The following is a 57,671-nucleotide window of genomic DNA, read 5'->3' as shown; positions in this document are numbered from 1 at the left end:
CAAGATAGAACCCGTTTGGATTTGCGAGCGTGTTTCTACGTCGCTGCCCACAGCAACAATCTGGTTGAACATGTCTTTCAGGTTGCCCGCGATGGTAATTTCAGACACTGGGTATTGGATTTCACCGTTCTCAACCCAGAAGCCAGCTGCACCGCGAGAGTAATCGCCAGTCACAACGTTCACGCCTTGACCCATGGTTTCTGTTACCAGTAGACCTGTACCCAGCTCTTTCAGCATTTGCTCGAAGTTCTGACCGGTAGAGTTCACGTACCAGTTGTGGATGCCACCAGCGTGACCCGTTGGATCCATCTTCATCTTGCGAGCCGCATAGCTGGTTAACAAGTAAGTAGCCAAGACACCATCGGTGATGATTTCACGATCTTGTGTGTATACACCTTCACTATCAAATGGGCTTGAAGCCAAGCCACGTAGTACGTGTGGACGCTCAGAAATGTTGAACCACTCTGGCAATACTTGCTTACCAAGGTGATCCAATAGGAAAGAAGACTTGCGGTACAGGTTACCACCGCTGATTGCCATCACTAGGTGACCAATCAAGCCTGTCGCTACGTCCGCAGCAAACATCACTGGGTATTTGCCAGTCTTAAGCTTTTGCGCATCAAGGCGGCTGATGGTTTTCTCAGCTGCTTTGCGGCCGACCATTTCTGGTGACCAAAGATCGTCACGATGGCGAGCAACGGTGTAGCTGTAATCGCGTTCCATCTCACCGTTTTGACCTACACCAATCACACAACAGCTGGTGCTATGACGGCTCGATGCGTAGCTTGCTAGCAGGCCGTGGCTGTTACCGTAAACCTTAACGCCGTAGTGACTGTCGTAGCTCGCACCATCGCTTTGCTTAATCGCATCGCTGTAGTTCAGCGCTTCTTTTTCAGCAGCAATCGCAACTTGTGCAGCGTAATCTGGATCGGGTGCGTCTGGGTGGAAAAGGTCTAAGTCAGGCACCTCTTTCACCATGTATTCTTTTGGAGCGGGACCTGCGAATGGGTCTTCTGATGTGTATTGAGCAATGTCTAGCGCCGCTAATACCGTTTGCTCAATAGCTGCTTCGCTCAAGTCAGATGTGGAAGCGCTGCCTTTACGTTGACCACGGTAGACAGTAATGCCCAGTGCGCCATCGCTGTTGAATTCAACGTTTTCCACGTCACCCATGCGAGTGGAAACACTCAAACCCGTGCTCTTGGTGATTGCGACTTCAGCGGCATCAGACTTCGCCGCAGCGATTTCTAGTGCACGTGAAACGGCTTGTTCTAGCTCGGTACGTTGCTCAGCAACCTGCTGTTTAATATCCATTGTCTTTCACATCATGTATTCGATGTACAATAGAATAACAAGAATTTCGCTTTCTCCCCACGATTCTTGTTAAAATAGTCATAATATTAATCAAAACACAGGCAACTGAAATGGCACGTAAGAATCAAAAAGCGCCATGGGAACCAGAAGAAGAGATCATCTGGGTAAGTAAATCCGAGATGAAGCGAGACATGGAAGAGCTGCAAAAGCTTGGCGAAGAGCTTGTAGGCCTTAAGCCAGCAGTTCTCGAAAAGTTTCCATTGAGCGAAGACCTACGCGAAGCAATTGCTGATGCGCAGCGCTTTAAAAACGAAGCACGCCGTCGTCAACTGCAACGCATCGGTAAGTTAATGCGTTACGAAGATCCAGAGCCAATTCAAGCGGCACTGGACAAAGTCCGCAACAAGCACTCACAAGCGACAGCCGCTCTGCACAAGCTAGAAGCGTTGCGTGATCGTGTTGTAGAAGAAGGCGATAAAGCAATTGATGACGTAATGGAATTGTACCCAGAAGCGGATCGCCAGCGTCTACGCCAACTTGCTCGCCAAGCAGCGAAAGAGAAGAAAGCCGGTAAACCCGCAAAATCTTACCGCGAAATCTTCCAAATTCTAAAAGCGCACGAAGAAGAAGAAATTTAATTCGGTGTTTAAGAAAGCAAAAAGCAGACCTTTGAGTCTGCTTTTTTCATGCCTATTTTCTGGCATTACGCCAAACGATTAAGGTTTTCGCCACGTTCAAAGGCGTTAACATTCTCTATCAGAATCTCAGCCAAACGCTGAATCGATGAATCACTACCCCAAGCAACGTGTGGCGTCAGCAATAGATTCGGTAAGTGCATATTGGCAATCAACGGATTACTCTCATCAGCTGGCTCTTGGGTAAAGACATCAAACCCAGCCCCAGCAATCTCACCTTGCTTTAAACTATCCACTAAGGCTTGTTCATCCACCAAGCCGCCACGCCCGGTATTAATCAAGATTGATGTAGACTTCATCAGCTTGAGTTCCGCTTCGCCAATCAAATTACGTGTTTCATCATTCAGTGGACAATGCAGAGTGATGGCGTCCGCATGCTCCAACATCTCGGTAAAAGAAACATAGCCTTCTCGGCACTCTGTTGCGCCTTTACGCTCAGCAAACAACACAATCATGCCCAATGCTTTTGCCAATTGTGCCGTCGCCTGACCTAATGCACCGCTGCCAACCACACCTAAAGTGCTACCTGCAACGTCTCCAATCGGATGCGTAAAGAAACAGAACTGCTTGTTGCGTTGCCACTCACCTGCAGCAATATCTTGATGATAACCAAACAAGTTACGACGTAAAGCAAACAGCATTGCGATAACGTGCTCTGGTACAGACCGAGTCGCATAGCCACGCACGTTAGCAACTGAGATATTGTGCTCGGCGCAATAGTTGATATCGACGTTATTAAAGCCCGTTGCCGCGACGGCAATCATCTTGAGGTTAGGAAGTTGAATGAGAATAGACTGGTCGAGCACCACTTTGTTGCTGATCACGATATCCGCATCAGCAAGACGCTCAACAAGTTGCTCAGAAGACGTCAGATCGTATTCCACCCAATCATGGGCAAAGCTTGGACGAGGTATTTGAATTTGAGTGGGGATGGTCGCGCGGTCGAGGAAGACCACTTTAGGCAGTGACATAACAACTCCTTGTTCACTGCCTAAAGATGAATTTATGGGCGAGGCAGTGTTTTGTAATCTGGTAATTTACGCGCTGGGTCGAAATAGTCAAAGATCATCGCTTCCGCTTCCGGGTAAAAATCACAAGGAACAAAAATGCTGCGCAGCCAATGGCATTTCGGATGGTAGAAGCTCAACTCAGCGGCATGCAGTTCAAGGCGCTCAGAGAAGGCTTTCGCTTCTTCAGTTGCGTAAAACTCATCGCCCACAATCGGGTGACCTAATGCTTGCATGTGAACACGCAATTGGTGTGAGCGACCAGTGATCGGCAACAAACGTACAATCGTCGTCTTTGAACCATCGGGATGTTCTTCTCGCTTCGCTACTTGGAACAGCGTCTTAGAAGGCTTGCCATCTTCAAAACACACTTTCTGCAGGGGACGATTCGGCCAATCACAAATCAATGGCAGGTCGATTTCACCCTCTTCTTGCTCTAAATGTCCCCAAACGCGCGCGTAGTAAATCTTATGCGTCAATCGGTATTGAAACTGCTTTTTTAACGCACTTTCTGCACGTTTGTTTTTAGCGAGTACCATCAAGCCAGAAGTGCACATATCTAAGCGATGCACGACTTGAATGTCAGGGTATTGCTCGGTTAAGCGACTCCACATGCTGTCATGATGCTCAGCAAGACGCCCCGGCACAGAAAGCAAACCAGATGGCTTGTTTACCGCCAAAATTTGCTCATCTTCAAAAACGACATCAATCCAAGGGTCGGTTGGTGGATTGTACTCAAGCATTGCCATGGGCTGGATCTCTACAGAATAAAAACGCGCTGATTATACCCAAGAGATGCAAAGATGCATGCAGAAAAATCGCTTAAATTCTGCCTCTTTTTACCATCGATATAACTTTTAGAAATAACAAAAACAACCAAGTCAATAACGAAGGGAAAAATTAAAAAAATCACTTCGTAAATATAAATTGACAAGCTGAGCGGTAATGTTATTTATAAGCACTAGTTGACACAAAAAGGACAATAATAAATGGAATCCGCAGTATCCGATCAACCCCAATCCAAAGTCTCGCAATTCTTCCGCTCCCTTGGTCCTGGCATTCTTATGGCCTCTGCCGCCGTCGGTGGCTCTCACCTTGTTGCATCCACCAAAGCTGGGGCGATCTATGGCTGGCAACTCGCGGCGCTCATCCTGCTGGTAAACCTTTTTAAATACCCATTCTTCCGAGCAGGCGTGCAGTACACCATGGGCACTGGTAAAACGTTGGTTGAAGGCTATGCAAAGCTTGGTCGCCCATACTTGTGGTTGTTCTTGTTTCTTAGTGCTGTTTCAGCGGTAATCAATACAGCAGCCCTGTTGATGTTCAGTGCTAGCTTATTGGGTTACTTCATTCCTTTTTCATTGTCGATGGCATCACTCAGCATTATCGTATTGGTTACGTGCTTGGTGATCCTATTTGCTGGTCATTACAAAGCCCTAGATACGCTCTCTAAAGCCATCATGACAGTACTGACCATTGCGACTTTGCTGGCGGTGGCGATTGCATTTGGTAATCCGGTAGAGCCTGTTGCGAACTTTGAATCCCCTTCTCCGTGGTCAATTGCAGCCATCGGCTTTATCGTTGTGACCATGGGCTGGATGCCTGCTCCAATCGAAATCTCTTGTTTAACGTCTGCGTGGTTAAAGCGCCAAACTAGCCAACAAGAAGTTACGGCAAAATCGGCCCTGTTTGATTTCAACGTCGGCTACATTGGCACGGCGGTATTGGCTTTAGTGTTTGTCTCGCTAGGTGCGTTGATGCTACACGGCTCGGGCATCGAGCTTAAGAGCTCTGGAGTTGGCTTCTCTCACCAGCTTGTTGGCTTGTACGCTTCGACCATTGGTGAGTGGTCACGTTACCTAATTGCAGTGATTGCGTTCTTCTGTATCTTCGGTAGTACGATTACAGTGATTGATGGCTACTCACGTGTCATTTCAGACTCTCAGCGCCTGCTGCGCTCACAGCCAGAAACCGATCCGAAAGCGACGTCTGCGATCATGTTGATCGTATCGCTACTAGCTTTAGGTATTGTTGTGTTCTGGGCTTCGGCACTGCTGCCAATGTTGGACTTTGCCATGGTGCTGGCATTTATGACGACACCGTTTTTCGCGCTATTGAACTACATTCTAGTGAGTAAAACGGACTTACCTAAGCCATTGGCATTGGGTCGTAAATTGAAGTGGTTGTCGATTGCTGGGTTGATTTACTTATTCGGCTTCTTAGCGCTGTTTATTTGGTGGAAGTGGTTGATGTAATTATCGGCGAGCGACTAACTTAGCTCGTGGGTAAATAAAGCTCAGATAAAGAAAAAGGTCTTCAATTGAAGACCTTTTTTCGTTTGTATGAACGCTGATTAGTTGTGGCTGACCACAATCAGACGTAGCGAATCTAGCTGAACCTGAGCTTGGTTGATGTAACCTGTTAGCTCTTTGATTTGCTCTTCAATCGCTTCAATTTCTTCATCACGGATGTTCGGGTTAACCGCTTTCAGTGCTTGTAGACGCTCAAGCTCGGCATTCAAGCTTTGTTGCATGTCTTGATGCGCTTGCTTGCGAACTTCTTCCACTTTCTGCTCAACCAATGCGTCACCCGCTTCGATTAGGCTGTGAATGTCTTTCTGTACTGATGTCACCAGCTTGCTACCTAAGTGACGGTTTACCGGGCTAAGCTGACGGTTGAAACCTTCAAACTCAACCTGAGAAGAAAGATCATTACCACGACCGTCCATCATCATGCGAATTGGTGTCTTTGGTAGGAAACGAGCAATGCCGCTGCGTTTTGGTGCTTGTGCATCCACCGCGTATACCAGTTCAAGTAGGATAGTGCCCACTGGTAGCGCTTTGTTCTTCAGTAGAGAAACCGCAGAGGTACCCACGCCCTCACTCATCAGCAGATCGATACCGCCTTGAATCATTGGGTGTTCCCAACTGATGAAGTGCATATCTTCGCGAGACAGCGCAGTATCACGGTCAAACGTGATTGTCGCGCCTTCGTATGGCAAACCTGGGTAGCTTGGTACCATCATGTGCTCAGATGGCGTCACCACAAGTGCGTTCTCGCCTTTGTCGTCTTGGTTCAAACCAATGGTGTCGAACAGAGACAACGCGAATGTCACTAGGTTTGTATCGCCATCTGTCGATGCGATTTTCTCAACGATTTGCTGCGCTTTGTCGCCGCCATTTGAGTGCATCTCTAGTAGGCGGTCACGACCTTGCTCAAGTTGTGATTTCAGCTCTTTATTCATCTTCGCTGATTCTTCAATCACTTCATCAAGGTTTGAAACATCACCAGACGCCAGCATTTCAATCAGCGCATCAGAGTACTTATCGTAAACCGCACGTCCTGTTGGACAGGTTTCAGCAAACGCGTTCAGACCTTCATCGAACCAACGCGCCAGAATCGCTTGCGATGTGCCTTTTAGGTAAGGTACATGAATGTCGATATCACGCTTCTGACCGATACGGTCCAAACGACCAATACGTTGCTCTAGCAAGTCTGGGTTGAACGGCAAATCGAACATCACAAGTTGGTTCGCAAACTGGAAGTTACGACCTTCTGAGCCGATTTCGCTACAGATAAGAACCTGTGCGCCGCCTTCTTCTTGTGCGAAGTAAGCCGCTGCTTTATCACGCTCCAGGATCGACATGCCTTCGTGGAATACAGTTGCACGAATACCTTCACGTTCACGCAATGCTTGCTCAAGTTGTAGCGCAGTGCTTGCACGAGAGGCGATAACCAATACTTTGTCGCTGCGCTTCTCTTTCACTTTCTCAAGCAGCCAGTTCACACGTGAGTCGAACTGCCACCAGCTTGAATCTTCGCCTTCAAACTCTTGGAAGATTTCTTCTGGGTAAAGGTTCTTCACCGCACGTGCTTCTGGTGTCATCTTGCCACCGATCATGCCTGATACACGCATTGATGTGGTGTATTGCTGCGGAATGTCCATTGGCATTAGATGTACGTTACGCTTCGGGAAGCCTTTGATAGCTGCACGCGTGTTACGGAACAGAACGCGACCAGTACCGTGACGGTCCATTAGGTTGTCGATCAGTTCTTGGCGCGCTGACGCTTTCGCTTCTTCATCGCTGTCGCTTTCGATAATGCGGAATAGCGGCTCAACGTCTTGTTCAGAAAGCAGTTCTGTAATTTGGTTTTTCGCTTCGTCAGGCAGTTTCTCACCAGAGAACAGCGAAGTGATAGCATCCGCCACTGGTGCGTATTGCTCTTCTTCTTCAACGAATGCGTCGTAATCGTAGAAACGATCTGGATCTAGAAGACGTAGACGAGCGAAGTGGCTCTCACGACCAAGTTGTTCTGGTGTTGCCGTTAGCAGTAGTACACCCGCAGTGCGTTCTGCCAAGCCTTCTACCACTTGGTATTCGCGGCTTGGTTTGTCTTGGCTCCACTCTAGGTGGTGCGCTTCATCGACAACCAATAGATCCCACTCGCCTTCTAGCGCTTGCTCAAAACGCTTGCGGCTCCTACGTAGGAAATCCAGTGAACACAACACGTATTGCTGCGTATCGAATGGATTCTCCGCTTCTGCGAACGCTTCAATACAGCGCTCTTCATCGAAGATAGAGAAGTGCAGGTTGAAACGACGCATCATCTCAACGAGCCACTGGTGTTGCAGTGTCTCAGGAACCACGATAAGAATACGCTCGGCACGACCCGCCAGCACTTGCTGGTGGATGATCATGCCCGCTTCGATGGTTTTACCAAGACCTACTTCATCCGCTAGCAATACGCGAGGCGCGTGACGACGACCGACTTCGTGCGCGATGTAAAGCTGGTGCGGGATCAAACCTGCGCGCATACCACACAGGCCACGCATTGGGCTCTTGTGCTGTTCAAATTGGTTTTGTAGCGCACGGTAGCGAAGTACGAAGTTGTCCATGCGGTCGATTTGACCTGCGTACAACTTGTCTTGCGGTTTGTTAAAACGAATGTGGTTGCTTAGGAAGATTTCACGCAGCACGATCGCCGTTTCTTGCGTGTCTTCACGAGTACCGAAATAGGTGTATAGACCTTCATCTTCCAGTACTTCTTCAACTTTTAATGACCAACCTTCTTGGCAATCGATGACATCACCGACGTTGAACGTTACTCGGGTAACTGGTGCATCGTTACGTGCGTAAACTCGGTTTTCCTCTGATGCTGCAAACATCAATGTCACAGTACGAGCATCCATTGCTACTACGGTACCTAAACCTAAATCGCTTTCCGTATCGCTAATCCAGCGCTGCCCCAAAGCAAATGTCATGAATTGACTACCTCGTTGTTGTTTCTTGTTGGTCTCTACCCATCCCGATGGGCATGGATAATAAGTTTAGATCTGATTCTGGCTTCTGCTATGCCAATCGTGCTTGTCATGCCACTTTGCGCTGTGCATTTTTAAGCCAGCTGAACATGATAAATCGGGCGTAGCCTATACGCAGAAAAAGGTCGCTAATCTTACTTGAAGCTGTGATTTAGGTCACGCCGAAACCGCCCAGAGGGGCAACTTTTTTTCCTGAATTAGGAATGCAATCAAATTGTAAAAAACTCATGACAATTATTAAGTTGTAAGAAGTAAATTTTACGTATACTTCTAATGAGGGGCGCTTAGAGTCATCAAGCATGATTTGAGCGCATTAAGTACACGATTAGGATCAACACGGGTTTGCAGTAAGTTGTCTTGCTACTCGGTTGCGCACTAACCGACATTGCCCGACAACCTCTATTGCAAGCAATCAGAGTTAGGAAGACTGTTCCTTCTTAGCTACTAGCCAGCAAAGCCGCGCTGCGGCAAGGAGACGCTATGGGCGATACCGATCGGAAACTGTTTGTACTCGATACCAACATTCTTCTTCATGAACCCTTCGCCATCTTCTCTTTCCAAGAACACGATGTCGTCATCCCAATGACCGTGTTGGAAGAACTCGACCGAATCAAAGACAGTAAGCGTGATGTAGCAAGGGATGCACGCGTTGCGATTCGCGCTTTGGAAGATCTGTTTAAAGACGCAACACCCGATGAAATCTCAGAAGGTATTCCAGTTTCTAAAGACAACCCAAGCCAAGGCACCATCTCTATTTTGGCGGACTTCGAATTGCAGGAAACCGTCAAAGCCTTCGCCGACAAAGCCGGTGACAACCGCATACTCAATGCGGTGCTTTATCTGCAAAACAAACGCGCACCACGCGAAGTCGTGCTCGTGACCAAAGACATCAACATGCGTTTGCGAGCCAAAGGTGCTGGCGTGCGTTTCGTTGAAGACTATCGTACGGACCAACTGATTGATGATATCCAATACCTCACCAAAGGCTTCCAACAACGTGAAGGCGATTTTTGGAGTGGTGTGGATGAAGTAGAAAGTTACGCGCTGGGTGGAAAAACGTTCCATAAACTCAGCCGCGAACCGTTCGATCCAACCTTTATTAATCAATACGTGATTGATGAAGAGAGTGATTTTGTAGGCCGAGTAGAAACCATCAATGAGGATAAGCTCACCTTACTCGACCTCAGCCGTGAGCGCATGATGCATCGCCGCGCTTGGGACATTACACCTAAGAATATCTATCAAGGCATGGCGATGGATGCCCTGCTCGATCCAGATATTGATTTGGTGATTCTGACCGGCGCTGCAGGTAGTGGTAAGACACTGCTTGCCATGGCAGCGGCATTGGAACAAACCATTGAAAAAGGCATGTTCGATAAGATCATCGTAACGCGTAACACGCCAGACATTGGTGAGTCGATTGGTTTCTTACCGGGCTCGGAAGAAGAGAAAATGATGCCATGGTTAGCAGCGGTGACCGATACCTTGGAAGCGCTGCACAAGAACGATCATTGCACAGAAGGCTCGATGAAATACATCTGTGATAAAGCCAACATTCAGTTTAAATCGATCAACTTTATGCGTGGCCGCTCGATCCAAAATGCATTTGTCTTGCTCGATGAGTGTCAGAACTTAACCGCTTCACAAATCAAAACCATCATCACCCGTTGTGGTGAAGGCACTAAGATTGTGTGTTCGGGTAACTTGGCACAGATTGACTCTCACTACCTAACCCCAGTGACGTCTGGTTTGACGTATATGGTAGAACGTTTCAAGAACTTTGAAGGCAGCGCCAATATTCACCTCAATGGTGTGGTGCGCAGTCGCTTAGCTGAATTTGCTGAAGAAAACCTATAGCGAATCCTCTCCCCCTAAAACAAAAGAGCGCTCAATGAGCGCTCTTTTTAATTCTGATTCAGGTGAAGTTTATTCAGTACCACCAACGGTGATGGAATCGAGCTTCAATGTTGGTTGACCAACGCCAACCGGTACGCTTTGACCCGCCTTGCCACACACGCCAACACCTCTGTCGATGCTTAGGTCGTTACCCACCATAGAAACTTGCTGCATCGCTTCAATGCCAGAGCCAATCAGCGTTGCACCTTTCACTGGACGAGTGATTTTGCCATCTTCAATCAAGTACGCTTCTGATGCTGAGAATACGAACTTACCAGAAGTGATGTCCACCTGACCGCCACCGAAGTTTGGTGCGTACAGACCTTTCTTCACCGTAGAGATGATCTCTTCTGGTGTGTGCTCACCCGGTAGCATGTAAGTGTTAGTCATACGTGGCATTGGCAAATGCGCGTAAGACTCACGACGACCGTTACCTGTTGGGTTTACGCCCATTAGGCGTGCGTTTAGCTTGTCTTGCATGTAGCCCTTAAGCACACCATTTTCGATAAGCGTGTTGTACTGACCGTTTACACCTTCATCATCGACGTTCAATGAACCGCGTAGGTCTTTTAGCGTGCCATCATCCACGATAGTACAAAGTGGAGACGTCACTTGCTCACCCATCTTGCCAGAGAACACTGACGACTCTTTGCGGTTGAAGTCACCTTCTAAACCGTGACCTACTGCTTCGTGTAGCAATACGCCCGGCCAGCCAGAACCAAGTACCACAGGCATCATGCCTGCAGGTGCTGCTTCTGCTTCTAGATTCACTAGCGCCATGCGAATCGCTTCATCAGCAAATTGGAATGCTTGTTTCACGCCGTTCGTTTCAGACAGGAAGAAGTCGTAACCAAAACGGCCACCACCACCAGCGCTGCCGCGTTCACGACGATCACCTTTTTCAGCAAGAACACTGATTGAAAGACGAACAAGCGGGCGAATGTCACCAGCGTAAGTGCCGTCAGTTGCAGCAACCAACATTTGCTCATGGACACCACTGATGCTGATCGACACTTCTTTGATCATTGGCTCTTTGGTACGAATGTACGCATCTAGAGACAACAACAGTTCGGTTTTTTGTTGCTTTTCCCAGCTTGCTAGTGGGTTTACCGCATCGTAGTAAGCTTGGTTATCAGAACGTTTGAATGCGTGCACTTTGCCGTTTTGGCCTTGCTGCGCAATACCACGCGCTGCAATCGCACTTTGCTTCAAACCGTCCAGTTGAATTTGGTCTGAATAGGCAAAACCGGTTTTTTCGCCTGTGACTGCTCGTACACCGACACCACAGTCAATATTGAAAGAGCCATCTTTAATGATGCTGTCTTCTAGAACCAGAGACTCGTGCCAGCTGGACTGAAAGTAAATGTCCGCATAATCGATCTGGCGCGTCGCAATGCTCGCTAGTGTGTCAGCGATGTCTTGCTCTGTCAGACCGTTTGGGGCAAGGAGTGCCTGTTCTATTTGGTTTATGCTCATAGTTAGCTCTTTTATTTCCGTTTCAATTCATTTTGAAAGCGACTGTGTTGAGTCAGCGGCATATTCTGCCTTACTTGCTGGTTGTGTGACAAATCTATCTCTGCCACCAGCAATCCTACTTGGTCATTCAATTGTTGGTGAACGCCCCCCCAAGGGTCAATCACCATGGAGTGTCCCCAAGTTTGGCGACCACACGGATGCGTCCCCGTTTGCCCGCAGGCAAGAATCCAGCATTGGGTTTCAATCGCACGCGCTCGAAGTAATACTTCCCAATGCGCTTGCCCCGTCACCGCGGTAAACGCAGCGGGCACCACAATAACTTGCGCTCCCGCTAAGCGTAGCGCTTTAAACAATTCAGGAAAGCGTACGTCGTAGCAAATACTTAAGCCTACCGTACCAATATTGGTCTCTGCCGTCACGATGTGATTGCCAGCGGTAAAAGTATCCGACTCGCGATAACTGCCGTGCCCGTCAGCGACATCCACATCAAACATATGCAGCTTATCGTAGTGAGCAATACACTCGCCTTGCGGTGAGAAAACCAATGTCGTGGTAGTCACACCTTGTTCAGTACGAATCGGCATGCTGCCCACGATTAAAGTCAGTTGGTTGTGCTGTGCGATCTCAGATAAGCGCTGTTGAGTCGAACCATCACCCAAAGTTTCTGCGTTCTGGTGATACGCCTCTCGGTTAGCAAATTGTGTGGCATTTTCTGGTGTCACAACCAGCTTCACACCTTGCTCAGCAGCCAATGCACATTGCTTGGCAATGAAGTCCAGATTCTCCTCGATCTCTGGACCCGATGTCATTTGGATGATGCCAACACGTTCCATGTATTCAATTCCTTGTTCGTCAGAAGGCTGACCGCGTAATTACTTTGCTTGCTCACGCAGTTTTTCTGGCAACTTGTATTCACCTTTGCTTCGTGAAATCTCTTTTACGGTAGGTGAATCTAGCGGGCCTTTCACTTCGTAGTTTACTTGCGTGAAGACTTCCACCACTGGAGAGATAACGGTCGAAATCGCCAGTACGTACAACGCCGTTTGAGGCGCTACCGCAAAGGCCGTCAACATAGGCAACCCCGAAGTAATATCCGGAGTGAAGTTCACTTCTGCATCCACCAAACGTGTGTTCATATTGGCAATGCCACGGATTTTCATCTCACCCGCTAACGCATCCATCACAATATCGTTGGTGATAAACACGCCATCTTGGATTTTGCCTGTACCCGTGATTGAGTTGAATGCCATCCCTTTGTCGAACACATCAGTAAAGTCGAGCTGCATCTTACGGATGATAGAATCAAGACTAAACAAACCCAGTAATCGCGCCGCGCCACTCACTTCGGTGATCACGCCTTTACCAAACTCGGTAGAGACATCACCTTGCAAGCTTTGCGTTTTCATTGACCAAGGGGCGCCATCCCAATCAAGGTTGGCATTGATTTCAAACGGTGCTTGCTGGATACCTGAAGTGATACCAAATCGCTCCATTAAATCACTGTTGTTTTCACCTTTTACTTTCATGGTCAGATTTGAATGACTGCGTTCTTTCGTCAGCTCCCACCAACCACTCATATCAACGCGGTTCTGGCCACTACTAAAGTTCACATTCTTCCATTCAAGTCGGTTGTTGCCACGTTCAACATCCACGTTCACCTTACCGACCTTGTAACCTTGCAGCCAAAAGTCATCGATGCTCAAGGTTAAGTTTGGCATCTCTGCATGGAACTTGCGGTCAAAGTTTGAGATAAGTGGCGCAGTTTGATCTTCGCTAGCAAACAGAGAACTACGCTCCTTGGTCATCTCATCGAAACCCGGAATGTACAAGTGCAGGTGATCCAATGAAACAGACAGATCATACGGTTTGAGGTAATTGGCTTTACCTTTCACCTCTTGGCTATCGACTTCAAGTTGCCAACTTAGGTTCTTCTTACGCGCATTTAAGTCAACATCGTGGAACTCAATACCACCGAGCTCTAGGTTTTGCACATCCATACTGACGCGCGTTGGCAACGGAATCGTCGGCGTTTTCATACTCGACAATACTGATTGCGTCGTACTTTGTGGAACGTGCATTAAGTCCGCCCACTTATCGAGGCTCAAATCATCTAAACGAATCGAAGCGTCGTGCCCCACAACTGGGCTGATCTTGAAGCCACCATTGCCAATAACCAGATTAGTCGCGGTTAGCTGAGGTACATCGCCAGAGATATCGATTTCCGTCTGGTACTTCGCATTAGGGATTTGTAATCGTGCCGAAATGCTCTCTTGGTTGCCAGAAGCTTGCAGTTTCGCTCGCCCTTTCTCACCACGTTTTTTCGCCAATGGATATGGGTATTCGCTCGCGAGCTGACTAAGTTGAGCTAGCACATCAACTTGGTAGGTAAAGCCGACATCATTAAGTTGTAAGTCGATGTCCATTTGCCACGGCGCATGACCAGAAACCAAACTTAACCAACGCTCGCCAAGGTAAGGTTTAAGTGGGTCCACTTCCCAATCACCAAGGGTATTAATGGTTACGTTATAGCCTTGTTCAGCGTTCTCACCTCGGAAATCCAGTGAGATTGGTTGCTTCAACAGTTCCGCTGACAAGCCAGATGTGGTCACTACATCGTTATCGAATTTAATACGCCCAGTTGCATTTTCTAACGTCATCGGCGGCGCATCGATATCTACGCGGTTGTTCTTAAGATCGGCATACCCCCAAGCTCTCGCATCTCGGTCTGAATCAAATGGGATATTGAGTTGGAACTCAGAATATACCGGACCACTGACTTGCAGCGCGGTCAAGGCTGCGCCAACAGAGTCAACTAATGGCGTTGCCATCATGTAGTCACGAACTTCATTACCCGGAGCACTAGCCTTGGCTTCGATTTCAATATGACCACCTTCTGCAAGCTCCGGGATACGCCCTGTGATTCGCTTCGCTTTCACACCATTTAACGTGGCAGACTTCGAATCTAGGTACATGGCGTCATTTTCAAACAACAAATCGAGCTGTAAATCTGTGATGGTCGGCCAAGCAGTATCGAAGCTGAACTTCGCGTTCTTCAATCCAACCCATGCTTGGAACATGCCGTTATGCTCTTTATATGGGAAGTCAGCCAACTCGCCATACCAAAGCAGTTTTGCGGTATTGACCTTACCACCTTGAATCGCGGTAGATAGGTAGTCCGTGAGATCTTGCCCAAGCGCTAAAGTCGGAAGGTAGCGCCATGTTTCACCTGCGTTGTAGAGGTCAGCTTCAGCATAAAACGAAAGGAATGGGCTTTGCTCTTTCGGGAAATCGAGGCGGAATGCGCCCAGCACTTGTAAGTCAGGTGTCGCCGCCGTCACTTTATCGGACCACAAACGCCAGCCATCTTCATCTTGCTGCCAAATGATGTCGACTTCACCTTGCTTAATGTTCAGTGGCGCTTGGAATACATCTCCGTAAGGGAAGACATCATCAATAACGGTAACTTTCGCTTTTGCCTGTTCTAGGTTACCCGATACTTTACCTTGCACATGACTAAAGCCAGGAAGCAGTTCCCATTGTGTTAAACCCAGTTCATCTAACTCAGCAGAATAGCGCAAGGTATCTAAGCCGCCATTCATCGATAGACGAATGTCTTCCACTCGTCCTTTTGGTGCCAGCTTGTTGAGTAAATCGGTGGTGGACTCAGACTTTGGCGCCAACTTAACCAGTGGTGTTAACGCTTCAATATCTAATTGGGAAAGGTTGAGTAACCAACCATCCGGTTGCCAATCAAAGGCAATATCCAATTCTGGCCATGGTCTGTCATCGGTGCGGATTTGCAGTGAGTGGCCATTTACTTTCCAGCCTTCTTTATCAGGAGACAGTTTAAAAATGCCAGACTCTAATAGCAGATCATGACGGCCATTTTCGTCCCACACGAGCTCGGAAGGTTGTAAGTCAACATAGGCATAACTTGGTTGGCTGCGTTCAAGCGTCAGCCAAGTGTTTAAGCTGACTTTACCTGACTCAACGCCAGACTCATCTTGCATGTAAGTGGTTAGCCAAGGCGTTACTGAGACGTCTTTCGCACTGACGTAAAACTCACCAGACACATCACGCAGCGAACCGTAATCTTTGAAGTTAGCACGTACTAACAATGAGTTGAGACTGGCGTCCGCAATGCTTACCGTGCCCTCTGCTAAATGGTGCTTACCTTGGTTACTCCAACGTAATTGCTCGATGTCCAAACGGCGTGTTTCGCCTGAAACGGATTTATACCAAATGCGAGAATCTGTGATGGTGAAGTCTTCAAACTGACGCAGCAACAAGGAGTCTAATTGGTCTATCAGCTTGGTTTCATTTTTGCTGACATTCGCTTGCGGCTCTTTGCCTTCAGATTTCGACAAGAGGTCGACAGTGCGGATGTCTAACGCTAAATCATCAATCGTTAAATCAGCGACAACCGGTTTAAAACTCAGAAGAGATTGAATCAAATCGAATTCAATATGGATTTCATCCACTGCAAAGCGAGCGTCTTGGTTATTAGGCAGATTCGCTTCTAAACCTTGCAGGGCGATAGATGGATGGCTGTTACGCCAAGAACCAGCAACGCTGGTAATAGAAAAGTCAAAACCTGTGCCTTGCTTGACCCAGGTTTTGATCTCATCTTGGAAGTGGTTAAGTTGTGGCAATGCTACGCGCAGTGTGGTTACTAAGATGGCCAGAAGCACCAACAGAGTAACTAAAGTCCACGCGCAGAAACGCCCGAAACGGTTAAAACCAGAATTCACAAATTTTCCAATTACATCATGACGACGTCAAACTGCTCCTGAATGTACAGGGGTTCAGCTTGAATACGAACTTGCTTACCAATAAATACTTCGAGTTCAGCTAGTGCGTGAGATTCATCACCCAGTAGTGTCTCCGCAACGTACGGTGACGCGTACACAACAAAGTTGTCTGCATCGTAAGCACGGTTAACACGGGTAATTTCACGCAAGATCTCGTAACACACAGTTTCGACAGTCTTCACGCTGCCGCGACCTTCACAAGTAGGACAGCTTGAACACAGGATATGTTCAATACTTTCGCGCGTGCGCTTACGAGTCATCTCCACTAAGCCTAGTTGAGTAAAGCCATTAATGTTGGTTTTCACTCGGTCTTTTGACAGTGCTGCTTCAAGAGAGCTTAGAACGCGCTTACGGTGTTCATCCGATGCCATATCGATAAAGTCGATAATGATGATGCCACCAAGATTACGCAGACGAAGTTGACGTGCGATTGCTTGTGTCGCTTCAACGTTGGTATTGAAGATGGTTTCTTCTAGATTGCGACGACCAACAAACGCGCCGGTATTAATGTCGACCGTAGTCATGGCTTCCGTTTGATCGATGATCAGGTAGCCGCCGGACTTAAGCTCGACTTTGCGTTCCAGAGAACGTTGAATTTCGTTCTCTGTGTCGTACATATCGAAGATTGGCTTATCGCCTTCGTACAGTTCAAGCTTCTCAGTCAGCTCAGGCACATATTCAGAGGTAAACTCTTTCAGATTCTCGTATTCAAGGCGAGAGTCGACCATGATTTTGTCAAGCTCAGTGCCAACAAAATCACGTAGAATACGCTGCGCTAAACCTAGCTCACCGTACAAGGTAGAACGCGTTTTGTATTTCGAGCGACGCTCCATGACTTTCAGCCATAAACGCTTCAAAAATGCCGCATCTTGAGAAAGCTCTTTTTCGTCTGCACCTTCTGCAGCGGTGCGAATGATGAAGCCGCCATGCTCATCACAGTAGTGATTGACAACTTTCTTTAAACGCTCGCGCTCTGTTTCGCTTTCGATACGCTGAGAGACACCGACGTGGCTAGCACCCGGCATAAAGACAAGATAACGCGATGGCAAGGTGATATCGGTTGTCAGACGTGCGCCTTTAGTGCCCAGAGGATCTTTCACAACCTGTACAACGATATCCTGTCCTTGGCGAACCAATTCAGAAATATCACGTACTTGGAATTGTTGCTTTTCGTTTTCTGCCACACATTCGGTGTGTGGAACAATATCTGACGCGTGTAAGAACGCCGCTTTATCAAGACCAATATCAACAAACGCCGCTTGCATGCCTGGCAATACTCGGCTCACTTTGCCTTTGTAGATATTGCCAACAATGCCACGGCGCGATTCACGTTCTATATGAACTTCTTGTAGTACTCCACCTTCAATCATGGCCACACGAGTTTCACTCGGGGTCACGTTTAGCAGCAATTCTGCACTCATGTGCACACCTCAAAACAATTATAAAAATTCTTGAATTAGCTGATCGGTTTCGAACAAAGGTAAGCCTACTACGGCGTGATAACTGCCTTCGATTCGGGTGACGAAACGCCCACCGAGTCCTTGAATACCATAACTTCCAGCTTTATCGCATGGTTCGCCTGACTGCCAGTATCGTTCTATTTCTTCTTCAGTCAGTATTTTGAACCACACGTCAGTGATAACGACCACTGAGTGTTGTTGTTCTTTTGATACGACGCTCACCGCGGTCATCACTTGATGCTGACGACCCGATAAATTGCTGAGCATGCGTTTTGAATCTTCGAAATTTTTAGGTTTCTCTAATACGTGGTTATCGCATACCACCACGGTATCTGAGCCCAATACAACGGAATCAGGCTTAGCCATCGCTAAGCCTGCTTGAGCTTTTTCCAGAGAGAGACGCAAAACATAGTCTTTTGCTTGCTCGTGGTCTTGTTTGGCTTCCTCTATATCAGGAAGCACAACATCAAAGTCATAACCTAATTGAGCAAGCAACTCTTTTCTTCTCGGAGAACCCGATGCGAGAACGAGGGATAAGCCCTTTTTCACAACGCTACCTTACGTGCCATGCGCGACGGACGCGTCGCATAAGTAAAAACATCCATGGCCAAAGTATACAGTTTATTGCCGCAGTCCACAGAGATAATGGATTAAATACTACGTCTTGGTTCAAATATTCCCCACAGAATATGAGAAGTTCCAGTAGCACGGTAAAAAAGGCAATCAAGATAGATTGTTGCCAAAGCGCCATGTTACGGATCACCAAGAAATTCAAGGCCACCAAGTAGATAATGATCGACATCATCATCCCTCGGATCCCGAGCGTCGAGCCAATCAATATGTCCCACAACAAACCTAAGATCAAAGCGGTACCGACGTTAACACGGTGAGGCAATGCCAACACCCAGTAACAGGCCACTAGAAATAGCCATGACGGACGCAGCAAATCGAGCACGCCCGGCCATGGAATAGTTTGTAAGACTAGCGCGACAAAGAAGCTGACGCCGATGACCATTCGGCTTCTAAATACACTATTGGCCATCGGTTACCTCTTGCTCTGAACCTTCTTCGACATTGGATTGCAGTACTTTGTGTTGACGGTCTTCATTCGGCCAAATCAACAGCAAGTAGCGCAGACGATCAAACTCAACCACAGGCTCCGCTTTGATCGATGCAAACTCTTGACGAGTATCGTGATCGACATTCGTGACGGTAGCGACTGGGTAGCCTTCAGGGTAAATACCACCGAGACCCGATGTCACCAGCAAATCGCCTACTTGAATGTCAGTACTGGTTGGGATGTGTTCCAGTTGGATTTCATCCACTTCACCGTTACCGGAGGCGATCACACGAATATCGTTACGAATCACTTGAACAGGAATCGCGTTTTTCGCGTCTGTTAGCAACAATACGCGTGCGTTGTGCGCTGCAACAAACGTTACCTGACCCACGATGCCTTTCTCGTTAATAACAGGCTGACCAACGTAAACACCATCAATACGACCTTTATCAATCACTACTTGGTGACGATACGGCGAGGTATCTACGGCCATCACTTCTGTGACCACTTTCTTTTCGTCACGGACGAATGAAGAGCCGAGCAGTTTACGCAGGCGTTGGTTTTCTTCTTTATATTGGTCGAGCAAGATCAGCTCGCTCTTCAGGCGAAGCACTTCTCGCTTCAAACTGCGATTGCCTTCAATCAGTGCCTGACGAGTGTTTAAACTCTCGAACATTCCATCGAACATGCTACGAGGCAAATTAGCTGCGTATTGAATTGGCGCAACCATACTGTTCAATAGGTATCGGACGTTGGAAAACGTATCTAGACGGTTATCAGCCAGCATCAAGCTCGCCGACACGATGACAGCAAAAAACAGACGCAATTGCAGAGATGGACCTCTGCCAAAAATCGGTTTCATCTTGTTTTTAACCTGATTGCTACCATGATTATTGAGCCTTACTTGGCAACCTGAGAATCTAATGTAAGTGAATTCTAGGTATGGAGCAGATTGAAATTACAGAGAGCGGAAATGAAGGTGAAGCCCATGTGGACTTCACCCTGCATTTTATTCTTCAGAGAATAGATCGCCACCGTGCATGTCGATCATTTCTAGAGCTTTACCGCCGCCACGAGCCACACACGTTAGTGGGTCTTCAGCGATAACTACTGGAATGCCAGTTTCTTCCATTAGTAGACGGTCTAGGTCTTTAAGTAGTGCACCACCACCCGTTAGTACCATACCGTTTTCTGAGATATCAGACGCTAGCTCTGGTGGACATTGCTCAAGCGCAACCATCACTGCAGATACGATGCCAGATAGCGGTTCTTGTAGTGCCTCTAGGATCTCGTTTGAGTTCAGGCTAAAGCTACGTGGCACACCTTCTGCGAGGTTGCGACCGCGAACTTCGATCTCTTGAACTTCATCACCAGGGTATGCAGAACCGATTTCGTGTTTGATCTTTTCAGCTGTTGCTTCACCGATCAAGCTGCCGTAGTTACGACGTACGTAGTTGATAACGGCTTCATCAAAGCGGTCACCACCGATACGTACAGAAGAAGAGTAAACCACACCGTTTAGTGAGATAACCGCAACTTCCGTTGTACCACCACCGATATCGACCACCATAGAACCTGTTGGCTCAGATACACGAAGGCCAGCACCGATTGCCGCCGCCATTGGCTCGTCAATTAGGTAAACTTCACGCGCACCAGCACCTAGTGCAGATTCGCGAATCGCGCGACGCTCAACTTGAGTAGAACCACAAGGAACACAAACTAGTACGCGAGGGCTTGGCTTAAGGATGCTGTTGTCGTGCACTTGCTTAATGAAGTGCTGAAGCATTTTTTCTGTTACGTAGAAGTCAGCGATAACGCCGTCTTTCATTGGACGGATTGCTGAGATGTTGCCTGGTGTACGACCAAGCATCTGTTTTGCCGCATGGCCTACAGCAGCAACGCTTTTTGCAGAACCTACACGATCTTGGCGAATAGCAACTACAGAAGGTTCATCAAGGACGATGCCCTGTCCTTTTACGTAAATTAGAGTGTTGGCAGTACCTAAATCGATAGATAGGTCGTTAGAAAACATGCCACGAAGTTTTTTAAACATATTCTTCGCTCATCCTGCAAAAATTTAGAAGACAAAAATTGTCCTAAATGTACCAATGCCTCGCTGTCACAGCAAGGCATTGGTACACAAACATGAGCAGAAAGCCTCAATTTCTTGCAGTTTCCTTACTTAACGCAAGAAACCGAAGTTTGTTATTGTCCGGTTAACCCCGGTTCACCCCGATAAATCACGCGGTCATTGCCACGGTGAATACCAAACGTGACGACTGATGATGGGTTTTCTTCACCAGTTTGGCTGTTGTCCCAGTTATATTTGAGCCATGGGAGCGCGTTCGACGACTCCAGATCGAGCCAAACACGTGTTTGCTGACGATGGCCGGTGATTTCTGTTGCCGTCAAAGCTCGAGAGAAACCATCGACAACTTGACCTTCACTGCCAAGATTGACAGCAACAGCACTACCGTCGCTCGGCCAGATATGTGATTGGTTAAACGTAATCCCTCGAACATAAGTTTGATCATCATCCGGGTTCGACATAAAACGAGTACCTGTCCAATATTCAGCCCTTAAAGGAACTCGAAGGACTGTACCTTGATTACCGCCTACGTCATCAAGATCAATACGACCAAAGCGAATGTCCGGTTGAGAGAGCAATCGCGAACCGTTGCCATCTTCTGAGTTAAGGTACTCAACAGGATCCGCATTATTGGTATAATCGATCCCAATTTGAGACGCTTTTCCGCCGCCCATATTGAAGGGTCCGTCCGGATAATTACCACCCAAATCTTTAATCCAGCACACACTCCCAGTACATAGATTATTACTTCCCGTCAGGAAAGTACCCACACTGTTATCTGATGCATTCTTCCACTCACCCGCACCAAAACTAGGAGAAAGTAAACGAGTAGAGTAACTACCTAACTCTTTAATATTGAAAGCAGCCTTAGTAGTAAACTTAACGTAGTTTGTAACCGCAGACTTACTCGCATTTAACGCTTCAACATCAAATGCTAATCCATCGAATGGCTGATTCATGTACGCAAAGTCTTGTGAACCAGGGTAATCCCATTCGTCACCGATAACATTAAAGAACTTAGGATAGAAGCGTCCAATCACCTTACTATCTTCATCAAGAGACATGCCTAGATAAGAAGCATTGGTCGTTAAGTCCAGTGAACCTACTTCATTCCAAACATATTCTCCTTCCTTGCCTGATAAGGCTTCAGCCTTAGTAAAAGTCGAGGAACCAATGAAACCATTCTCTTCAGACAAGTTCGCTAGCTCACCACCTGCAGGGTAAGCAACACTAAACTCAATTTCTAAAGGAGCATTGGTATTGTCACTCGAGAAGTAATTTTGAGTCAGCGGATAATCACAAACTTCCGTTGCATTGCCTCGAGATTGACTATGAACGACAGGTTTGTATGTAACATCGAAGCTAGTCGCTGAAGGAATAAAGCCATTTCCTGTACCTTGAGTACCAGGGTTGTTCACATCGCCCTCTTTAGACTTAACGTCACAGATAGCAATTTTCCAAGGGCGAGATTTAACATTAAACGAGCCATTTAACATGACAGTTTCTTGTTGAGATTCATCTTCTTCAGGCGCGATTGGGCAATCATCGGCATATTGCGGGTCACAAACAAAGTTCGGATCTGTAAGCGCAACTGTATACTCACCTGACTCCATCAACTTGAAGTCTTCCGTCGAACTGCCATTCTCATTCTTTACAAACTTAGGCTCATAACTCAATAAACTAGCATCGTCACGACCACCATTTGGTGTTTCCAGCTTGAGAGAAACATCAGGTGTACCAACATAACTTTTGACTATAGTTTGCTCGCCACCACTACATGCCAAGACTTGCGCAGTAACAGGTTTAACCTGCCCAGCAATAACACTCTGGTCATCGACGTGGAATTTGAATGGGACATACTTAAATGTTGCCACTTGAGATTGGCTCCCATCCTCCTCTAACGTCACCTTTAATGAGTATGTTTGGCCAAGATCGACTTTCGCAGTATTTTTAACAGCGATAGATAATTCAAGTTCACCTTTACTCCCTTCATTCATGCTGGATCGAAAACGAGGGTAAGTACCAGAGCCAATATTATTTGCTACAGAGACCGTAAAGTTATTCGCGCTGTCCGCGGGAAGTACTTCAACATTGACCCATGTACTTTCAAGCTCACCTTGGTTTTTGGTTTCGATAGTAAAAGTAGGCTTTTCAACACCACACATCAATGCATATTGTGCTTTTGGTGATACTGTCAGCTCATAATCATCTAACGGCGGCAAACACGATGTCGCGGCATGTACTTCAGCATTGTTGTTCATATCGATATCTTTCGCAGTGACCGCACCGTATATGATGCTATGGTTACTCAGATAAACTTTGTCTTCACTGTAAATCAAGCCGACAACTTCAGAGTGGTTAGCTATATCAACCCAATCATGAAGTGTACTTCCTGCCGCAGGAGTCAAACCATAAACATTCACACGCATGTTTCCGTTGAAGACAGGGTTATTCTTAGCATCAACATCCACCCCCATATAAGAATGGTTAGCTAAAGCCAAAGCCTTCGTGTTTATAATGACTTCAGTCCCTTCTTTTACAAGAAGCTTACCTCCAGTATTGATTTTAACTGAATCAAACCAGTATTTTCCGGCCTCTAGCGTTAGCTCACCATCGACATTGAGGTGCTTAACGTTAGTACCTTCGTAAAAGGTCACTTTATCATCTGCATCGATAGTACGGTTGTTCCAGCTTGAGGTTACAGGAAAGTTTTCCAACGCCTCTTTACCAATTAATAGCCCCTCATCACCATGACATTCATATCCATCACATGCATTTGGTTTATTCTGCCCAGAAACCAAACCTGGCATGAAGCCAACGACACGTTTCCGTTCACCACCAACCGTAAGCACGGGTGTTCCTATGATCTTTGACTGGTTTGATAGAACTAACGTGCCATCAATCCCATCATTAGCAAGCTCTCTGCGCCATGTCTGAACTGGCGCATTAAAGGCATCACACATAGGGTTCTGGTTGGCTTTTTCAAACATAAACCAGCCCACATCTTCATCCATGTGGCCGCGTTCTTTGTCCTTTTTCATGTCTTCTTCAACAATGAATGCAACAGAATCTTTTGTCACATCACATCGACGCAACCAACCACCATTGTTACCGCGACGAGAGTTTTTGTTGGCGACAAGAATGGGTGGCTCTTTGAAGCCAGCGCTATCAGGGAAAGGAGTATAAACCTTACAACCTTCGTAGATTGGATCAATAACTGGATCCTGTTGATTTAGCGTGTATTCTGTCACACCTTGCCCTAACCAAAAGCGCTTACCATTAACGTAACCAAAACCCTCACCAGCAACAAAGGCAACCGTCTCTTCATCATCAATTATGTTGAAGGTTTCTTGCCCTCGGTTGTTCTTGCCGTATACCTCAGACTTCTCCAGAGCTAGCTTAAATGAAGTTTTAGTCCCGTCACGGGCCATACCCGTAAACCAGTTATTAGTGCCATTGTTTCGTTTCGTTTGAGGCTGGACAAGCACACCAGGTTTACCATCAAATGAGCTCAAGCCAAAATCACTGAAGTCGACTTTTACACCGTTGTTTTGTTCGTTGATCTGCTTGTTATCGTTCTTGTATTGTGAGGCAGCAACTTTAGTATCAATCGTACCTGCGACAATCTTCGCACCATTATTCAGTTCAAGTACACCCGGTTCGATAACAAAGTAATCCACTTTAGCCATCTCTTTGCGGACTCCGGGATCGTTTTTATTCAAGAACTGAACGTTGCGATCTGCAGCATTGTGCGGAGGAAACTCTTGAACAATCGTTGCGGTATTTCTATCAACACTGATAACCGAGACACTAGAAGGGTATTCAGTGACTCTAGGCTTCTTAGAAGAAAGTGTTTTATCAATGGTAGGCATAACGAAAACCAAAGGAATTGGTTTGTCTTCGTCGTAATCGTTCTCGAAACTGATTCGACATGTATATGTATTACCACTGCCGCTACAAGTGGCCCCATCTACGGTACCAAATTCAAACTGTGGAGAACGGTTAATTGGTCCCTCAGGATCGATAGGTGAACAGCTTTCAGGAACCATAGCTTTCAACTGAGCGTGGTCTTTAATCTCTAGCTCCGGTGCGGTAATCGTTCCGATTAGTGAGACATGCTCCGAAAGCTCTACCTCTTCTTGAGCAAAAATATGAGCGGCAAATTCGTTATCACCTTTCAGAATAACTTCGGAATCATTTTCTCCATCACGCGAGATAATAATAAAATCATCAGGGTGACCTGAAGAAACTTCAATTTTGGCATTCGCCAATACTTCCATTTTTTCTACGTAAAGTGTTACCGCACCATTGATTCTTAATGTAGAGTTATCATCTAATTTGAGCAGTTTCTTAACGCGATAAGTACCACTACTTAAAGTCATACTTTGGCTGCCACTCAATTGCGTCTCATTATATGTATGATCAAAGTGCACACCGCTTAGAGAAAAATTTGGTGATGTAGGTAGTCGACGATCAATCCCATTAGATTTAGAAACCTTACACTTTCCACCATCGCCACATGACTTATTACGGTTCTCATCAAACTTAGTGTAACCAATAATACGATCGCTTGGACCGTTTACAATTGCATATGATTTATCAAGCTTAACTTCTTGTTCACTGCTCCCCTTCCACGTTTGTGCTGACGTTTCAACACAAACACCATCGGGAAGTGGGAAGATAGCTTCAGCTTGCACAGTAAAGGCAGCAAATAGAAACAAGCTTGAAAATAGTATTTTTTTATTCATTATCAATCTCTCACCCAAATCTCTTGTTGTCGCTGTACTTGTGCAACCCCGGAACCACAAATTGCTGTGGCTTGCACCCTAAATAGAGATTCAGCTTCAGAGGTACTCGCATTAAAAGTACCTATTTTTTCACATGCCATTGCGTTGATTTGACACCCAGTGCCCTCTGTAACATTTGGTGTTATACCATTAACAGCAACAGAGCATAGGGATTCAACATCTGGGTCATTTTTATCTAATGGATACAGCTGAGTTAGTGCCCACTCATTGGCAGATTGCGCAATAAACCAAGCTTTCGTTCCTAAGAATTCTCTGGTTAACGTGCTTTGGTTTGACCAACTCACCTTCATTAAAGATGCGGCTAGATAGGCCATTACGATGATGACGAACAATACGACGATCAGGACATTGCCTTGCTGAGCTTTTTTACGGAACATTGAGCACCTGCACGTCTTGTTGGTAAACACTACGCTCCCCGTTTTGAGTGAACTCTAAGTTGATATGCACGATACCGCCACGTTGAAGTGTTGGCTCGAGGTAATGCATATCGCTAACAGAAGTATCTACACTGTCCGCAACCGTAATGTCATTACGCGTGATTTGACCATTGTCGAAGCAGTAACGTACTTCAGAGTTATCTTGATAGATGTAATGACGGCTAGAAATGGAAGTACCACCAATCGTACTGGCTGCACCACTAACAACAAAGACATCACCAGTTTTCGCTAGATTGCCAACCGCCAAACTCTGAGGAGAGGCAGATTGCAAATCTTCATAGCGACTTGGATTAATCACCATCCAACGATTTGCTGGAATAGGATTCAATGTAGAGTCATTGCCTAACAGAAACTCTAAGTTGTTATTCGTCAGCGTATAAAAACCGGAATATTCAATCGGCATAAACTCCAAGCAGTTGGTAGTTCCGGCCGGCACATGAAAACTGTTTGGGACTGCGTGACGAATTTCTCGCGACATTTTCTCTAGCACAAACTGCGCTTGCGTTTGCATTCGTTGGCGGTCAATCGTGTCTGCGTACCCCTTCATGCCTAACTGCACGTAACCCGCAATACCAAGCATGATGAAGCTACCAATTACGATGGTGACGATCATCTCTATTAAGGTGAAACCACGAACCTTCATCAGTAGTTACCTCTTATTGCAGTTAGTGTCAGAGGTTGAGCGTTACTAGCAAAAATCGTAATCGTGACTTTTTTATAATTAGTGATTCCTGTCGGTGGGGTAGCAATCAGATCGTCATATGCCACGCCAACTTCAACTCGGAAGTTTCGGTACTTGTCTTCACTACTTGTGCCCAAAATATCTGAGATATTGCCACGGTTTGTCCCTTGGCATTGACTTACTGTCGTTGGTGTACTCCAACAGCCGATGTAATCATCTACATCGTTGAAGTTTTCAGGAATAGACTCACCAGAGTCAGGACCGAGGTTGCTCGAACAATTTGGCGCTCCGAGCGTACTTTCCCCACAACGTAATAGACCGCCATCAAAGTCGCTGTTCTCATCAAAACCACGCGCCAAAATTTGCGACATAAAACTTTGCCCAAGCGCAGTTGCTCGGGTTTGATAGTGTGGCATCGCAGAGTCACGAATTTGAGGTACAAGAAAGGAGGTAAACGCAACCATCGCAATGCCCATCAGGACAATAGCAATGATCATTTCAGCTAAGGTCATACCGAGTTGCTTTCTCATGAGCATGAACCCTCAGAGACATAGCCTTGAGAGTTAATCAGCACTCGACATTGGCTTTGACCGTTTACATCACGGATAAGAATAGACACGCCACCAGAAGCGACACTCAACGGATTCCCCAGTAAATCAAAGTTAATCGGGCTTGTTGCTCCGGTTAAACTGAAAGTTGCAGAGTCATCTTCAACTAAATCACTTCGAGCCTCTTTCGCACTACCAGTTAATGAACATGCCTCCACTGAACCAATACAATTAGAAGAGACTTGTAACTGAAAATTATCATTGGTGGTTGAGGTATTTGACTGCATACGATTCACCTGTACTTGGCGAATCACTGAAATAGCCTGCTCTTGAAGCGCAAACGCGGAGACACTACCTTTGCCCATAAAGCGGCTAGCAGCGTAGAGAGAAAGAATGGAAAGGAGGACGATCACTAGGATCAGCTCCATTAATGTAAACCCTAATGTAGAGCTGCGAATTTTCATAACCCAACCTTAGGCTTAGGACAAGCGAAATAAGTATACGATGAAATTATGAGAATAATGATAGGTTTATAAGTTTTAAATTCGAACTGTGAGCAAGTGTACAAATAACCGCCAAAGGTCATTTCTCTCCTTTTGAGCGCTCCAATTCTTCTTCAATTCGATCGTAAGTTTCTTTATTGCTTAGCGTCTCAGAAACGTGCTCAGCGGTCTGCTTGGTTTGCTCCCACTTTGCTTCATAAGTTTCTGGCTCGAAGCTGATAAATCTTGGTAATACCACATAACCGATCACACCCAAGATAATCAGCACAACTACAAACTCAATTGCACTAAGACCCGATGATTTACGCATATGAACTATTCCGAGATTAATCAAAATACAGAGATAAAGGCCAGACTAGCTGGCCTTAGGAATTATATTAACAACCGCTGTTTTCAACAGATGTAGTTGCAACTGCACCAGAAGTTGCTTCTGTGTAAGTCACATAACAATTACCAGCTTTTACCTTCTCAACAGTGTTATTTGTTGCATCAAAGCCAGCTGTAAGATCACCACTAACAAAAGTAGCAACCAAAGTCTGAGGATCAGAGCCTTCATTTACTAGAGCCCAGTCAGCACTTAAGCCATTTACAGCATTATCTAGACCACCGGTTTTAGCTGCTGGGTAACCATAGCCTACTAATACGTCTTCAACCTTAACAGTTGTGTCAGGAGCTTTAGTTTCGATTCCATCAATAGCCGCTTTACCAAATACAATACCTGAAGCACCATCGATCGCACCTTTTAGACCTTGAAGAGCTGATTCACGTGCGTCAGATTGTAGGTTAAGGAAACGTGGTGCTGCAGTTACCGCTAGAATACCTAGGATTACAATTACCACTACCAATTCGATAAGGGTGAAACCACCTTGTCTTTTCATTGTTTACTCTCTCTATGTAAGCATGCAGAGTGACTGCAAAGTTTATCGGTCATGCGACCATTTTGGATAATGTCAAAACGGTGTGGCATCTCAACAATAAACCAAGGTTTATCCGTTGAGCCCTTTTTCTACCGCTTGAGCAGAATGACGATTCGCCATTATTAAGTTAAAGCCGTGCAAAAAAGTTACCCCATGTTTGGTTTACTTTTTATTACAACCTTTTGCTTATGGTAATGCTTGCATTATACCGACTTTCATTCCTATTTATAGTACTTAAGTGTCAAAAAATTCACTCCGTCGACATTTCGACGTCTATTTTCAGGTAATTAGCGTCTGATATAACAACAACTCTCTGTCCATTTTCATAAGTATAGTTACATGTATAACTATTACTTTTAATTGCTCCACGAATTTCTAACAACTCGCTCGCCATAATTTTACGTTGCGGGTAATGGACCGTCAGCCAATAGTCACAATCGAGTGCACCGCTTGTTCTGAAAGGTGACACTAAGCCCCCTTCCGTCATATTAAGCTCAAAACCGTCCATTAACAGCAACTTAGGCTCTCCATGAACGAGCCATGCCTGGTGGTATCGTTGCACGCTATCTTGCATCCAAACCTTGGCAAGTTTCGCTCCTGTTTCTTGCGCTTCTTGCTCTATAGGTTTCAACTTTTGCATAAATGCAGCCAGCACAATAATACCGACGACACTCGCGAGAATAAGTGTCGCTCGACTTGGATTTTCGACCACGCCGTTAGCCGCCTTTGATGATGTCCAGCATCCCCCACATTGGCAGGAAGATACCGAGAGCCAACACCATAACCATGCCTGCAACAATGACCAAAAGTAACGGTTCTATTCGCGCGGTTAGGGTTTTCAAATCGTAATCGACTTCACGGTCATAGAAGTCCGACACTTCCAATAGCAGTTCATCGATACGACCCGTTTCTTCACCAACCGCAATCATCTGAATAACCAGAGGCGTAAAAATCTTACTGTTGAGTGCCGTGACTGAAATGGTACTACCTGCTTCAATGGCCGCTTTCATTTCTAGAATTCGGTTCTCCAAGAACTTGTTGCCGAGCGCTTCACCAGCTAAAGCTAATGATTGGTTGAGCGGCACACCCGACTTCAACATCAATGAAAATGTTCGTGAGAATCGTGATAGCTGTGCTCGGTTAACAATGTCACCCACAATAGGCAGCCTTAAACGCAGTTTGTCGAACTTCTCTCGACCATCTGCGGTTGCAACCCAAGATCTGAAAATAATAAACGCACCAATGATCGCGGCGATCAGTAAACCCCAGTAATTCACAAAGAAGTTCGACGTCGCGATCAGAATTCTGGTAGGCAGCGGTAACTCAACACCAAAGCGTGTAAACATGGAAGCAAACTCAGGGATAACCAGAATGTTCAAAATAAACATCGCGATGGTGATAAACACGATCACAAACGTTGGATAGCGCATTGCCGCTTTGATACGCTTACGCGTTTCCAGTTCTTGTTCGTAGTAGTTTGCTAGCTGTAGCAAGGCTTGGTCTAGACGACCCGTGTTTTCACCCACGTTAATCATCGAAACGAACAACGGGCTAAACACTTTGGTATGCGGTTGCATCGCGGAAGAAAGGCCGCGACCGTTACTCAACTCAGCTACCACGTCTTCTAAGGCTTCTTTGAGCTGTTTGTTCTCACAGTTTTGCAGCAAACCACGCATGGAGCGCAACAATGGCACGCCCGCTTTGGTCAAACTAAATAGCTGACGTGAAAACAGGATAATCACTTCAAGCGGAATCGCAGGCACGAGTAACTTGGATAAGCTGACTTTGCTTTTAACCGCTTCTTTTTCTAATCGCAGGTTTAGAGGAATGATCCCCTTATTCATCAATGCTTCCGCTGCCGCTTCGGAATTCACCGCATCGACTTTGCCACTGGTTGATGAGCCGTCTAGCGTGCGGCCTTGATAACGAAAAGTTGGCATTTACTTACCTACATGAAAATTGGGTCGGTTTTACCAGAAGCATCACCCTCGCCAAGGGTCATAACTTCGTCCAAACTCACAGTACCTTGCAACGCAAGTTCCATTGCAGAAGCCAATAGCGGCTTGTAGTTTTCTGAGCGGCGCGCTGCTTGAGCAAAGCCCACGGCATCATTCGCGCGTAACTTGTCCATCATTTCATTTTCTAGCTCAAGCATCTCAAACACACCCACTCGGCCGCGATAACCCGTTAGGTTACAGTTTTGGCAACCCGCGCCTTTGTGGAAGGTTTGTCCTACTTGATTAGGGAAGCGACCAGCAAGCCACTGCTGACGGGACTCATCGAGCACATCGGTGGTTTTACAATCTGGACAGACACGACGAACAAGACGCTGAGCCACAACCGCACGAACAGCACTCGCCACCAAATAACCAGGAGCGCCCATATCAATCATTCGCAGCGCACTGTCTACCGCATCGTTGGTGTGCAAGGTACTCAATACTAAGTGGCCAGTCAGTGCAGCACGAAGGCCAATCTCAACCGTTTCTTGGTCACGCATCTCACCAATAAGGATGATGTCTGGGTCTTGGCGTAGGAAGGTACGTAGCACGCGAGAAAACGTTAGATCAATCTTGCTGTTTATCTGCACCTGAGTAATACGCGGTAAGCGGTATTCTACAGGGTCTTCTGCGGTGATGATCTTTTTACCCGGCTCGTTTAATTCACTTAACGCGCCGTAAAGCGTGGTGGTTTTACCAGAGCCTGTTGGACCAGTAACTAAGATCATTCCGTGTGGGCGAGAAAGCTGACGGCGAAGACGAGCAAGTAGCTCAGGTGGTAAACCGGAATCTTCAAGCTTACGCAAACCAGAAGATTGGTTTAGCAAGCGCATTACTACTGATTCACCGTATTGCGTTGGCAGAGTCGACATACGAATATCGATCGATTGGCCACGAACTTTGATGTTAAAACGACCATCTTGAGGTAAGCGCTTTTCAGAGATATCGAGATGCGCCATCAGCTTCAAACGCAATACTAGCGCAGAGGCAATGTTCACCTCGTTTAGAAGCGTCTCATGAAGTACACCATCGACACGTTGACGCAAACGCAACACTTTATCATCGGGCTCGATATGAATATCCGACGCACCGACTTGCACCGCATCTTCAAACATGGAGTTAACCAGCTTAACAACGGTAACTTCTTCGCTATCACCTTCATCAATTCCGTAGTCGAAGCCTTCAACGTCTTGGTGCTCTGCTTGAAGCTGTTCTGCAAACGAAGCGATCTCTTTGGTTCTACGGTAATAACGGTCAAAACTATCTACTAACTGGCGTTCTGGTGCGATGATGAACTCTAAGTCGTATTGACCAAGAAGGTTCATCAGCGACTCTTGAATAAACAAGTCCGCCGGATCACTCATCGCAACACGTAATGTGTCACCATTACGGGCCACAACCATGGCACGTAAACGACGCGCGTGTACTTCTGGGAGAATTTGCACCGCATCGGCATCAACAGGAGCACGACTCAAATCAATTAAGGGCAAGCTCAACTGCTGGGACAAGAACTCAAGCATCTGCTTTTCACTGATAAAACCAAGATCAATCAGCGCATCACCCAGCTTTTGACCAGTACTGTGCTGAGCATTCAGCGCCTGCTGAACTTGGTCTTCAGAAACAATACCTTCTTCAATTAACAGATCGCCTAAGCGTTTTCTCAACTGAATTTTCATTGGGCACTCTCCAGTTGTTTTAAGATATTCAAGCGATCACGAATAAATGCCTGAGATTGATTTGAAATACCGACTTTGCCCAGCGCTTGCTTATAAGAAGCGATCGCCGGAGTGAAAGCTAATGCTCGCTCTTGTTGAATGGCCAAACCAAGCCACCAGCGCGCATTCTCAGGCTCACGCTGAGTCAATAATTGATAGCTTTCCAGTGCAATTTCATTTTGCTTTTGCTTTTGAGCCAACGCGGCACGCATGGCTAAATATTCGCGACTTGGTGCTGGCGGTAGATGCACAAGTGGGCTTAATGCTGCTTCAGCTTGATCCGCTTTCATCAACAGTTTTGATAGCGCAAGGCGCAAGCTTTGATTATTGGTGTCTAGAGCGATGCCCGACTGTAAGATCTCATAAGCTTTGCGCGTATCCCCTTTTCCAAAATACAGCGCCGCTAACTTCTGACGAGCCTCTAAATTCGTTGGCTGATAGCGAAGTGCTTCATCGAATGCAGACAAAGCCGTCTTCATATCATTTGCATCCATGGCTTTATCTGCACGTGCTAATGCTTTTTCTGCTAACTGCTGGTGCGTCAGTTCAACTTGCTCAATGCGCATTGAGCTATCTTGTGACACATTCGACGAGGTATTCACATTTTGATTCACACTCGCCAACAACATCGGTTGTTCTACTGATTGGCTCACTTCTGCGTTAGCAGTGAATTGGTCTGCTTGCGGAGTGGATTTCGTCACAGGCAGCTCAACCGTTACCTTTGGTTTCTCAATTCTTTGCGTGTACACCACATTATCTAACTGAGGCGTCACTTTACTGGTCGGTGAGTGGTTCACTGCCATGATTGGCGAGGTCTCAACGCTGACGGTATTCATTGAAATGTTCGATGGAGATGTGATGTCTTCCATCGGTGCCGGACCTTGAGAGACCGCCCAGCCTCCAACAGCAAGGCTCAATGAGAAGCCACCCACTAGCCACAGCCACGGTTTGCTTCGTGTGATACTTGGAATCTCTGCTTTCGTTAGTGCAGAAGGCGATTCTTTTTCAGCAAGTTCTGATAATGCTTTATTGATGGCACTCAAGGCTGGCTCCATCCCCAAAATTTGGGAGTTTTAAACTTAGGTTTACGCGCATCGAAGGTGTCATGCATTGCAACGTAAACGTGTTGATTTTTTAATAAGGTGCAACGGTCATTAAACGCCGTCAGCAAGGCTTTATGGCTGATTTGGTTGATCAATCTCGGGATACCCATCGCCGAACGCCAAATGGCTTTTTTCTGCTCAATCGAGAAGATATGCGCACCATTTCCTGCTTTGTCTAAACGGTTGTTGATGTAGGCGACGCCCTCTTCAATCGAGAGAGGACGAAGCTGGCAACTAAACGTAATTCGCTGACGGAACTGTCTTAATTCATGAGTGCCAAGTCGCTCATCCAATTCAGGCTGACCAAACAAGACCAGTTGAATCAGCTTGTCTTGTTCCGTTTCCAAATTGCCGAATAAACGCAGCGTTTCCAGAGCTTCTGATGACAATGCCTGTGCTTCATCAACAATCAGTACTGTCTTTTTACCTACCGCATGAATTTGAATTAAACGCTCTTGGATCAGCGAAACCACCTTAAGCGGATCGCTATCTTCAATACCCAACTCACGAGCGACCGCAAACTGTAACTGCTCGCCATTTAGAACAGGGTTAGGTAAGTAAACGAGTTCAACTTCAGATTCGATTTGCTCGATCAACTTACGACAAACCATGGTTTTGCCCGTGCCAACCTCTCCGGTCACTTTAATCACTCCTTCCCCCATTTTGACTGCAGCCATAATGGTTTGAATGGCCTCGTAGTGAGACACTAACCCCAGAAACATTTCTGTATTTGGGGTTAGTGAGAAAGGTTGAACTCGAAATCCAAAATGCGACAAGTACATAGTCGAATCACAAAACCACGTTTAACGACAGTTCTAACGCCGATTACTCAGCGTCAGGGAACCACTCTTGCAACAAGTCACGTGAACGCTCTAGCTCTTTCTGCCATGTGTTCACACCAACAACGGTTGGTTTAAGCAGAATAACCAGTTCAGTTTTTTGCGTTACGTTATTGATGTTACGGAATAAGTTACCAAGCGCAGGCACATCACCTAAGAAAGGAACCTTCGAAACCTGCTCTAGGTTTTGTTGCTTCATCAAGCCGCCAATCACCACTACGTCACCGTCTTTTGCGCGAATTACAGAGTCAGACTCACGAATTGAGCTTTTAGCTAGAGGTAACTGAATGTTTTGGAAATCACCGCCCAAGTTTAGGTTTTTAATCTCTTCTTCTACTTCAATGACAGCAGGGTGAACGTGCAGGAGCACATTGCCTTTGTCGTCGATTTGCGGAGTAACGTCTAAAGAAATACCAGAGAAGAAAGGCGTCAACTCAACTTCAGGAACGGCATTTGAGTTCTCACCATTACCTGCATTGCTCGAAAGCTCAGTGACAAAGTACTCATCAGTACCCACTTTGATCACTGACTTTTGGTTATTTGCTGCGGTAATGCGCGGGCTTGATAGTACGTTCAAATCACCTTGCGTAGCCATGAAGTTCATCACTGCTTCAAAGTTACCATCAGAAAACGTTACATTCGTCTGTCCACCTAGCAATGAACCAATCGCATCCAAAGGCAGAGTTACTGGGTTTCTATCCACGACAACGCTGCCAGAGTTACCAATTGAGGCTGACATGTTTGACCAATTGATACCCTGTTGATAGCCATCGCTCAACGTCACTTCCAAGATTTTCGCTTCTAAAATCACTTGGCGCTGCATACGCTTTTGCGATACACCAAGGAACTCACGAACTTCGCGAATTTCATCAGGGAAAGCACGTACAGTGATCACGCCAGCTTGTGGGGTCACAACAACGCTTTGACCTTTACCTGAGCCAATTAGGTTAGCCACCGCTTGCTGTAGCATTGGCCAGAAATCGCTTTCAGTAATGGTTTCAATGCGAGTGCCGCCCGTTGAGGTTGTTGAGCTATCACCATTGTTGTTATTTGAATCTGAAGAATCAGAATCGTCAGAGCTGCCGCCTGAGTTTGATGTACCTGCTGAGGTTACAGAGCCGGTTACGATGCTTGTTAGCGAGCGACCAGAACGTTTGAACTGAAGGTAATCCACAGGAATCGTAACGGTACGCATACCAGCTGGGTAGATTTGAATTACCTTACCCGACTTCACGACGTCATAGCCGTACATGTTTTGCACAACATTCAGCACTTCATCCAGCGTCACATCAGAAAGGTTTACGGTAATATTCCCTTGTACCGCAGGGTGGATCGCCACGCTGTATTCGGTGCCTTTAACCAAAGAAGCAAAAAAGCTACGCGCCTCAACCGCGTTGGCTTGGATTCTAAAACGCTTCAATGTTCCTTGTTGAGACGACATGTTGGCGTCTAGGTTTGGCATTAGATCGGCTTCCACTGAAGAAGGAATGTCTTCTAGGGCACGACTGTTTGCTTCATTGATAGATTCATTCAGTGCTTGCTTCACTTCTACTGGATCGCGGTGACCCATAGAACAACCCATTAAGGAAGCAATCACAATTCCTACAACTAATTTGCGCATATCTGATCAGGCTCTGATTATTATTTTTTTACGTTTAAACCAAAAAGCTCTAGCTTCCACTGACGGTTACCACGCTTTAAAGTTACAAATTCACTGTTGATGCTAGCTACTCGGTAGCCATTAAGTTTTGCTCCTGGCTCAACAATACGGTCGTTCAAAATCGCTACACAGGGCGTGTTTGGCTTGCAAACGATGCTATTGAGTGTTGGCAGACGATATTGTTTTGCTTTTGGCTTTGCTTGCTCAGTAGCTGGTTTCGTCCAGCCCAGCGGTGCAGTTGGGTCTTGGTTCGCCCAACAGCTGCCTGCAATAGAAACAAGCGCCAATGAGATAATGAGTTTCTTAACCACCAATAAACTCCTCTCGTGAACCTAGGGTGTAGACTTCCAATACAAGTTTTGCTTTTGGATAATCTTCGACTTTGTAGCTGAAGCTTCGCCAGTAATAACTTGCAGGCAAGCTTTCAAGTTTTGTTAGGTAATTAGCAATTGCAAAGTAGTCACCGGTAAGTTCCATACGAACTGGGTGCACGTAGTAACCTGAGTATTGCGACGCTTCTTTATCTTCCGTTATCGGCTCCGCAGGCAATGTCTGAAGTGACAATAGGTGAATGCCGCTTTGCTGCTCCAATACACTTTCTAACAAGCTCGCCATTTGAGAAGGCGTAATCAAGTGCTCAATAATTTCAGAAAGCTGCATCGATAGGTGCTGACTTTCGGTCAGCAATTGAGAAATAGCCTGATCAATCTCAGCGTTCGGATCTTTCTTTAATTGCGCTTGGATGCGTAAGATCTCGATTTCAGTCTGTTGATTGGTCTGTTTTAAGTTACGTAGCTGTTTGTCATTGCTGGTAACTTCATTCAGTTTCGGCTCTAACACCAAGGTAAACAGCAGCATTACGACAGTGACAAGACCACACAAGGCAATCAATACCTTTTCTCGTGCGCTCATCTCATCGAAGCGCTCTTCTAACGAGGACCAGAATTCGTTCATTTCTCTTTGTCTCCACGCGTCTTCAATTCAAAGGTCACAATGTTGTCTTCGTTACGACCAATCTTCACATCATCAAATGTACGCCCAACAAGGCTAATTTCATTTTTAAATTGGCTCACCCAGTTTGGGACTGAGCTTGGCGAACGAGCCAAGCCTTTGAGATCTAAAGTCGTATTGTCGATACGAATTTCAGACAAAGAAATGTTATTGCTGCCAAGTTTGGCAAGAGATTGCATCACGCCGGAGTAACCGGTGCGTTGTGAATCATCATATTTTCCGACCGCTTTTAGTGAGTCACGTTTTGCCTTCACCTCACGCTCTAAACGTGCTTTCGCCGCCAACTTGTTGGTATCCGGCTGGTGTTTACGCAACTTAGCTTGCTGGCGTGTCAGCTCTGATTTCATGATATCGCCACGACTTTTAACGATCGCGATTTCATCCTCAACGCCTTGGCTCTGCCAAGTAACATAACCGTAAGAAAAGAAAATCAGCGCGGCAGCGACACCCCAAGAGATAGCGACGTTTTTTAACGTAAGCAGGTTCTTCTTCGGCTTTAGAAAATCAGGGTAGAGATTGACACGTCGAGCACTTGATGTTGCTAATGCAGTATCAGCCAATACATGACCTGATAGCTCGTGCTCTTCTGCAAGCAATGGCGAAACTTTGGTACTTAAACGGTAGTTAAGCGACTCCACCAACTCTTTTTCATCTTCATCATCACAACAGACCTTAAGCTGATGCAATTGGACATGACGCAGTTGAGAAGAGAGGTAATCTATTGAACGCTGCAGTTCAAGCGATAGGCTATCCATCTGTAGGTCGCTTGACGGTACGCCTGTTAATGGAGGCGTGACGCTACGAATAGAACGATGGAAAGCAATAGTGTGCTCAACGAATGCGCTAATACGGAAGTGACCGCGCGCACTGCGTTGTAGAAGTAGGAAGTTGCCTAGCTCACCAGAGGTATCCCCCCAGATATCATCCTCAGGAATAATTGCTTCAAGCGTTAATTGAACTCTGTTTGCAAGCAGTACGATCTTGTCGAGGATTTTGCGCGAAAGCACATAAGCTTGAACTTTATTTGAGTTAGGTAACTCTGCGGCATCGGCAATAATGTCGATAGCACGTTCAGAAATAAGTTCTTTTAACAGAAACGGCAACGCCGACGGCCACTCATTGCGCGGCATCGCAGGCTTGTCAATTTGATACATCTGGTAATAGTTGTGAGAAAGCACAACTGCCAACGAGTCGTAGGAACTGGCAGCAACACTGAGTGCTTGCTCACAAGCTCGCTCCCAATTTGATTCTGTGATCTCAAATTTGGATGGTCGACTGCTTTTCGTTGGTGATGATAAATAAACTGCGTCTGGCTGAATGACCAAAAAGCACGTGCGGCCACCAACCGATGACCGCTTGAGCTTATCGAGTACTGCTTTAAAATCCATGATTATTATCTTTATTTTTTTCGCCAGCGATTTCTGCGTCCCAATTTTACTTGAGATTCAGATTGAGAAATGACCGTTGGTTTGGATCTAGGTAGATACTGCTCTTCTGGAGAGAAATAACGTCCCTGCCCGCCATGAACCCCTAATTCATTTAGGGTGTTCAATTCGTGCTTATTCTCAATTCCCACTGCTATTATTTTTGTTTTACTGTTTGCGGCCGCACCCAACATACTGCGAACAAACAGCTGGTTCTCATGTCTCTGATCGATTTTTGTTACCAAGCTGCGATGAAGCTTAAGGTAACGAATGTCTACTTCTTTTAAATAATGGGTGCTAACGATCGTGCGTCCCGCTTGCCCAATCATGACGTGACATTCTAAACCGGCCAGCATTTTAGCGACTGGTCGCATAAAGTCTAAGTGTCTTACAAATTGTGCTTCCACAAACTCAAAGATGAGACACTTTCTTTGCTCACGTGACAACTGTAAGAGTTCATCACGGAACCATTTGAAGTATTCTCGATGGCCAAAAGGCACAACATGCAGATTAACGACATAACACTTGGAACTATCAAAGCTATGTTTAAAATCTTTTAAGAATTTATGAACAACAGCACGATCCATTTGTGCTTCATAGCCAACTTGTCGAACAGCAGAAATAAAGCGAGACGCTTTAACAATGCCATTTTCCGGATCGCGAATCCGACATGTTAACTCTTCATGTAATGGTTTTTTATGCGCTACATCACTTATTGAATAGGCCGATTGTGCGTAGAGTATCACATTTTCAGATGTGAGTGCTGAATCAAATAGCGTACGCCATCTCACACTACCGCGAGCTTCTTCGTCGTGGTTCCACTTCTTAAAACGACTCCAGTTGTTATTATTCTGTAACTGAGCACTACGCAATGCGGTTTCAGCTTCATCAATGATTTGGCTATGACGTTCGCCCTCTTTGTACATGGTGATACCGATATGACACCAGTTGTCAGAATCGAGAGGGTAAGGAGGATGAAGCTTTTCTAATTGGCGAATGCATTGAGACGCCAAGTTTGCGACATCTTTTGCCGCTTGATGAGGTAAGAACAGGGCAAAATCAGCATTGTAGTAGCGTGAGAACACGACATCGGGATAACGCTGAACCAAGTTTGAAAGCAAACTGCCCACTTCAACAATAAACTCATCACAAGTTTGTTTATCTTGCTCTTCTTCGACAGACTTCCAGTCTTGGATACGAATCAGCATCACTGAACCACGAGCACCACTTTCCAACAAAGCAGATTCAAGCTTGCTATCAAACAGCACACGATTTGCGGTACCGGTGAGCTTATCGAGAAAGGTTTGAGTACGAATAAAGGTATCAAAGCGGCTGCGCTCTTGGCGCGCATCTTGAAGTTCTTCGATCAATACATCTAGCGCTTCACTGGCTGTATATGGCCATTCTCGCTCATCACCTTTGGCGTATTGTTCGACTCGCCCTGCTAAGATCATGCGTCCACGCTCTTCAAGCATTTCCGATCCTGCTAGCTGTTCTTTGAGCCATTTAACACCACGCATTAAACAGAAAATGATCAAAATGACCGCTAGCGTGATCGACCAAAGTGCTTGCATCGAATAGCCGTAGCCTAAATATGGAGGAATGGCTTTGAAGTAGATGGTGTAATCTTGGTTATGATTGAGCTGATACTCGTGCTCAAACAAAACGGAATTATCCATCTTATGGGAAGTATCTTTGAAGCGATAAACCACAGCATTGTTGGTTGAGAGCGTCATTTCAACAATGTTACTTGCTTGCAGCATCTTTGGCATCCAACGTTGCATCGAATACGCTGCGTCAGGATCCTCCATCTCTTTATCAACAACTTCTACGATCCCTTCCAAATAATGGTTGAGATACTCTTGTCCTAGTCGTTTGAAAGAGAGGGTGCCACCGACAAACAAGATAAACATTGCGCAAATAACGATCATGGTGACAAAGGCCACCAGCCGCGTGCTTAGCTTAAGAGTTGGGGTATACCTCATGAATACCAAATTCCTTTTCTATTCATCATATACCTTGTTGAAATATTTATACTTGATAAGCGTTCAGTAAACAATCGCATTCGTGTGAATGTGAGAAGCTGAGGCGGAAAGAAACAAAACATCATTCGATATTTGAGCGTTACTGTCTTTTAATTACAAATTGAAATGATTGAGCCCACGATATAGGCGCGAAGATAATAAAAAAGCCGCGAAATTCGCGGCCTTTTAAACTCAATACTGAATCGACTTAGAACGGGATATCGTCGTCGAAGTCCATTGGTGGCTCGTTGTATTGCTGCTGTGGTTGCTGCGGAGCCTGTTGTTGTTGCTGAGGAGCATTGTATTGCTGCTGCTGAGCTGGCTGTTGAGGCTGACCCCAACCACCTTGCTGTTGCTGTTGTGGCTGACCACCGCCCATAGGTGCGCCACCTTGAGCACGACCACCAAGCATTTGCATTACACCATTGAAGCCTTGAACAACAACTTCTGTTGAGTAACGGTCTTGACCACTTTGGTCTTGCCATTTACGAGTTTGAAGCTGGCCTTCAACGTAAACTTGAGAACCTTTACGTAGGTACTCACCTGCTACTTCAGCAAGTTTGCCGAATAACACAACACGGTGCCATTCTGTTTTCTCACGCTGTTCGCCAGTCCCTTTGTCACGCCATGACTCAGAAGTTGCAATTGTGATGTTTGCTACTGCACCGCCATTAGGCATGTAACGAATTTCAGGGTCGTTACCTAGATTCCCCACCAAAATAACTTTGTTAATTCCACGGCTGGCCATGATGTGCTCCGTTTCACTCTGGATCTATATAAAATTTTAGCGCATAAGAATACACGCTTTGATGTTTTGATTAAAGCCTAATCCCCATTGTCTTCTGTGACAACAGTTGGTGGAATCGAAATCTCACTTCAACCTCTAGGCGTAGCATTTTTGATTCGTTTTGCAGACATCGTTTCGTGAACCTTTGAATCTCAACGCATTTCTCCTCCCTTCCTATAGCTCTGAGTGATAATTGATGCCAACGTATCCGCGTTTTCGAACTCAAGAAACTTTACTCAAGGAGATTAAGGCGCGTGAAAAAATCGGCTTATGCGAGAAAACTTTTTCTGATCAGCATGGAAGATGGTGCAGCGAAAAAGGTCGAAGCTCTGGAAAAATACACTGACATCAACATCCCTGTCATTTCGACTCAAGCTTTGATGGAAGCCAACCCGAAACACCGCAATAAAATCTTATTGATCGACTTTAGTGAACATAAAGAACTGGTTCAATCGATCAAAAATCTGCCGTTGATCTGGAAAAATTTTGAAACAGTGGTGTTCAATGTACCTAAGCGTTTGACTACGGATGAATTGCTGACATTTGGGCAATTGAAAGGCATTTTCTACCAAGATAGTTCTTTAGAACAAATTGGGGAGGGTTTAAAAGAGATCGTAAACGGTCAGAACTGGTTGCCTCGTAATGTGACTAGCCAACTCCTGCATTATTATCGTAATGTCATCAGTACCCACACAGCGCCAGCCACCGTCGATTTGACCATTCGTGAGCTGCAAGTCTTACGCTGCCTTCAAGCGGGTGCATCGAACAATCAAATGGCGGAAGAGCTATTCGTTAGTGAGTTCACCATCAAGTCACACCTGTACCAAATTTTTAAGAAGCTCTCAGTAAAAAACCGCGTACAAGCCATTGCTTGGGCTGACCAAAATCTGATGTCATAAAACTAGATGCGCGACACAAATTCACAAAGACATTAGTTGCTCATGCTTCTTTAGGCTCCGATTCTCAGATTTTTTCCTACTTAATTCATGATTCATATGCATCTCTCGTGTTAAAGTTATGCCCAGATTCTTGATTAAAAAATGAGAAAGGATATTCCCCCGATGATTAAAAAATGTCTGTTCCCTGCAGCGGGCTATGGTACGCGCTTCCTCCCTGCGACCAAGTCTATGCCTAAAGAGATGATGCCTGTAGTGAACAAGCCACTGATTGAATACGGTGTAGAAGAGGCGATTCAAGCTGGTATGAACGGCATGTGTATCGTGACTGGCCGTGGTAAGCACTCAATCATGGACCACTTCGATAAAAACTACGAATTGGAACACCAAATCAGCGGTACGAATAAAGAAGAGCTGTTGGTTGATATCCGTGAAATCATTGACTCAGCAAACTTCACCTACATCCGCCAACGCGAAATGAAAGGTCTAGGTCATGCAATCCTAACTGGTCGTGAACTTGTTGGTGACGAACCATTTGCTGTTGTACTGGCTGATGACCTTTGTGTGAATGAGCAAGAAGGCGTACTGGCTCAGATGGTAGCCCTCTTCAAACAGTTCCGTTGTTCAATCGTTGCTGTTCAAGAGGTTCCAGAAGAAGAAACCCACAAATACGGTGTAATCTCTGGTGAGATGATCAAAGATGACATCTACCGTGTAGACGACATGGTTGAGAAACCAGAGCAAGGCACGGCGCCAAGCAACCTAGCGATCATTGGTCGTTACATCCTGACTCCAGATATTTTTGAGCTGATCGAAAACACAGAACCAGGTAAAGGCGGCGAAATCCAAATCACTGACGCTCTGCTAAAACAAGCAAAAGCAGGCTGTGTATTGGCATACAAATTCAAAGGTCAGCGTTTCGACTGTGGTAGCGTTGAAGGCTACATCGAAGCAACAAACTACTGCTTTGAAAACCTATACCTAAAAGACGAAAAGAAGTCTGAGCTAGGCAAACACGCAACTAAAAAAGAAGCGTAACCAACTCAAACTGATTGATGAGAAAGCCCAGCTTAATGCTGGGCTTTTTGTTTACTGTTTTTTTGTCCAGTATTTTCTTTGCACATTTCTCACACTATGTAATACTTGCGTCACTTGGTTATACATAGAGCAAAAACGATGGATAAAATAGAAGTTCGTGGTGCCCGCACCCATAACCTCAAAGACATCAACCTCACTATCCCCCGCGATAAACTGATTGTCATTACTGGTTTGAGTGGTTCTGGTAAATCCTCTCTCGCATTCGATACTTTATACGCTGAAGGTCAAAGACGTTACGTAGAATCGCTATCAGCTTACGCACGTCAGTTTTTGTCTCTAATGGAAAAACCAGATGTTGACCACATCGAAGGTTTATCTCCTGCGATCTCGATTGAGCAGAAATCAACATCACACAACCCGCGCTCTACCGTCGGTACCATTACCGAAGTGTACGACTACCTGCGCTTGCTTTACGCTCGCGTTGGTGAACCTCGTTGTCCGACGCACCATACGCCTCTTGCCGCTCAAACCATCAGCCAGATGGTCGATAAAGTCTTAGAGTTACCAGAAGGCAGCAAAATGATGCTGCTTGCTCCTATCGTGAAAGAACGTAAAGGTGAGCATGTAAAGACTCTAGAGAACCTCGCTGCTCAAGGTTTCATCCGCGCACGTATCGATGGTGAAACTTGTGACCTTTCTGATCCACCGCCGCTAGAGCTACACAAGAAACACACTATTGAAGTGGTTGTGGACCGCTTTAAAGTACGCCCAGATTTGCAGCAACGTTTAGCTGAATCGTTCGAAACCACGCTAGAGCTTTCTGGTGGTATTGCTGTTGTTGCACCAATGGATGGCGACGGCGAAGAAGTGATTTTCTCAGCCAACTTTGCTTGCCCTATTTGTGGCTACAGCATGCAAGAACTTGAGCCTCGTTTGTTCTCGTTCAACAACCCTGCTGGCGCGTGTGGCACTTGTGATGGTTTGGGCGTGCAGCAATACTTTGATCCAAGCCGAGTCATTCAAGATGAAACGCTTAGCTTGGCGCAAGGGGCGATTCGTGGTTGGGATCAAAAGAACTATTACTACTTTCAGATGCTGACAGCGCTGGCGGATCATTACGGCTTCGATCTTCACGCACCGTTTAATTCTCTACCAAAGAAAACCCAGGACATCATTCTTAAAGGATCGGGGCGTACTGAAGTTGAGTTCAAGTACATTAACGATCGCGGCGATATCCGCGTTAAACGCCATCCTTTTGAAGGGATCCTGAATACACTTGAGCGCCGTTACCGCGATACGGAATCTAACTCGGTACGTGAAGAACTTGCGAAATACATCTCTACGAAATCTTGTTCAAGCTGTGGAGGTACACGTCTACGCCTAGAGGCACGTAACGTCTTTATTGCCGATACGACACTACCGGAGATTGTAGAACTCAGCATCGCCGACGCATTGGAATTCTTCCATTCTTTGAAGCTAGAAGGTCAACGTGCCCAAATCGCTGAAAAAGTGATGAAGGAAATCAACGATCGCCTGCAGTTCTTGGTTAACGTTGGTTTGAACTACCTCAACTTATCACGCAGCGCGGAAACCCTATCGGGTGGTGAAGCTCAACGTATTCGTTTAGCGAGCCAAATTGGTGCTGGTTTAGTGGGTGTTATGTACGTTCTGGATGAGCCATCTATTGGCCTCCACCAGCGTGATAACGAACGCCTATTGAAAACCCTGACCCACCTAAGAGATTTGGGTAACACAGTGTTAGTGGTTGAGCACGATGAAGATGCGATTCGTTGTGCTGATCACGTGATCGATATCGGTCCAGGTGCAGGTGTACACGGTGGTAACGTGGTCGCTGAAGGTACGATGGAAGAGATCATCGCCAACCCGAATTCACTGACTGGTCAGTACCTCAGTGGCGCGAAAGAGATTGCAGTACCAAAAGAGCGTACGCCACGCGATCCAAAGAAAACCGTTGAACTACTTGGCGCGACTGGTAACAACTTAAAGAATGTTGACCTTTCCGTTCCTGTTGGCTTGTTCAGCTGTATTACTGGTGTATCCGGCTCAGGTAAATCAACGCTGATTAATGATACCTTCTTTAAGATTGCTCATACCCAGTTGAATGGTGCAACAACGGCTCACCCTTCACCATATAAAGTAATCAAAGGCTTAGAGCACTTCGATAAAGTTATCGACATTGACCAAAGCCCTATCGGTCGTACACCACGTTCAAACCCAGCCACTTACACGGGAATCTTTACTCCGATTCGTGAACTGTTTGCGGGCACGCAAGAGTCGCGCTCTCGCGGTTACAAACCGGGGCGCTTTAGCTTTAACGTTCGTGGCGGTCGCTGTGAAGCCTGTCAAGGTGACGGCGTAATCAAAGTAGAAATGCACTTCCTACCAGATGTCTACGTTCCTTGTGATGTGTGTAAAGGTAAGCGCTACAACCGCGAAACACTTGAAGTACGTTACAAAGGCAAGACCATTGATGAAGTACTGGAAATGACGGTAGAAGATGCACGTACTTTCTTCGATCCAGTACCTGCGATTGCTCGTAAGCTGCAAACTCTGATGGATGTAGGTTTGTCTTACATTCGCTTAGGTCAAGCAGCAACGACGCTGTCAGGCGGTGAAGCTCAGCGTGTGAAACTGGCTAGAGAGCTGTCTAAGCGTGATACAGGCAAAACCTTATACATTTTGGATGAACCGACAACAGGTCTGCACTTCCACGATATCCAGCAGTTATTAACCGTACTGCACCGTCTGCGCGACCACGGAAATACCGTTGTCGTCATTGAGCACAACCTCGATGTAATTAAGACGGCAGACTGGATTATTGACTTAGGTCCTGAAGGTGGACAAGGCGGCGGTGAAATCATCGCACAAGGAACGCCTGAAGATGTGTCCCAGATCGAAGGTTCGCACACAGCTCGCTTCCTTAAGCCTATGTTGAAGTAGAAAAAACAGGTAAAGTACAAAGACCAGCCAATGCTGGTCTTTTTTCATTCAAAACAACACAATAACTATGGCTACTATACACGTCAGTGGAACTAAGCTTTCTCCAGGTAAGGTGCAAGTTCCTCTTAACCGCAAGTTTCTCATCGCGTTAGCAGCACTCTTTCTGCTGGCGATGCACTTCTTCATGCCTAATCCGGGTGGCTCTGGACTAGCACTATCTTTTAATGCGACCACGTGGATTGCGTTCAGCTTTGCACTTGGTATTGGCTGCTACCAACTTGCGACCAATCGTGTATTACGCTATTCCAAATTAACAATTGGTCTGTTGATCAGCTGTATCATAATGACGCTGCCTATCTTCTACCCCAATGCGGATAGTGCGCTTGCGGCAAATAAGCTGATTGGTCTGTGGTGTGGCATGTTGTTCTTCATCGTGCTGCAGCAATTCCATTTCAGTAACAAGCATCGTCAGCGGTTATTGTGGTTTATTGTGCTTGCCGTCGTTATCGAAGCGATTTTCGGTTTAACGCAATATCTTTACCTTAAACCAGGAAACGTATTTGGATACGACACGGTAGCTAACCGCCCTTATGGCATCTTCCAGCAACCTAATGTCATGGCGAGCTTCCTGGCAACTGGTTTAGTTATCGCAAGTTACCTGCTTGTCCGTCAACCTTATAAATACTCACGTAAACTTAGCGATATCTATCTGCTTTATGCTGTGCCAGTACTGACTCTACCGTTGATTGTCGCCTTGGCATCTCGAACGGGATGGCTTGCTTCTATCATCGCAATCCTACTAGTCATTCCGTATATGTACCGCTTCGCAACCAAAGCAAGGTTTGTGCGTTGGGCACTCGCAATGGCAACAGGATTGGCCTCATCTATTGTGATCATGCAAATCGCCTTTCCCGATGGAAGCGGATTAGCCAGCGAAAAAGTGAACATGGAGTCACCACGTGCTTACACCTTCCCACAAACCTTGGACATGGTGATTGAGAAGCCATTCACTGGTTACGGTTACGGTAAGTTTGAGTCAGAATACATGCTATACACTGCACGCCAGCATGCACTTAATGAAAGCTATCCTGCGGGCTTGCCATCGATGGACCACCCGCACAATGAATTGTTGTACTGGGCAGTAGAAGGCGGATTGTTGCCAATTCTGGGTATATTTTTGGCAATGGCGCTAGTGCTATATCGCATCTACCAAGCCAAACGCGGTACTCGCTTAGCACTGTTGGCTCTGTTTATTCCAATCGTGCTGCACTCACAATTAGAATACCCCTTCTATCATTCATTGGTGCATTGGCTGATCTTTGTGATTCTGCTTTATTGGGTCGACCAACGAGTGTCTCGTTACCGCCAAGTACCGTTTAGCAAAGTAACCAAAAGTTTATTGCGAGTATGTAGCCTAGTCATTCCAGCAGTGTTTACTTTCTATATGGTTAGCGCATTGCACACTAACTATGTCTTAACCAAGTTTGAAACTACGCGCCCAACCAACCCGGATATTTTGAATCAGGTGACAAACCCTGTGGTTTGGAAAGATCGTTTCGACTGGGATGTATACACTACTTTCTTAAACATCGGTTTATACAAGCAAGATCCAACTTTGATTCAGCCTTACATTGATTGGTCTTTGGAAATCATTAAAGACAAGCCACGCCCAGCGTTTTACAACAACTTGATACTGGCATATCAAGGGTTGGATGACACAAGCAAGGCAGAACAAATTCGTGCAGAGGCACAGTTCCTGTTCCCTAAAATTGATTTCAGTGGCGTCAACTATCAGCCACCTTCTCAAGCCATATCTGCTTCACCAACACCGACTTCAGGAGCTGAGCAATAAATACAAAAAAGCGAAGGAATAACCTTCGCTTTTCTTTAGCTCATTACCGAGTCGATTTATTCAGTCAGTGACTCTTCTAAAGCTCGCAAACACAAAGCTACATTTTCAGGTCGAGCACCATAGCCCATCAAACCAATTCGCCATGCTTTACCAGCCAGTGCACCAAGACCTGCACCAATCTCTAGATTGTAGGTTTCGAGTAAGTGATTACGCACTTTTGCTTCATCAATTCCTTCAGGGACATAAATCGCATTCAATTGCGGTAGTCGATACTCTCCTTCTACCACAAATTCAAAGCCTAGTTTTTGCAGACCTGCTTTGAGCTTCTCGTGCATTAACTGGTGACGCGCCCATGCATTTTCTAAACCTTCATTTTTAAGGATAAGTAGAGCTTCATGCAGCGCATACAAGCTGTTCACTGGCGCCGTGTGGTGATAGCTGCGTTTGCCTTCTCCACTCCAGTAACCTAATACTAAGCTTTGATCCAAGAACCAGCTTTGAACCGGTGTCGTTCTTGATTGAATCTTCTCAATAGCTGCCGGAGAAAGCGTCACAGGCGATAAACCTGGAACACACGAAAGACATTTTTGGCTGCCCGAATACACTGCATCTAACTGCCACTCGTCAACTTTAAGAGGTACACCACCAAGCGAGGTCACAGCATCAACAATCGATAACAGACCGTATTGCTTCGCGAGTAGACCCAGAGCTTGTGCATCACTTACCGCGCCTGTCGATGTTTCTGCATGAACAAAAGCAAGAATCTTCGCGTCAGGGTGCTGCGTTAATGCTTCTTCAACTTTATCGACAGATACAGGGGTTCCCCACTCATCATCGACGACAACCGCTTCACCACCAGCACGAACCACGTTTTCACGCATACGCTCACCGAAGACACCATTACGGCAGACGATGACCTTGTCGCCCTTTTCTATCAGGTTAACGAAGCACGTTTCCATGCCCGCACTGCCTGGCGCAGAAACTGCGATAGTAAATTCATTTTCCGTTTGGAAAGCGTATTTAAGCAGCTGTTTTAGCTCGTCCATCATAGCAATGAAAAGTGGGTCTAAATGGCCAACTGTTGGTCGGCTAAGCGCTTGTAAAACTTGAGGGGAAATATCAGATGGACCAGGTCCCATCAAAATACGGTGTGGGGGAATAAAGCTTTGGATCGGCATGTCAGCTCCTTGATTGCAGTCATTCATCCTGAGCGTTATAAAAGTTCTATTCAAAAGGTTGGCTCAGGTATCGAAGTTTTCACCCTAATAGATTTTTCCTCTATCGGCAATTAGCCCTAAGTATAGAGGTCAAACCACTGTCACAAATTCGTTAATAAAAACTTTCATTCTGGTTGAGATATTGGTTGACAATGTGACAGCAAAACCGTTCAATGTTTAAGCTTTATGCAGAAGAGGAGCACTGCCCAGGCAGGTGATTTGTGGAGCCGCAATTCCAATACCAATCACTCAGGGGGAGTAGTGCCGAGGTAAGTCAAAGTTGCAGGATTTGACTTGTCGGTTGACTTGGGTTGAATCCCATCAACTGTCATCAGCGCCGTATGATGAAGAGCTTCTGAGGGTAAATTTTCAAATTACATTCTAACTACCTCTCTATTTGCTCTGTTCCTTTCCTCACCAAACATTGGATGTATTAGGCAACCTATTAATTTGTTGTTATTTTTTCAGGAAGTCGTGGGAGAACGCAGTGAGCGCATTTAACGTAGCAAAATTCGGTGGAACCAGTGTTGCCAACTTTGAGGCAATGAGTCGTTGCTCTACTATCATAGAAAACACCCCAAATACTCGCCTTGTGGTTAGCAGCGCTTGCTCAGGTGTCACTAACCTCTTGGTTGAACTGGCAAATGGTGTTCAAGACCAAGAACATCGTGCGGAAGTACTTCAGAAACTAGCAGGCATCCACGAATCGATTCTGTCGCAACTTGAGGACGCAACCGAAGCTGCGGCAGAGGTTTATTCGATTCTTGATACCGTCACCAGTTTGGCAGAGGCCGCTTCAATCCAAGCAAGCACTAAACTGACCGATCATTTAGTCGCTTGTGGTGAATTAATGTCGACTCATATCCTTGCACAACTAATGCGAGAGCGTGGTGTGAACGCAGTTCGTTTTGATATTCGCGACGTGTTAAAAACCGATGGGAATTTTGGTCGAGCTGAACCTAATGTCGAGACCATTTCACAACTAGCACAAGAAAAGTTAGTCCCACTTTGCCAAGAATACGTGGTTATCACCCAAGGTTTTATTGGCTCAGACGAAGAAGGTAATACCACTACGCTTGGTCGTGGCGGCAGTGACTACAGTGCAGCACTCATTGCAGAGGGTGTGAAAGCAGCAGGTCTAGAGATTTGGACTGACGTTCCGGGCATCTACACTACAGACCCACGCATCGCTTCAAAAGCAGCGCCAATCCCAGAGATCAGCTTTAGCGAAGCATCAGAGATGGCAAACTTTGGCGCAAAAATCCTGCACCCTTCAACGCTAGTTCCTGCACTTCGTCACGACATTCCTGTATTCGTTGGATCATCTAAAGAGCCGGAAAAAGGCGGTACATGGATTCGCCACCAAGTAGAGAGCTCACCTTTATTTCGAGCACTTGCTCTTCGCTGCAACCAAACCATGGTGACATTACGCAGTGCGAACATGTTCCACGCGTACGGCTTCTTAGCCAAAGTATTTGAGATCCTAGCGAAGCACAAAATCTCAGTAGATCTGATCACTACATCTGAAATCAGTGTGTCACTCACTCTTGATCAAACAGACACGTCTGGCGGTGCTCCTCAATTGCCACAAGCCGCGCGTGAAGAGCTTGAAGAGCTATGTAAGGTAGAGGTGGAACACGATCTATGTCTCGTCGCTCTGATTGGTAACAACATGAGTGAAAGCAAAGGCTACGCGAAGCAAGTATTTGGCACGCTAGAAGACTTCAACCTACGTATGATCTGTTACGGAGCAAGCCCGCATAACCTGTGCTTCCTTGTTCACGAGTCTGTATCTCGCCAAGCGATCCAAAAACTGCACACCGAGTTGTTTGAGCAATAAGATACTTTGATTCACTAATAAACAAGGGCTGCACATGGCAGCCCTTTTAGTTTCAAGATAGTTTGGTTAACCGTTAATGTTGGGACCTAACCATTTCTCCGCTTCGATCCTATCCCAGCCTTTGCGATCAGCATAGCTTTGCAACTGATCCTCTTGGATCTGAGCGATCGCAAAGTAACGAGAATCAGGATGCGAGAAGTACCAACCCGAAACGGATGCACCAGGGTACATCGCATAGCTCGATGTCAGTGACATGCCAATGTTTTCTTCAACATTCATAAGCTCCCAAAGCGGTCCTTTCTCAGTATGCTCTGGACATGCTGGATAGCCAGGAGCAGGACGAATACCTTGGTATTTCTCACGAATCAGTTCTTCATTCGACAGAGCTTCATCCACAGCGTAACCCCAAATCTCTTTGCGCACACGCTCATGTAGATACTCAGCAAATGCTTCCGCCAGACGGTCCGCTACCGCTTGGATCATGATGGCATTGTAATCATCACCCTGTGCTTTGTATTCGTCAGCAAGTTCGCGTTCACCGATACCGCCGGTTACAGCAAAAGCACCAACCCAATCGCGCTTACCAGACTCTTTCGGGGCAACATAATCCGACAGGCAGTAGTTGAAGCCTTTTGGTTTCTCCGTCTGCTGGCGCAAGTTATGCAGCACTTTCGCCACTTCTGTACGCGATTCGTCGGTGTAGACTTCGATATCATCACCCACGCTTGCTGCAGGAAACAGACCACACATGCCTCGCGCTTTGAGTAACCCTTCACGCTCAACACGATCTAGTAGTTCGTTAGCATCTTTATACAGGCGTTGAGCCTCTTCACCCACTTCTTCATGGTCAAAGATTGTTGGATACTTGCCGACTAACGACCAAGTCATAAAGAAAGGCGTCCAGTCGATGTACTTACGCAAAGTAGATACTTCAAAGTCATCAAAGATATGGATGCCCGGCTTCACCGGAGCAGGAGGCGTATAGTTATCCCAATCAATCGCGACTTTGTTCGCTCGTGCTTCTTCTAAAGTAACAGGCTTAGTGCGCGGCTTCTTACGGTTATGCTGATCACGTACGCGTTCATAATCCACGTCAAGTTTCTCAACAAAGCCAGGACGAAGTTCGTCTGAAAGTAATGATGTACATACACCAACCGCACGAGAAGCGTTATTGACGTAAACCACAGGATGTTTGTAGTTCTGCTCAATCTTAACCGCCGTATGCGCTTTCGATGTTGTCGCACCACCAATCAGAAGCGGAAGATCAAAATCAAGACGCTCCATTTCTTTGGCGACATGCACCATTTCATCAAGGGACGGAGTGATCAAACCAGACAGACCAATGATGTCGACGTTTTCTTCTTTGGCTACCTTGAGGATCTTCTCACATGGCACCATGACGCCAAGATCGATGATCTCGTAGTTGTTACATTGTAGAACCACGCCAACAATGTTCTTACCGATATCGTGCACGTCACCTTTTACCGTAGCCAACAAAATCTTACCGTTGGAAGAACCTGCTTGCTTCTCTTTATTGATAAAAGGCTCTAAGTGCGCTACGGCTTGCTTCATAACACGCGCAGATTTCACTACCTGAGGAAGGAACATCTTACCTTCACCAAATAAGTCACCCACCACGTTCATGCCGTCCATCAATGGACCTTCAATGACTTCAAGTGGCTTAGAGGCATTGAGGCGAGCTTCTTCGGTATCTTCGACGATAAACTCAGTAATACCTTTAACCAGCGCATGCTCCAGACGTTTTTCTACCGCCCAGGTACGCCACTCTAGTGCAGAAGCATCTTCTTCTTTGCCTACACCCTTTCCGGCATATTCTGCTGCAATATCAAGTAGCCTCTCGGTAGAATCATCACGACGGTTAAGAACCACATCTTCTACCGCTTCACGCAGTTTGTCTGGAACGTTATCGTAGATCTCTAACTGACCCGCATTAACGATGCCCATGTCCATACCATTTTTAAAACAGTGGTATAGGAACACCGCATGAATCGCTTCACGAACGTAGTTATTGCCGCGGAATGAGAAGGAAACGTTAGACACACCACCGGAGATCATCGCGTGAGGCAAGTCACGCTTGATGTCTGCAACCGCTTCGATGAAATCCACGGCATAGTTGTTGTGTTCTTCGATCCCCGTCGCAACTGCAAAGATGTTCGGGTCAAAGATGATGTCTTCTGGTGGGAAGCCGACTTCATCAACCAAGATACGGTAAGCGTTAGTACAGATTTCTAGCTTACGTTCACGTGTTTCTGCCTGACCAACTTCGTCAAACGCCATAACGATAACTGCGGCACCGTATCGACGAATCAGTTTTGCTTGCTCAACAAACTTCTCTTTACCTTCTTTCAAAGAGATGGAGTTTACGATGCCCTTGCCCTGAATACACTTCAGACCCGCCTCGATCACCTCCCATTTAGAAGAGTCGACCATGATAGGCACTTTGGAGATCTCAGGCTCAGATGCGCATAGGTTTAGGAAGCGAACCATACACGCTTCTGCATCCAACATGCCTTCATCCATGTTGATGTCGATGATCTGAGCGCCGTTCTCAACTTGTTGGCGAGCAACCTCTAGCGCTTCATCATAGAGCTCTTCTTTGATCAGACGTTTAAATCGAGCAGAACCAGTAACGTTAGTGCGCTCGCCCACGTTGATAAATAGCGTCTCTTTTTCAATAGTAAGAGGCTCGAGACCGGATAAACGACAAGCAACCGTAAGCTCAGGCAAATCTCGAGGTTTCACACCTTCAACTGCCATTGCCATATGGCGAATATGCTCTGGCGTGGTACCACAACAACCACCAATTAGGTTGAGGAAACCACTCTCCGCCCACTCTTTAACGTGTTCCGCCATATCTTCTGGCGAAAGGTCATATTCACCAAATGCATTCGGTAGACCCGCATTTGGGTGAGTAGAAACAAAAGATTCCGAAATACGAGAAAGCTCTTCTACATACGGGCGCAGTTCGTCAGGACCAAGCGCACAGTTCAAACCAAATGAAATCGGGTTAACGTGACGAAGAGAGTTATAGAAGGCTTCCGTAGTTTGACCTGAGAGGGTGCGTCCAGAAGCATCGGTAATGGTACCGGAGATCATAACTGGCAACTCGATACCTAATTCTTCGAAGACGCTATCAACTGCGAAAGCACAAGCTTTAGCATTAAGTGTATCGAAAATGGTCTCGATCAGAATAAGGTCAGAGCCACCTTTGATCAGCGCTCGAGTTGATTCTGAATAAGCTTCAACAAGCTCATCGAAGCTGACGTTACGATAGCCCGGATCGTTTACATCAGGGGAGATAGAACAAGTACGGTTTGTTGGACCAAGCACACCCGCGACATAACGTGGGCGCTCTGGCGTTTTTGCCGTCCACTCATCAGCGGCTTCACGCGCAAGCTTTGCAGCGGCAAAGTTGATTTCCTCACTCAGGCTTTCCATCTCATAGTCAGCCATCGCAATCTTCGTCGCGTTAAAGGTGTTAGTTTCAAGAATATCAGCGCCTGCTTCTAAGTAAGCGCTGTGAATTTCCTTAATCAATTGAGGCTGAGTGAGCACCAACAAATCGTTGTTGCCTTTTAGATCACAATGCCAATCCGCAAAGCGCTCTCCTCGATAGTCTTGCTCTTCAAGTTTATATCCCTGAATCATGGTGCCCATACCACCATCGATCAGCAAGATACGTTGCTTTAATTGAGCTTCAATCTGTTGTCTTACATTACTTCCCACAGTACAGCCTCATTCCTTTAGTTATCTCTCCATCCTATCACACAAATTAAAGGAGTCTAGACGTCTAAAATACGAATTACTGATTATTTTGTCTCCGTCGAGTTACAAAATAATCTCGAAAAAATGTTTGCTATTTAGTCAACATCGTCCGAGAATTCCATTCATAAAATGTTACAAATAGAGAGCTCTATGTCGGTCTATCATACTTTATGTTTTCTATCTGCAGCGGCAATGGTTATTGCCTTTGTAAACAGTAAGATAGGAAAGATGCAAACCACCATCGCAATCACTGCCGGTTCGATGATTCTTTCACTCCTCATTCTAATCGCAGGTCAAAATGATTGGTTTCATCTCACCGAGATAGCGACCGAAACTGTTACCAGCATTAACTTCGAGGATTTTCTTCTTAAAGGTATACTCGGATTCCTACTTTTTGCCGGTGGTTTGGGTATCAAACTCCCTAACCTCAAAGATCAAAAATGGGAAATCACCGTACTCGCTTTAGGTGCAACACTCTTCTCAACCTTCTTTATCGGTTTTGTACTTTACGGCTTCTGCCAAGTTATCGGCATTCAATTTGACCTCGTCTACTGTCTGCTCTTCGGTGCGCTTATCTCCCCAACCGACCCGATTGCTGTACTCGCCATTGTTAAAAAGCTTAATGCACCAAAACGAATCTCTACACAGATCGAAGGTGAATCTCTGTTTAACGACGGCTTTGGTCTGGTAATTTTCGTAACACTATTCACCATCGCCTTCGGTACTGAAGCACCTACCGTTGGCAGTGTGACACTTCTATTTGTTCAAGAAGCGATTGGTGGCATCGTTTATGGCTTCGTACTAGGTCTTATTTTCCACTACTTAATCAGCGCCACTGATGACCACTCAATGGAGCTATTGCTTACTATTGGTGTGCCAACCGCTGGTTATGCATTTGCGGAATACCTTCACGTTTCGGGTCCGCTTGCAATGGTGGTATCAGGCATCATGATCGGTAACTGGACACGCTTTATTGGCTTCTCTAAAGAGAGTGAAGATCATCTAGACCACTTTTGGGAGTTGGTCGATGAGTTCTTGAATGGCGTGCTATTCCTTCTGATTGGTATGTCGATGCTGCTGTTCGAATTCCACAAAGAAGACTGGATTATGATGGCAATTTCAGTACCACTAGTACTTGCTGCTCGTTATCTAAGTGTGTTCATTTCTTACATTGGGTTTAAGCGCTATAGAAAATATAATCCATGGTCTATTAAGATCTTAACTTGGGGTGGCTTGCGCGGTGGCCTCGCTCTAGCTATGGCGCTATCAATCCCATCGGGTATCTTAGTTATTCCAGAGAAATTGATTGATGTGAAAGAGATCATCATGGTGATGACCTACTCGGTGGTCGTATTCTCAATCCTGATTCAAGGCTCCACCATTACGCCAATGATCGAGAAAGCGAAACAAGCTGAGAAAGAAATGGAAGCAGAAGGCTCAGTTGAACCACAAGAAGCAAAAGCTTCTCAAGAGTAAGTACTTCTACAATTTTCAAACTAGGCAGCTATTTGGCTGCCTTTTTTATGCCTAAAACCTAGGGTATCTAAAGCCAAAACAATAAACTAAAGCCTATTTCCCTCCCCCTTAGCTCTAGTAATTTCATGCAGCGCTTCTTAATCCTTAATCATGTACACAGACCGATGTAACACTAAGAGGAGAGTCGACAGTAGCTTGCCAAATTGAAAAGAAGAAGTTCTCCCTCCCCCATACTATAAGAACAACTCCAAAGCTTAGCCGTTAATGAATGATGGAATATAGGGTCTTCTGATTAAGGCCTGCTTTACAGGAATAAGTGAAGACGAGACTAGCGAGAGCTATGGAGCTTATCGACTCAAACATCAAAATCATTACTAGATTAAGATAGGGCATTCTAAATGAGTTGATAAGTCCGAAACGTAGATTACATGCTAACTAAGCTTTATTAGAGAATTAACAAGCCCATAGATACGAAAAGTCCAAGGCGCTCTTTCACATCGTTATTTAGTGTTTTTCTGAATAAGAAAAATTAAATCGGAAACGCTTGAAGGAGCACTCGACTAAGAGAACGTCTTTTGGGGATATGCTTCCTAAAAGGGGATGTCATTATACTCTAGAAAGAACAAAAGCCAGTCCAAAGGCTGGGTTTCTAAATAATCTAAATAAGTAGCAGAGCGACTGAACTTGCACTCAATTAATACTCACTACTCGTAGACCAGAATAATATCGCAAATACGGAAAGACCCCAGCACTTCTGCTGGGGTCTGGAGTAAATAGGAGAGTCGGCGGGGACGTCTAGTTTGGGGTTGTGGCTATGGGACTAGTTTCCTGAAAGGGAAAATTTCTTTGCTCTTAAACGACAAAACCCAGTCCGAAGACTGGGTTTCTAAATAAGTGGCGGAGTGGCTAGGCTTGCACTCAATTGGACTCGTTGGTCGCAGAGCAAAATAATAGCGCAAACGAAAAAGCCCTAGCATTTCTGCTAGGGCTTTGTCTGAATAAATGGCGGAGCGGACGGGACT

General features: G+C 46.0%; 41 protein-coding genes and 1 riboswitch (1 of these 42 running past the window's edge). Of the genes, 9 read left to right on the top strand and 32 right to left on the bottom strand.

Annotated features, from left to right (window positions below):
- Positions 1–1,314: the 5' portion of a metalloprotease PmbA gene (gene pmbA / locus KIT90_RS17790; protein WP_005442211.1), read on the bottom strand. 30 nt of this gene lie to the left of the window's left edge; 1,314 of the gene's 1,344 nt are visible here — the first part of the coding sequence; it begins with the start codon at positions 1,312–1,314; its stop codon lies off the left edge, out of view.
- A gap of 110 nt (positions 1,315–1,424) precedes the next feature.
- Between pmbA and yjgA the strand changes: the two genes are divergently transcribed.
- Positions 1,425–1,952: a ribosome biogenesis factor YjgA gene (yjgA, locus tag KIT90_RS17785; RefSeq protein ID WP_005442209.1), complete on the top strand. Its 528-nt coding sequence runs from the start codon at positions 1,425–1,427 to the stop codon at positions 1,950–1,952.
- A 65-nt stretch (positions 1,953–2,017) separates the two neighbouring features.
- Here the strand turns inward: yjgA and KIT90_RS17780 are convergent, their stop codons facing one another.
- The gene (locus tag KIT90_RS17780) at positions 2,018–2,980 is read right to left on the bottom strand and encodes a D-2-hydroxyacid dehydrogenase (protein WP_285377868.1); all 963 of its coding nucleotides are present in this window, start codon (positions 2,978–2,980) and stop codon (positions 2,018–2,020) included.
- Positions 2,981–3,012: 32 nt separating this feature from the next.
- Positions 3,013–3,765, bottom strand: a complete 753-nt coding sequence (gene rluA / locus KIT90_RS17775) for a bifunctional tRNA pseudouridine(32) synthase/23S rRNA pseudouridine(746) synthase RluA (RefSeq protein WP_038896975.1) — start codon at positions 3,763–3,765, stop codon at positions 3,013–3,015.
- A gap of 240 nt (positions 3,766–4,005) precedes the next feature.
- Between rluA and KIT90_RS17770 the strand changes: the two genes are divergently transcribed.
- Positions 4,006–5,271 (top strand): NRAMP family divalent metal transporter, encoded by a 1,266-nt coding sequence (locus KIT90_RS17770; protein WP_009707642.1) that lies wholly within the window; start codon positions 4,006–4,008, stop codon positions 5,269–5,271.
- A 98-nt stretch (positions 5,272–5,369) separates the two neighbouring features.
- Here the strand turns inward: KIT90_RS17770 and rapA are convergent, their stop codons facing one another.
- Entirely contained in the window at positions 5,370–8,279 is a 2,910-nt protein-coding gene (gene rapA / locus KIT90_RS17765) for an RNA polymerase-associated protein RapA (RefSeq protein WP_285377866.1), read from the bottom strand.
- 537 nt (positions 8,280–8,816) lie between these two features.
- Between rapA and KIT90_RS17760 the strand changes: the two genes are divergently transcribed.
- On the top strand, positions 8,817–10,193 hold the full coding sequence (locus KIT90_RS17760; protein WP_285377864.1) for a PhoH family protein: 1,377 nt from the start codon (positions 8,817–8,819) through the stop codon (positions 10,191–10,193).
- Between the two features lie 69 nt (positions 10,194–10,262).
- Here the strand turns inward: KIT90_RS17760 and tldD are convergent, their stop codons facing one another.
- From tldD to KIT90_RS17630, 26 genes are all read right to left on the bottom strand, one after another.
- Positions 10,263–11,708: a metalloprotease TldD gene (tldD, locus tag KIT90_RS17755; RefSeq protein ID WP_005438159.1), complete on the bottom strand. Its 1,446-nt coding sequence runs from the start codon at positions 11,706–11,708 to the stop codon at positions 10,263–10,265.
- 11 nt (positions 11,709–11,719) lie between these two features.
- Entirely contained in the window at positions 11,720–12,541 is an 822-nt protein-coding gene (locus tag KIT90_RS17750) for a carbon-nitrogen hydrolase family protein (protein ID WP_285377862.1), read from the bottom strand.
- A 39-nt stretch (positions 12,542–12,580) separates the two neighbouring features.
- On the bottom strand, positions 12,581–16,459 hold the full coding sequence (locus tag KIT90_RS17745) for a YhdP family protein (protein ID WP_285377861.1): 3,879 nt from the start codon (positions 16,457–16,459) through the stop codon (positions 12,581–12,583).
- Between the two features lie 11 nt (positions 16,460–16,470).
- Positions 16,471–17,940 (bottom strand): ribonuclease G, encoded by a 1,470-nt coding sequence (rng, locus tag KIT90_RS17740; protein ID WP_005438152.1) that lies wholly within the window; start codon positions 17,938–17,940, stop codon positions 16,471–16,473.
- Positions 17,941–17,958: 18 nt separating this feature from the next.
- Positions 17,959–18,528: a Maf family protein gene (locus KIT90_RS17735; RefSeq protein WP_285377859.1), complete on the bottom strand. Its 570-nt coding sequence runs from the start codon at positions 18,526–18,528 to the stop codon at positions 17,959–17,961.
- A 4-nt stretch (positions 18,529–18,532) separates the two neighbouring features.
- The gene (mreD, locus tag KIT90_RS17730) at positions 18,533–19,021 is read right to left on the bottom strand and encodes a rod shape-determining protein MreD (protein WP_020195896.1); all 489 of its coding nucleotides are present in this window, start codon (positions 19,019–19,021) and stop codon (positions 18,533–18,535) included.
- Entirely contained in the window at positions 19,011–19,901 is an 891-nt protein-coding gene (gene mreC / locus KIT90_RS17725) for a rod shape-determining protein MreC (protein ID WP_009707647.1), read from the bottom strand. Before mreC ends, mreD begins: the two co-directional genes overlap by 11 nt.
- Before the next feature lie 147 nt (positions 19,902–20,048).
- Positions 20,049–21,092, bottom strand: coding sequence for a rod shape-determining protein (locus KIT90_RS17720; protein ID WP_005381144.1), 1,044 nt, complete (start codon positions 21,090–21,092; stop codon positions 20,049–20,051).
- 152 nt (positions 21,093–21,244) lie between these two features.
- Positions 21,245–25,876, bottom strand: a complete 4,632-nt coding sequence (locus KIT90_RS17715; protein ID WP_285377856.1) for a DUF6701 domain-containing protein — start codon at positions 25,874–25,876, stop codon at positions 21,245–21,247.
- Positions 25,877–25,878: 2 nt separating this feature from the next.
- Positions 25,879–26,313 carry an MSHA biogenesis protein MshP gene (locus KIT90_RS17710; protein ID WP_285377855.1) on the bottom strand — a complete coding sequence of 145 codons (435 nt, stop codon included), beginning with the start codon at positions 26,311–26,313 and terminating at the stop codon, positions 25,879–25,881.
- Entirely contained in the window at positions 26,303–27,016 is a 714-nt protein-coding gene (locus tag KIT90_RS17705; protein WP_285377854.1) for a PilW family protein, read from the bottom strand. The genes KIT90_RS17710 and KIT90_RS17705 overlap by 11 nt, the downstream gene beginning before the upstream one ends.
- Positions 27,016–27,585, bottom strand: coding sequence for a type II secretion system protein (locus KIT90_RS17700; protein WP_285377852.1), 570 nt, complete (start codon positions 27,583–27,585; stop codon positions 27,016–27,018). The genes KIT90_RS17705 and KIT90_RS17700 overlap by 1 nt, the downstream gene beginning before the upstream one ends.
- The gene (locus tag KIT90_RS17695) at positions 27,582–28,067 is read right to left on the bottom strand and encodes a type II secretion system protein (protein ID WP_171371653.1); all 486 of its coding nucleotides are present in this window, start codon (positions 28,065–28,067) and stop codon (positions 27,582–27,584) included. The genes KIT90_RS17700 and KIT90_RS17695 overlap by 4 nt, the downstream gene beginning before the upstream one ends.
- A gap of 118 nt (positions 28,068–28,185) precedes the next feature.
- Positions 28,186–28,416: a type II secretion system protein gene (locus KIT90_RS17690; protein ID WP_005432800.1), complete on the bottom strand. Its 231-nt coding sequence runs from the start codon at positions 28,414–28,416 to the stop codon at positions 28,186–28,188.
- A 67-nt stretch (positions 28,417–28,483) separates the two neighbouring features.
- On the bottom strand, positions 28,484–28,984 hold the full coding sequence (locus tag KIT90_RS17685; protein ID WP_039986124.1) for a type II secretion system protein: 501 nt from the start codon (positions 28,982–28,984) through the stop codon (positions 28,484–28,486).
- 289 nt (positions 28,985–29,273) lie between these two features.
- Positions 29,274–29,735, bottom strand: a complete 462-nt coding sequence (locus KIT90_RS17680) for an MSHA biogenesis protein MshF (RefSeq protein WP_285377848.1) — start codon at positions 29,733–29,735, stop codon at positions 29,274–29,276.
- A 4-nt stretch (positions 29,736–29,739) separates the two neighbouring features.
- Entirely contained in the window at positions 29,740–30,963 is a 1,224-nt protein-coding gene (locus tag KIT90_RS17675) for a type II secretion system F family protein (RefSeq protein ID WP_285377846.1), read from the bottom strand.
- Between the two features lie 8 nt (positions 30,964–30,971).
- Complete coding sequence (locus tag KIT90_RS17670) at positions 30,972–32,696, bottom strand: GspE/PulE family protein (RefSeq protein WP_285377844.1); 1,725 nt, start codon at positions 32,694–32,696, stop codon at positions 30,972–30,974.
- Complete coding sequence (locus KIT90_RS17665; protein ID WP_285377842.1) at positions 32,693–33,790, bottom strand: lipopolysaccharide assembly protein LapB; 1,098 nt, start codon at positions 33,788–33,790, stop codon at positions 32,693–32,695. The genes KIT90_RS17670 and KIT90_RS17665 overlap by 4 nt, the downstream gene beginning before the upstream one ends.
- On the bottom strand, positions 33,775–34,620 hold the full coding sequence (locus KIT90_RS17660; RefSeq protein WP_285377840.1) for an ExeA family protein: 846 nt from the start codon (positions 34,618–34,620) through the stop codon (positions 33,775–33,777). Before KIT90_RS17660 ends, KIT90_RS17665 begins: the two co-directional genes overlap by 16 nt.
- Positions 34,621–34,663: 43 nt before the next feature.
- Positions 34,664–36,298 carry a pilus (MSHA type) biogenesis protein MshL gene (mshL, locus tag KIT90_RS17655; RefSeq protein ID WP_285377838.1) on the bottom strand — a complete coding sequence of 545 codons (1,635 nt, stop codon included), beginning with the start codon at positions 36,296–36,298 and terminating at the stop codon, positions 34,664–34,666.
- A gap of 20 nt (positions 36,299–36,318) precedes the next feature.
- A complete protein-coding gene (locus tag KIT90_RS17650) occupies positions 36,319–36,648 on the bottom strand; it encodes a hypothetical protein (RefSeq protein ID WP_009707662.1) in 330 nt (109 codons plus the stop codon).
- Entirely contained in the window at positions 36,641–37,291 is a 651-nt protein-coding gene (gene gspM, locus KIT90_RS17645; protein WP_009707663.1) for a type II secretion system protein GspM, read from the bottom strand. The genes KIT90_RS17650 and gspM overlap by 8 nt, the downstream gene beginning before the upstream one ends.
- Entirely contained in the window at positions 37,288–38,736 is a 1,449-nt protein-coding gene (locus tag KIT90_RS17640) for an MSHA biogenesis protein MshI (protein ID WP_285377835.1), read from the bottom strand. Before KIT90_RS17640 ends, gspM begins: the two co-directional genes overlap by 4 nt.
- Positions 38,737–38,747: 11 nt before the next feature.
- Entirely contained in the window at positions 38,748–40,757 is a 2,010-nt protein-coding gene (gene csrD, locus KIT90_RS17635) for an RNase E specificity factor CsrD (RefSeq protein WP_020195913.1), read from the bottom strand.
- 247 nt (positions 40,758–41,004) lie between these two features.
- Complete coding sequence (locus tag KIT90_RS17630) at positions 41,005–41,544, bottom strand: single-stranded DNA-binding protein (RefSeq protein WP_005438106.1); 540 nt, start codon at positions 41,542–41,544, stop codon at positions 41,005–41,007.
- Between the two features lie 293 nt (positions 41,545–41,837).
- On the opposite strand from KIT90_RS17630, the gene KIT90_RS17625 reads away from it, so the two are divergent.
- The 4 genes from KIT90_RS17625 (at position 41,838) to KIT90_RS17610 (ending at position 48,330) form a co-directional block, all read left to right on the top strand.
- Positions 41,838–42,482 (top strand): LuxR C-terminal-related transcriptional regulator, encoded by a 645-nt coding sequence (locus KIT90_RS17625; RefSeq protein ID WP_009707667.1) that lies wholly within the window; start codon positions 41,838–41,840, stop codon positions 42,480–42,482.
- A gap of 162 nt (positions 42,483–42,644) precedes the next feature.
- The gene (gene galU / locus KIT90_RS17620) at positions 42,645–43,517 is read left to right on the top strand and encodes a UTP--glucose-1-phosphate uridylyltransferase GalU (RefSeq protein ID WP_009707668.1); all 873 of its coding nucleotides are present in this window, start codon (positions 42,645–42,647) and stop codon (positions 43,515–43,517) included.
- Between the two features lie 138 nt (positions 43,518–43,655).
- Positions 43,656–46,478 (top strand): excinuclease ABC subunit UvrA, encoded by a 2,823-nt coding sequence (gene uvrA / locus KIT90_RS17615; RefSeq protein WP_285377833.1) that lies wholly within the window; start codon positions 43,656–43,658, stop codon positions 46,476–46,478.
- A gap of 67 nt (positions 46,479–46,545) precedes the next feature.
- Positions 46,546–48,330, top strand: a complete 1,785-nt coding sequence (locus KIT90_RS17610; RefSeq protein WP_285377831.1) for a PglL family O-oligosaccharyltransferase — start codon at positions 46,546–46,548, stop codon at positions 48,328–48,330.
- Positions 48,331–48,386: 56 nt separating this feature from the next.
- Here KIT90_RS17610 and KIT90_RS17605 read toward each other — a convergent pair whose 3' ends face one another.
- Positions 48,387–49,508 carry an alanine--glyoxylate aminotransferase family protein gene (locus KIT90_RS17605; protein WP_285377829.1) on the bottom strand — a complete coding sequence of 374 codons (1,122 nt, stop codon included), beginning with the start codon at positions 49,506–49,508 and terminating at the stop codon, positions 48,387–48,389.
- A 223-nt stretch (positions 49,509–49,731) separates the two neighbouring features.
- Positions 49,732–49,910, top strand: a riboswitch (Lysine riboswitch).
- A gap of 124 nt (positions 49,911–50,034) precedes the next feature.
- Between KIT90_RS17605 and lysC the strand changes: the two genes are divergently transcribed.
- Positions 50,035–51,387: a lysine-sensitive aspartokinase 3 gene (lysC, locus tag KIT90_RS17600; protein WP_285377827.1), complete on the top strand. Its 1,353-nt coding sequence runs from the start codon at positions 50,035–50,037 to the stop codon at positions 51,385–51,387.
- Between the two features lie 66 nt (positions 51,388–51,453).
- Here lysC and metH read toward each other — a convergent pair whose 3' ends face one another.
- Positions 51,454–55,134 (bottom strand): methionine synthase, encoded by a 3,681-nt coding sequence (gene metH / locus KIT90_RS17595; protein WP_285377825.1) that lies wholly within the window; start codon positions 55,132–55,134, stop codon positions 51,454–51,456.
- A 189-nt stretch (positions 55,135–55,323) separates the two neighbouring features.
- Between metH and KIT90_RS17590 the strand changes: the two genes are divergently transcribed.
- The gene (locus KIT90_RS17590) at positions 55,324–56,649 is read left to right on the top strand and encodes a sodium:proton antiporter (protein WP_009707674.1); all 1,326 of its coding nucleotides are present in this window, start codon (positions 55,324–55,326) and stop codon (positions 56,647–56,649) included.
- Positions 56,650–57,671 lie beyond the last annotated feature (1,022 nt).

Source organism: Vibrio sp. B172a, from assembly GCF_030248355.1.
Lineage (GTDB): Bacteria > Pseudomonadota > Gammaproteobacteria > Enterobacterales > Vibrionaceae > Vibrio > Vibrio owensii.
The sequence above is the reverse complement of the archived record's forward strand: the minus strand, read 5'-3'. Positions and strand labels throughout refer to the sequence as shown.

Bases quoted from the DNA above. Each gene is read 5' to 3' on its own strand.
- yjgA (WP_005442209.1), top strand. From the start codon at position 1,425: ATGGCACGTAAGAATCAAAAAGCGCCATGGGAACCAGAAGAAGAGATC.
- KIT90_RS17780 (WP_285377868.1), bottom strand. From the start codon at position 2,980: ATGTCACTGCCTAAAGTGGTCTTCCTCGACCGCGCGACCATCCCCACT.
- rluA (WP_038896975.1), bottom strand. From the start codon at position 3,765: ATGGCAATGCTTGAGTACAATCCACCAACCGACCCTTGGATTGATGTC.
- KIT90_RS17770 (WP_009707642.1), top strand. From the start codon at position 4,006: ATGGAATCCGCAGTATCCGATCAACCCCAATCCAAAGTCTCGCAATTC.
- rapA (WP_285377866.1), bottom strand. From the start codon at position 8,279: ATGACATTTGCTTTGGGGCAGCGCTGGATTAGCGATACGGAAAGCGAT.
- KIT90_RS17760 (WP_285377864.1), top strand. From the start codon at position 8,817: ATGGGCGATACCGATCGGAAACTGTTTGTACTCGATACCAACATTCTT.
- tldD (WP_005438159.1), bottom strand. From the start codon at position 11,708: ATGAGCATAAACCAAATAGAACAGGCACTCCTTGCCCCAAACGGTCTG.
- KIT90_RS17750 (WP_285377862.1), bottom strand. From the start codon at position 12,541: ATGGAACGTGTTGGCATCATCCAAATGACATCGGGTCCAGAGATCGAG.
- rng (WP_005438152.1), bottom strand. From the start codon at position 17,940: ATGAGTGCAGAATTGCTGCTAAACGTGACCCCGAGTGAAACTCGTGTG.
- mreD (WP_020195896.1), bottom strand. From the start codon at position 19,021: ATGGCCAATAGTGTATTTAGAAGCCGAATGGTCATCGGCGTCAGCTTC.
- mreC (WP_009707647.1), bottom strand. From the start codon at position 19,901: ATGAAACCGATTTTTGGCAGAGGTCCATCTCTGCAATTGCGTCTGTTT.
- KIT90_RS17720 (WP_005381144.1), bottom strand. From the start codon at position 21,092: ATGTTTAAAAAACTTCGTGGCATGTTTTCTAACGACCTATCTATCGAT.
- KIT90_RS17715 (WP_285377856.1), bottom strand. From the start codon at position 25,876: ATGAATAAAAAAATACTATTTTCAAGCTTGTTTCTATTTGCTGCCTTT.
- KIT90_RS17710 (WP_285377855.1), bottom strand. From the start codon at position 26,313: ATGTTCCGTAAAAAAGCTCAGCAAGGCAATGTCCTGATCGTCGTATTG.
- KIT90_RS17705 (WP_285377854.1), bottom strand. From the start codon at position 27,016: ATGAAGGTTCGTGGTTTCACCTTAATAGAGATGATCGTCACCATCGTA.
- KIT90_RS17700 (WP_285377852.1), bottom strand. From the start codon at position 27,585: ATGAGAAAGCAACTCGGTATGACCTTAGCTGAAATGATCATTGCTATT.
- KIT90_RS17695 (WP_171371653.1), bottom strand. From the start codon at position 28,067: ATGAAAATTCGCAGCTCTACATTAGGGTTTACATTAATGGAGCTGATC.
- KIT90_RS17690 (WP_005432800.1), bottom strand. From the start codon at position 28,416: ATGCGTAAATCATCGGGTCTTAGTGCAATTGAGTTTGTAGTTGTGCTG.
- KIT90_RS17685 (WP_039986124.1), bottom strand. From the start codon at position 28,984: ATGAAAAGACAAGGTGGTTTCACCCTTATCGAATTGGTAGTGGTAATT.
- KIT90_RS17675 (WP_285377846.1), bottom strand. From the start codon at position 30,963: ATGCCAACTTTTCGTTATCAAGGCCGCACGCTAGACGGCTCATCAACC.
- KIT90_RS17670 (WP_285377844.1), bottom strand. From the start codon at position 32,696: ATGAAAATTCAGTTGAGAAAACGCTTAGGCGATCTGTTAATTGAAGAA.
- KIT90_RS17665 (WP_285377842.1), bottom strand. From the start codon at position 33,790: ATGGAGCCAGCCTTGAGTGCCATCAATAAAGCATTATCAGAACTTGCT.
- KIT90_RS17660 (WP_285377840.1), bottom strand. From the start codon at position 34,620: ATGTACTTGTCGCATTTTGGATTTCGAGTTCAACCTTTCTCACTAACC.
- mshL (WP_285377838.1), bottom strand. From the start codon at position 36,298: ATGCGCAAATTAGTTGTAGGAATTGTGATTGCTTCCTTAATGGGTTGT.
- gspM (WP_009707663.1), bottom strand. From the start codon at position 37,291: ATGAACGAATTCTGGTCCTCGTTAGAAGAGCGCTTCGATGAGATGAGC.
- KIT90_RS17640 (WP_285377835.1), bottom strand. From the start codon at position 38,736: ATGGATTTTAAAGCAGTACTCGATAAGCTCAAGCGGTCATCGGTTGGT.
- csrD (WP_020195913.1), bottom strand. From the start codon at position 40,757: ATGAGGTATACCCCAACTCTTAAGCTAAGCACGCGGCTGGTGGCCTTT.
- KIT90_RS17630 (WP_005438106.1), bottom strand. From the start codon at position 41,544: ATGGCCAGCCGTGGAATTAACAAAGTTATTTTGGTGGGGAATCTAGGT.
- galU (WP_009707668.1), top strand. From the start codon at position 42,645: ATGATTAAAAAATGTCTGTTCCCTGCAGCGGGCTATGGTACGCGCTTC.
- uvrA (WP_285377833.1), top strand. From the start codon at position 43,656: ATGGATAAAATAGAAGTTCGTGGTGCCCGCACCCATAACCTCAAAGAC.
- KIT90_RS17610 (WP_285377831.1), top strand. From the start codon at position 46,546: ATGGCTACTATACACGTCAGTGGAACTAAGCTTTCTCCAGGTAAGGTG.
- KIT90_RS17605 (WP_285377829.1), bottom strand. From the start codon at position 49,508: ATGCCGATCCAAAGCTTTATTCCCCCACACCGTATTTTGATGGGACCT.
- KIT90_RS17590 (WP_009707674.1), top strand. From the start codon at position 55,324: ATGTCGGTCTATCATACTTTATGTTTTCTATCTGCAGCGGCAATGGTT.